The sequence below is a fragment of the Streptomyces sp. ISL-98 genome (assembly GCF_018614055.1).
Taxonomy (GTDB): Bacteria; Actinomycetota; Actinomycetes; order Streptomycetales; family Streptomycetaceae; genus Streptomyces; species Streptomyces spiramyceticus.
Genome location: NZ_JAGGPB010000005.1, coordinates 250,939 through 308,609, shown reverse-complemented (window position 1 = coordinate 308,609; position 57,671 = coordinate 250,939). Strand labels below are relative to the sequence as shown.

General features: G+C 70.1%; 49 protein-coding genes and 1 pseudogene (2 of these 50 only partly in view). 13 read left to right on the top strand and 37 right to left on the bottom strand.

Features of this window, described 5'->3' with window-relative positions; all coding sequences use genetic code 11:
* Positions 1-1,289: the 5' end (the start) of a phosphoenolpyruvate carboxylase gene (gene ppc, locus J7I98_RS06610; protein WP_214919618.1), read on the bottom strand. It extends 1,438 nt beyond the left edge of the window; only the first 1,289 of its 2,727 coding nucleotides appear in the window; it begins with the start codon at positions 1,287-1,289; the stop codon falls past the left edge of the window.
* 212 nt (positions 1,290-1,501) lie between these two features.
* Between ppc and J7I98_RS06605 the strand changes: the two genes are divergently transcribed.
* Positions 1,502-2,485: an acyl-CoA desaturase gene (locus tag J7I98_RS06605; RefSeq protein ID WP_214919617.1), complete on the top strand. Its 984-nt coding sequence runs from the start codon at positions 1,502-1,504 to the stop codon at positions 2,483-2,485.
* A complete protein-coding gene (locus J7I98_RS06600) occupies positions 2,482-3,171 on the top strand; it encodes a TetR/AcrR family transcriptional regulator (protein WP_214919616.1) in 690 nt (229 codons plus the stop codon). Before J7I98_RS06605 ends, J7I98_RS06600 begins: the two co-directional genes overlap by 4 nt.
* 32 nt (positions 3,172-3,203) lie before the next feature.
* Here the strand turns inward: J7I98_RS06600 and J7I98_RS06595 are convergent, their stop codons facing one another.
* The 7 genes from J7I98_RS06595 to J7I98_RS06565 form a co-directional block, all read right to left on the bottom strand.
* Positions 3,204-4,280, bottom strand: coding sequence for a serine hydrolase (locus J7I98_RS06595; protein ID WP_214919615.1), 1,077 nt, complete (start codon positions 4,278-4,280; stop codon positions 3,204-3,206).
* 5 nt (positions 4,281-4,285) lie between these two features.
* Positions 4,286-5,218 (bottom strand): hypothetical protein, encoded by a 933-nt coding sequence (locus J7I98_RS06590; RefSeq protein WP_214919614.1) that lies wholly within the window; start codon positions 5,216-5,218, stop codon positions 4,286-4,288.
* Positions 5,215-6,192, bottom strand: a complete 978-nt coding sequence (locus J7I98_RS06585) for a hypothetical protein (RefSeq protein ID WP_214919613.1) — start codon at positions 6,190-6,192, stop codon at positions 5,215-5,217. Before J7I98_RS06585 ends, J7I98_RS06590 begins: the two co-directional genes overlap by 4 nt.
* Complete coding sequence (locus tag J7I98_RS06580) at positions 6,189-6,890, bottom strand: hypothetical protein (RefSeq protein ID WP_251020198.1); 702 nt, start codon at positions 6,888-6,890, stop codon at positions 6,189-6,191. Before J7I98_RS06580 ends, J7I98_RS06585 begins: the two co-directional genes overlap by 4 nt.
* Before the next feature lie 11 nt (positions 6,891-6,901).
* Positions 6,902-7,087, bottom strand: coding sequence for a hypothetical protein (locus tag J7I98_RS06575; protein ID WP_214919612.1), 186 nt, complete (start codon positions 7,085-7,087; stop codon positions 6,902-6,904).
* A 147-nt stretch (positions 7,088-7,234) separates the two neighbouring features.
* The gene (locus tag J7I98_RS06570; RefSeq protein ID WP_214919611.1) at positions 7,235-7,600 is read right to left on the bottom strand and encodes a VOC family protein; all 366 of its coding nucleotides are present in this window, start codon (positions 7,598-7,600) and stop codon (positions 7,235-7,237) included.
* Positions 7,600-8,388 carry a trans-aconitate 2-methyltransferase gene (locus tag J7I98_RS06565; protein WP_214919610.1) on the bottom strand — a complete coding sequence of 263 codons (789 nt, stop codon included), beginning with the start codon at positions 8,386-8,388 and terminating at the stop codon, positions 7,600-7,602. The genes J7I98_RS06570 and J7I98_RS06565 overlap by 1 nt, the downstream gene beginning before the upstream one ends.
* 89 nt (positions 8,389-8,477) lie before the next feature.
* On the opposite strand from J7I98_RS06565, the gene tamR reads away from it, so the two are divergent.
* On the top strand, positions 8,478-8,975 hold the full coding sequence (tamR, locus tag J7I98_RS06560) for a MarR family transcriptional regulator TamR (protein ID WP_214919609.1): 498 nt from the start codon (positions 8,478-8,480) through the stop codon (positions 8,973-8,975).
* Here tamR and J7I98_RS06555 read toward each other — a convergent pair.
* Entirely contained in the window at positions 8,934-9,707 is a 774-nt protein-coding gene (locus tag J7I98_RS06555; RefSeq protein WP_214919608.1) for a response regulator transcription factor, read from the bottom strand. The two genes, tamR and J7I98_RS06555, sit on opposite strands and share 42 nt — an antisense overlap.
* A gap of 280 nt (positions 9,708-9,987) precedes the next feature.
* Here J7I98_RS06555 and J7I98_RS06550 point away from each other — a divergent pair, with 280 nt between their 5' ends.
* On the top strand, positions 9,988-10,431 hold the full coding sequence (locus J7I98_RS06550; protein ID WP_214919607.1) for an N-acetyltransferase: 444 nt from the start codon (positions 9,988-9,990) through the stop codon (positions 10,429-10,431).
* A 46-nt stretch (positions 10,432-10,477) separates the two neighbouring features.
* Here the strand turns inward: J7I98_RS06550 and galK are convergent, their stop codons facing one another.
* The 14 genes from galK to rsmI form a co-directional block, all read right to left on the bottom strand.
* Entirely contained in the window at positions 10,478-11,632 is a 1,155-nt protein-coding gene (galK, locus tag J7I98_RS06545; protein WP_214919606.1) for a galactokinase, read from the bottom strand.
* The gene (gene galE / locus J7I98_RS06540) at positions 11,629-12,597 is read right to left on the bottom strand and encodes a UDP-glucose 4-epimerase GalE (RefSeq protein WP_214919696.1); all 969 of its coding nucleotides are present in this window, start codon (positions 12,595-12,597) and stop codon (positions 11,629-11,631) included. Before galE ends, galK begins: the two co-directional genes overlap by 4 nt.
* 11 nt (positions 12,598-12,608) lie before the next feature.
* A complete protein-coding gene (gene galT / locus J7I98_RS06535; RefSeq protein WP_214919605.1) occupies positions 12,609-13,661 on the bottom strand; it encodes a galactose-1-phosphate uridylyltransferase in 1,053 nt (350 codons plus the stop codon).
* Between the two features lie 118 nt (positions 13,662-13,779).
* Positions 13,780-14,463, bottom strand: a complete 684-nt coding sequence (locus tag J7I98_RS06530; RefSeq protein ID WP_214919604.1) for a LuxR C-terminal-related transcriptional regulator — start codon at positions 14,461-14,463, stop codon at positions 13,780-13,782.
* Positions 14,464-14,704: 241 nt separating this feature from the next.
* Entirely contained in the window at positions 14,705-16,657 is a 1,953-nt protein-coding gene (locus tag J7I98_RS06525) for a PQQ-binding-like beta-propeller repeat protein (protein WP_214919603.1), read from the bottom strand.
* Between the two features lie 58 nt (positions 16,658-16,715).
* Entirely contained in the window at positions 16,716-18,539 is a 1,824-nt protein-coding gene (locus J7I98_RS06520) for a PQQ-binding-like beta-propeller repeat protein (protein WP_214919602.1), read from the bottom strand.
* Positions 18,540-18,768: 229 nt separating this feature from the next.
* Entirely contained in the window at positions 18,769-20,565 is a 1,797-nt protein-coding gene (locus J7I98_RS06515) for an ABC-F family ATP-binding cassette domain-containing protein (RefSeq protein WP_214919601.1), read from the bottom strand.
* A gap of 78 nt (positions 20,566-20,643) precedes the next feature.
* A complete protein-coding gene (locus J7I98_RS06510; protein ID WP_214919600.1) occupies positions 20,644-22,005 on the bottom strand; it encodes an acyltransferase family protein in 1,362 nt (453 codons plus the stop codon).
* 536 nt (positions 22,006-22,541) lie between these two features.
* On the bottom strand, positions 22,542-23,462 hold the full coding sequence (locus tag J7I98_RS06505) for a 4-(cytidine 5'-diphospho)-2-C-methyl-D-erythritol kinase (protein ID WP_214919599.1): 921 nt from the start codon (positions 23,460-23,462) through the stop codon (positions 22,542-22,544).
* Positions 23,459-24,355: a 16S rRNA (adenine(1518)-N(6)/adenine(1519)-N(6))-dimethyltransferase RsmA gene (gene rsmA / locus J7I98_RS06500; RefSeq protein WP_308377690.1), complete on the bottom strand. Its 897-nt coding sequence runs from the start codon at positions 24,353-24,355 to the stop codon at positions 23,459-23,461. The genes J7I98_RS06505 and rsmA overlap by 4 nt, the downstream gene beginning before the upstream one ends.
* 335 nt (positions 24,356-24,690) lie before the next feature.
* Positions 24,691-25,884: a ubiquitin-like domain-containing protein gene (locus J7I98_RS06495; RefSeq protein WP_374225083.1), complete on the bottom strand. Its 1,194-nt coding sequence runs from the start codon at positions 25,882-25,884 to the stop codon at positions 24,691-24,693.
* Positions 25,885-26,314: 430 nt separating this feature from the next.
* Positions 26,315-27,184 (bottom strand): TatD family hydrolase, encoded by an 870-nt coding sequence (locus J7I98_RS06490; RefSeq protein WP_214919598.1) that lies wholly within the window; start codon positions 27,182-27,184, stop codon positions 26,315-26,317.
* 33 nt (positions 27,185-27,217) lie between these two features.
* Entirely contained in the window at positions 27,218-27,622 is a 405-nt protein-coding gene (locus J7I98_RS06485) for a hypothetical protein (protein WP_214919597.1), read from the bottom strand.
* A 128-nt stretch (positions 27,623-27,750) separates the two neighbouring features.
* Complete coding sequence (gene rsmI / locus J7I98_RS06480; RefSeq protein ID WP_308377689.1) at positions 27,751-28,656, bottom strand: 16S rRNA (cytidine(1402)-2'-O)-methyltransferase; 906 nt, start codon at positions 28,654-28,656, stop codon at positions 27,751-27,753.
* Positions 28,657-28,717: 61 nt separating this feature from the next.
* Between rsmI and J7I98_RS06475 the strand changes: the two genes are divergently transcribed.
* Together J7I98_RS06475 and J7I98_RS06470 are read left to right on the top strand one after the other, a co-directional pair.
* Positions 28,718-30,439 (top strand): dolichyl-phosphate-mannose--protein mannosyltransferase, encoded by a 1,722-nt coding sequence (locus J7I98_RS06475; protein ID WP_214919595.1) that lies wholly within the window; start codon positions 28,718-28,720, stop codon positions 30,437-30,439.
* Between the two features lie 125 nt (positions 30,440-30,564).
* A complete protein-coding gene (locus J7I98_RS06470; protein ID WP_214919594.1) occupies positions 30,565-32,190 on the top strand; it encodes a penicillin-binding transpeptidase domain-containing protein in 1,626 nt (541 codons plus the stop codon).
* A gap of 400 nt (positions 32,191-32,590) precedes the next feature.
* Here the strand turns inward: J7I98_RS06470 and J7I98_RS06465 are convergent, their stop codons facing one another.
* The 4 genes from J7I98_RS06465 to J7I98_RS06450 all read right to left on the bottom strand — a co-directional run bounded on the left by J7I98_RS06465 (position 32,591) and on the right by J7I98_RS06450 (position 37,062).
* Positions 32,591-33,736, bottom strand: a complete 1,146-nt coding sequence (locus J7I98_RS06465) for a methyltransferase domain-containing protein (RefSeq protein ID WP_214919593.1) — start codon at positions 33,734-33,736, stop codon at positions 32,591-32,593.
* 11 nt (positions 33,737-33,747) lie between these two features.
* Positions 33,748-34,614, bottom strand: coding sequence for a radical SAM protein (locus J7I98_RS06460; protein WP_214919592.1), 867 nt, complete (start codon positions 34,612-34,614; stop codon positions 33,748-33,750).
* Between the two features lie 726 nt (positions 34,615-35,340).
* Positions 35,341-35,577, bottom strand: a complete 237-nt coding sequence (locus J7I98_RS06455) for a hypothetical protein (protein ID WP_214919591.1) — start codon at positions 35,575-35,577, stop codon at positions 35,341-35,343.
* Positions 35,578-35,826: 249 nt separating this feature from the next.
* Complete coding sequence (locus J7I98_RS06450; protein WP_214919590.1) at positions 35,827-37,062, bottom strand: helix-turn-helix transcriptional regulator; 1,236 nt, start codon at positions 37,060-37,062, stop codon at positions 35,827-35,829.
* Positions 37,063-37,152: 90 nt separating this feature from the next.
* Here J7I98_RS06450 and J7I98_RS06445 point away from each other — a divergent pair.
* The 4 genes and pseudogenes from J7I98_RS06445 to J7I98_RS06430 form a co-directional block, all read left to right on the top strand.
* Positions 37,153-38,352 (top strand): annotated as a pseudogene (locus J7I98_RS06445) (transcriptional regulator); the annotation flags it as partial.
* A 667-nt stretch (positions 38,353-39,019) separates the two neighbouring features.
* Positions 39,020-39,613: a hypothetical protein gene (locus J7I98_RS06440; RefSeq protein ID WP_308377688.1), complete on the top strand. Its 594-nt coding sequence runs from the start codon at positions 39,020-39,022 to the stop codon at positions 39,611-39,613.
* Positions 39,614-39,894: 281 nt separating this feature from the next.
* Complete coding sequence (locus J7I98_RS40790; RefSeq protein ID WP_251020195.1) at positions 39,895-40,125, top strand: hypothetical protein; 231 nt, start codon at positions 39,895-39,897, stop codon at positions 40,123-40,125.
* Positions 40,126-40,289: 164 nt separating this feature from the next.
* Positions 40,290-41,135: a DMT family transporter gene (locus J7I98_RS06430; protein ID WP_214919587.1), complete on the top strand. Its 846-nt coding sequence runs from the start codon at positions 40,290-40,292 to the stop codon at positions 41,133-41,135.
* A gap of 179 nt (positions 41,136-41,314) precedes the next feature.
* Here J7I98_RS06430 and J7I98_RS06425 read toward each other — a convergent pair whose 3' ends face one another.
* From J7I98_RS06425 to J7I98_RS06410, 4 genes are all read right to left on the bottom strand, one after another.
* On the bottom strand, positions 41,315-42,493 hold the full coding sequence (locus J7I98_RS06425) for a serine hydrolase (RefSeq protein WP_214919586.1): 1,179 nt from the start codon (positions 42,491-42,493) through the stop codon (positions 41,315-41,317).
* Between the two features lie 83 nt (positions 42,494-42,576).
* Positions 42,577-43,347, bottom strand: coding sequence for an energy-coupling factor ABC transporter ATP-binding protein (locus J7I98_RS06420; RefSeq protein ID WP_214919585.1), 771 nt, complete (start codon positions 43,345-43,347; stop codon positions 42,577-42,579).
* A 17-nt stretch (positions 43,348-43,364) separates the two neighbouring features.
* Complete coding sequence (gene cbiQ, locus J7I98_RS06415; RefSeq protein WP_214919584.1) at positions 43,365-44,126, bottom strand: cobalt ECF transporter T component CbiQ; 762 nt, start codon at positions 44,124-44,126, stop codon at positions 43,365-43,367.
* 1 nt (position 44,127) lies between these two features.
* Complete coding sequence (locus J7I98_RS06410; protein WP_214919583.1) at positions 44,128-45,192, bottom strand: energy-coupling factor ABC transporter permease; 1,065 nt, start codon at positions 45,190-45,192, stop codon at positions 44,128-44,130.
* Between the two features lie 156 nt (positions 45,193-45,348).
* On the opposite strand from J7I98_RS06410, the gene J7I98_RS06405 reads away from it, so the two are divergent.
* A complete protein-coding gene (locus J7I98_RS06405) occupies positions 45,349-45,720 on the top strand; it encodes an SsgA family sporulation/cell division regulator (protein ID WP_214919582.1) in 372 nt (123 codons plus the stop codon).
* A 75-nt stretch (positions 45,721-45,795) separates the two neighbouring features.
* On the opposite strand, the gene J7I98_RS06400 is transcribed toward J7I98_RS06405, so the two are convergent.
* Both J7I98_RS06400 and J7I98_RS06395 read right to left on the bottom strand, forming a co-directional pair.
* The gene (locus J7I98_RS06400; RefSeq protein WP_214919581.1) at positions 45,796-47,994 is read right to left on the bottom strand and encodes an MMPL family transporter; all 2,199 of its coding nucleotides are present in this window, start codon (positions 47,992-47,994) and stop codon (positions 45,796-45,798) included.
* 152 nt (positions 47,995-48,146) lie between these two features.
* Positions 48,147-48,719: a TetR/AcrR family transcriptional regulator gene (locus J7I98_RS06395; RefSeq protein WP_214919580.1), complete on the bottom strand. Its 573-nt coding sequence runs from the start codon at positions 48,717-48,719 to the stop codon at positions 48,147-48,149.
* A gap of 236 nt (positions 48,720-48,955) precedes the next feature.
* Here J7I98_RS06395 and J7I98_RS06390 point away from each other — a divergent pair, with 236 nt between their 5' ends.
* Positions 48,956-52,231 carry a S41 family peptidase gene (locus J7I98_RS06390; RefSeq protein ID WP_214919692.1) on the top strand — a complete coding sequence of 1,092 codons (3,276 nt, stop codon included), beginning with the start codon at positions 48,956-48,958 and terminating at the stop codon, positions 52,229-52,231.
* A gap of 538 nt (positions 52,232-52,769) precedes the next feature.
* Here the strand turns inward: J7I98_RS06390 and J7I98_RS06385 are convergent.
* From J7I98_RS06385 to J7I98_RS06375, 3 genes are read right to left on the bottom strand one after another with little or no spacing between them, the layout of a single operon-like run.
* The gene (locus J7I98_RS06385) at positions 52,770-53,651 is read right to left on the bottom strand and encodes an SDR family oxidoreductase (RefSeq protein WP_214919579.1); all 882 of its coding nucleotides are present in this window, start codon (positions 53,649-53,651) and stop codon (positions 52,770-52,772) included.
* A complete protein-coding gene (locus J7I98_RS06380; RefSeq protein ID WP_214919578.1) occupies positions 53,648-54,589 on the bottom strand; it encodes an alpha/beta fold hydrolase in 942 nt (313 codons plus the stop codon). Before J7I98_RS06380 ends, J7I98_RS06385 begins: the two co-directional genes overlap by 4 nt.
* A complete protein-coding gene (locus tag J7I98_RS06375) occupies positions 54,586-56,151 on the bottom strand; it encodes an NAD(P)/FAD-dependent oxidoreductase (protein WP_214919577.1) in 1,566 nt (521 codons plus the stop codon). Before J7I98_RS06375 ends, J7I98_RS06380 begins: the two co-directional genes overlap by 4 nt.
* A 129-nt stretch (positions 56,152-56,280) precedes the next feature.
* On the opposite strand from J7I98_RS06375, the gene J7I98_RS06370 reads away from it, so the two are divergent.
* Positions 56,281-57,033, top strand: coding sequence for a MerR family transcriptional regulator (locus tag J7I98_RS06370; protein WP_214919576.1), 753 nt, complete (start codon positions 56,281-56,283; stop codon positions 57,031-57,033).
* Between the two features lie 29 nt (positions 57,034-57,062).
* Here J7I98_RS06370 and J7I98_RS06365 read toward each other — a convergent pair whose 3' ends face one another.
* A protein-coding gene (locus J7I98_RS06365) for an exodeoxyribonuclease III (RefSeq protein ID WP_214919575.1) crosses the window boundary here: on the bottom strand, positions 57,063-57,671 show its 3' portion. It continues 189 nt past the right edge of the window; only the last 609 of its 798 coding nucleotides appear in the window; its start codon lies off the right edge, out of view — the gene reads right to left on this strand; it ends in the stop codon at positions 57,063-57,065.

The following is a 57,671-nucleotide window of genomic DNA, read 5'->3' as shown; positions in this document are numbered from 1 at the left end:
CGCGGCATGTCGGCGTACCGCCAGGACTCCTCGCCCAGCCGGTCGAAGAGCTGGCCGAGCGCGTGGTGGTGCGCGTCGGCGTGCTCGCGTACGTCCATCGTGGCGAGCTGCAGCCCGAAGGCGGCGAGCGTGCGGATCGTACGGTCCATGCGGCCGTCGGCGAAGAGGCCGCAGCGGTGCTCGCGCAGCGACGTCTGGATGAGCGCCAGGTCTTCGATGAGCTCGCCGGTGCCGAGGTAGTCGATGCCGGGCCGGTGCGGGGTGCCCTTGGCGAGGCGCTCGCGCGTGTTGACGAGCTTCTGCCGGATGCAGGTGGCCTTGAGCCGGTACGGCTCCTCGGCGTTCAGCCGCTTGTAGCGGGGGCTGATGGGCAGCCGCTCCAGGTCGGCCCGGAGCGAGGCCAGCAGCTCCTCGGTGGCGCCGGTGTAGCGGATGGAGTTCGACAGCTGTCCGCGCAGCTGGTCGACGAGCTCCAGGGCGTCGGTGATCCCGTGCTCGTGCTGCAGGATCAGCACTTCCCAGGTGACGGCGGGCGTCACATTCGGGTTCCCGTCGCGGTCGCCGCCGATCCAGGTGCCGAAGGTCAGCGGCCGCGTTTCGGCGGGCAGCTCTACGCCGACACGCTCAAGCTCGGCGGCAAGATCCTCCAGGACGTCCCCGACGGCGCCGGCGTGCAGCTCGTCCAGGTAGTAGATGGCGTTGCGCGCCTCGTCGGCGGGCTCCGGGCGTACGACGCGGAGCTCGTCCGTCTGCCAGATGAGGTCGATCGACTCGGCCAGACGGAGGTCGTGGCGGCGCCGGTCGGAGGCGATGACCGGGGTTTCGAGCAGCTCGGCGATGCGGCGCAGCTTGTTCAGTACGGACCGGCGGGCAGCCTCGGTCGGGTGCGCCGTGAAGACGGGCCTGACGTTGAGGTTCTTGACCGTGGAGCGCAGGTGCTCGGGATCGGCGTCCTTGAGCCTGTCCGCCGTACGGGCGAGAAGGCCGCCCTCTTCCGCGCGCTTCACTCGCAGCTCACGCCCGCGATGCACCTGTTCGGTGACGTTGGCAAGATGGAAATAGGTAGAGAAGGCGCGCACCAGCCGGGCGGCGGTCTCCAGGTCGGTGTCGCCGAGCAGTTCGGCGGCGGCCTCGCCGTCGGTGCGCGTCAGTGCACGCACCCGCTCGACCAGTTCGAGGAGCTCGGGCCCTTCCTGCCGGACGAGCGTTTCGCCCAGCAGGTCGCCCAGTCGGCGAATGTCGGCACGCAGCTCCGCGCTGGTGTTGGAGTTCTGGTCGGCACTGCTCACAGGTGCGGCTCCTTGCAGTGTTTGAGCACGTCTGGAGGTTTGTGGACCACGCTGTCCGACGACACCCAGGATAGGCGGCACGGGCGAACCCGTTACCGGCGGCCTCTTGCCGCCGGGCAAAGCGCTGCCATACTTACGACGCCGTAGGTTACGCAACCGTAGCCTGGCTTGAGACACACACAGACACGCACCCTCACCCCACAGGGGACCCCATGACCACAAGTCCCGACGTGCTCGAAGACGCCCCGAACGCGGCGACCGACGCATCGGCCCCCTTGGCCACCCGCGGCGGCGAGTCCAAGCGCTCCATCGAGCAGCTGGCTCTCCTCCTCTTCATCACCGTTCCGTTCGTAGCCCTTCTGGCGGCCGTGCCGCTCGCCTGGGGATGGGGAGTGAGCTGGCTCGACCTGGGCCTGCTGGTCTTCATGTACTACCTCGGCTGCCACGGCATCACGATCGGCTTCCACCGCTACTTCACGCACGGCTCCTTCAAGGCGAAGCGGCCGCTGCGCATCGCGCTCGCGATCATGGGCTCGATGGCGGTCGAGGGCCCCCTCGTCCGCTGGGTCGCCGACCATCGCAAGCACCACAAGTTCTCCGACGCGGAAGGCGACCCCCACTCGCCCTGGCGGTTCGGCGAGACGCTCCCCGCGCTGATGAAGGGCCTGTGGTGGGCCCATATCGCATGGATGTTCGACGAGGAGCAGACGTCGCAGGAGAAGTACGCGCCGGACCTGATCAAGGACCCGGCGATCCGCCGCGTCTCGCGCGACTTCGTCTACTGGACGATCCTCTCCCTGGCCCTGCCCCCGCTCGTCGGCGGTCTGGTCACGATGTCCTGGTGGGGCGCGTTCACGGCGTTCTTCTGGGGCTCCATGGTCCGGGTGGCCCTGCTGCACCACGTGACGTGGTCGATCAACTCCATCTGCCACGCGGTCGGCAAGCGCCCCTTCAAGTCGCGCGACAAGTCGGGCAACGTGTGGTGGCTGGCCGTGCTCTCCTGCGGCGAGTCCTGGCACAACCTGCACCACGCCGACCCCACCTCGGCGCGGCACGGTGTCATGAGGGGCCAGATCGATTCCAGTGCGCGGCTGATCCGCTGGTTCGAGAAGGCGGGCTGGGCGTACGACGTCCGCTGGCCGAGCGCGGACCGTATCGACTCCCGGCGCAAGAGTGAGCCCTCCGAAGCGGCATGATTGGCAACGTGGCGATCGACGGCAGTAGTACGAACAACGAGAAGAACCGGCCCACCCCCAGCCGACGGGCGCGCCGCGTCCGCATGACCGGCAAGGAGCGCCGCGAACAACTGCTGGACATCGGCCGCACGCTCTTCGCGGAGAAGGGGTTCGAAGGCACGTCGGTGGAGGAGATCGCGGCGAAGGCCGGCGTCTCCAAGCCCGTCGTGTACGAACACTTCGGCGGCAAGGAGGGCCTGTACGCCGTCGTGGTCGACCGGGAGATGCGGCGCCTGCTCGACATGGTCACGGGCGCCCTTACGGCCGGTCACCCCCGCGAACTCCTCGAACAGGCCGCGTTCGCTCTCCTGGACTACATCGAGACGTACACGGACGGCTTCCGCATCCTGGTCCGCGATTCACCGGTGGCCCAGTCGACGGGCTCGTTCGCATCGCTGATCAGCGATATCGCCACGCAGGTCGAGGACATCCTGGGCTTGGAGTTCAAGGCCCGCGGCTTCGACCCGAAGCTGGCTCCGCTGTACGCCCAGGCGCTGGTCGGCATGGTCGCGCTGACGGGCCAGTGGTGGCTGGACGTCCGTAAGCCGAAGAAGGCGGAGGTCGCGGCGCATCTGGTGAACCTGTGCTGGCACGGCCTGGAGAACCTGGAGCCCAAACCGCGCCTTATAGGCCACCGCAAGAACTGAGGCGCCCCGGCAGGGTCTCAATGTGTGGGGTCTCAATGTGCGGCGTCGGCGGCGAGCGCGTACAGCAGCGCGTAGGCGGTGCCCACCAGGCGGCAGAATTCGCCTCGGCGGGTCGCGAACGCGGCCAGTGCGGTTCCGGACGCCGGGTGGAAGCCCAGCAATGCCTGCTGGCCGAAGGTCGCCCCGGCGTGGAAGAGCAGCGGGCCGCCCGGCGCCGGGTGCTGGAACCAGGTCAGGGTGTGCGTTTCGCGGCGCCGAAGACCGCGGCGCAATTGCGGGACCTGGACGTCGCGCAGCGCGTGGCGCAGCGGTGTGGCCTCGGGGGCGAGGTGCGCTTCCAGGTAGGTGAGCGCGTCGCCGGGGGTGGAGCGTACGCCGGCTGCGGCGGTGAAGGCGCCGCCTTCGACGCCGGGGACCGGTGTGCTGCCGTTTCTGCGGTGCCCGGTGGCATTGGTGCGGGTGTCGCCGCTCTGGTTCAGGGTCGTACCGGTCAGCCCCAGCGGGCGCAGCACATGGTCGGCCAGCAGCTCGGCGTAGTCGGCGCCCGTGGCTCCGGACATCGCGCGGGCCAGCAGGGCCAGCCCGAAGTTGGAGTAGTGCCAGCGGGTGCCGGGGCGGTGGCGGGGCCGGGTACGGGCGAAGGCGCGCAGCAAGCGTTCGGTGCCGTACCCGGCGTAGCCGTTGGCGTACGGGTGCAGCGCGGCGCCGGGCACCAGATCGCGGGGGATGCGGGGCAGTCCCGCCGTATGGGTGGCCAGATGGCGGAGCGTGATCCGGCGTGAGGCGGGGTGGCGCAGCGGCAGACCGCCCGGCAGGTGGGCAGTGAGCGGATCGTCGAGGGACAGGGCGCCCGAACGGGCCAGGGCGGCCAGCAGCAGCACGCTGTAGGTCTTGCTGATCGAGCCGAGTTCATAGCGCAGCGCGTCGCGCGGTACGGCGGGCACTTCTGCGGGCGCCAGGGCGGTTCCACCGGTGGCGAGGGTCCGCCGTCCGTGACGGGTGACGGCGAGCACGACGTCCGGGGCATCGATCGCGGCGAGTGCGCCGGCGAGGCGGCCCGCGACGCGGTCCTCCTGGGCTGTGGTGGGGGCGGTCGCGAGGGAGCTCATCGGGCTCAGCCGGCCGACAGGGCGCGGGAGATGGCCATCGCGGAGGCGAACGCGGCCACCAGGGTGGGGTGGTGGACGACATCGAAGACCTCCGCCGCATCGCCGTCCGGCATCCCGTGCTGTTCGGGCATCGCGCCGGATGCGGACTGGGCGGCGGCGTACCGCTCCCATGTCTGCGCGTCCAGCGTGGGCCGTGGCAGGCACGCGTCGACGACGAGGAGTTCGCCGAGCAGGTCCCAGTGTTCGAGGTTCGCCCAGTCCTCCATCCAGGCGGGCAGATACAGCGTGAGGTAGGAGGCGATCTCCGGGGGGATACGGTCCGGCGCGGCGCCCCAGTTGGTGAGGTGGAAGACGGTGTGCGTGACGTCGTACGCGATGTGGAACTGCACCGTCCACGGCTCGGGCAGCCTGCCCAGCCAGGTACCGCTCACGGCAGCGTCGAAGTCGGAGCTGGGCACCAGGCCCATTTTGCGTTCGGCGTTGAGCACGCCGAGGCGTCGGCTGGGGACCATGTCCAGCGCCGGCCACGTGAGGGTGCGGCGGCTGACCTCCACGGCAGACTCCAGTGCCGGATGGCGCAGACCCAGCTCGTGGAACGTCGCGTAGATCTCCAGAGGTACGGGGGAGAACGGTTCGTCGTGCTGGAGCTCGGCCAGCACATTGCCGCCGTCCAGCAGCTCCCGCCAGGTGAAGTCCAGCAGTTGCCCGGCGCGCGCGTGCTGGCGCGAGCCCGCCACGCCCTCCCGGAAGAGCACCTGCATATTGATGGCCAACTCCCCGATCGGCTTGAGCCGTTCCACGACGGCTCTGCCGGTGGCGCGGTCGTCAGGGGTCAGCCTGAAGTACTCGCGGTGCTCGTCGAGCCAGGTCAGAGCCCGGTCCCCGACACTGTGCAGCAGCGCGGGGGGAGCGGCTGCGGATGTGGCTGCGGCTGTCACGGGGCCACCTCGCTTTCGTACTCGGCTTCCGCTTCAGGTCCCGGCGCTGATCCCGCCCCGGCCTCGGCCTCGTCCGCGGCGATGCGCGCCAGCGTCCCCGCGAAGGCCGTCACCAGCGTGGAGTGGTAGCAGGCGGTGAAGGCTTCGGCGCCGTCTCCGGGGGGCGGTGCCGTGCCCCTCTCGGGCACGCTGCCGTCGTCCGCCTGCGCGTCCGCCAGCCGCTGCCAGGCCACCGGATCGTACGGGGCCGAGGGCAGGCAGGCCGTCACGGCGAGCAACTCGCCTGCCAGGTCCCACAGTTGCTCCTCCAGCCAGGTCTCCAGCCAGGAGGGCAACCAGAGCCGCAGGTAGTCGGCGTGCGCTTGCGGCAATCGTCGGCGGGCGCGACCCCAGTCGGTGAGGTGGAAGACGTCATGGGTCATGCCGTACGCCGCCTTGCGGTCCAGCGCCCACGGCTCGGGCATCAGGCCCAGGCCGGTCAGCTCCAGCACACCGTCGAAGTCGGCGTGCTGGAGCAGGCCGATCCGACGCTCGGCGTTGAGCACTCCGAGCGTACGGGTGTGATCCTCGCGGGCCACCCGCCAACTGCGCAGCCCTGTCGTGGCGGACAACAGCTCCTCCACGGCGGCGTTGCGCAGTCCTGCCTGTGCGAAGACCCCGTACATTTCCACCGGATACGTCGCATGGGGTTCGCCACGGATCAGCTCCGCGAACAGCTCACCGTCCCGTGTCTCGTTCCAGGCGAAGGCGAACAGCCCGTCCGCCACCTCCCGGATGTCACGGCGGGGGTTCGATGTCCTGACGAACTGGGTCAGTTCGGCCAGTTCGCCGAGAGGTTTGAGGGTCAGGTTGGGATCGGCGTCCGTCGTCACGTTCGGGGGCAGGGTGAAGTGGGCCCGCACCCCTTCGAGCCACCCCAGGCTGTCGCCGACCATGCGGTCGAGCAGAGCCGGGGCGCCCCGGCCACCGCTCACCAACCCCGTCCGTAGAACTGCCGTGCGGCCACGACATGGAGCGCCACCCGGGCGTCGCCTTCGCTCATCCGGCGGACGAACGCCAGCCCGTTGTCGAGCCCCAGCGTCGGCGGCACGTCCGGCAGCCGGGCCAGCCAGCGGCCGAGACCGGCGGCCTGCAGCCAGTCCCTGCGGCGTACCGCCCGGACGAAACCGCGGGCCAGGTCGTCCGTACGGGCCGCCAGCCCGTCGGCCAGGCCCGGCGCGAGTCCGGGGAGGGCGAGCGCAGCCAGTTGTGACGCCCGGTGAGAAAGCTTTGGCCATGGGTCTTCTGAGACCCAGGCGGCTCCGGCCTGCGGCGCCTGCGGCAAGCGGTCGACGCCACCCGGCAGGAAGGCGTGCGAGGCCTCGACCAGCCCGCGGTAGCTCCACACGGACACATCGGAGGCGTCAACCCCCGGCGGGTATGCGGTAAGTACCTGCCGCACTACCGCTTGGTCGTCCTCGCCACCGGGTCCTGCGCGGTGGTCCAGCGCGTACGGAGCGAGCGCATCGGCGCCCAGCACCCGGATCGCGGCCAGCGCCAGGGCGTCACCCTGGCGGACAATGCGGGAGAGCGCATACGGATCGCCCTCACCCTGGAGGGCAAGGGCGACTCCGCTTGCGGCATCAGCGATCACAGCGCTCAGCGGCACTGCTCCCTGCGCCTGTTCAGCCAACGCAAACCCCTCTACCGGGTTTCCGTCTTCGGACGGGGCGTGGGCGGCGACGCCAGCAGGAGTGCGAGAAGCAGGAAGGCACCCTTGCACTCACGCGTGTCGCGGAAGACGCCCTCGGGTTCGGCGGAGTCCAGCAAGCCCTCCACCTGGGTGGTCAGTGCGGCCGTCTCGACCGGGGAAGTGCGGTCCATGATCATGGGACCATCTCCTTGGATTGCGGCTGTCACTCCAGACTGGCATGAGCCGCAATTGCCCGCAAACCGGACAGGCGATCCGTGCGCTTCCCCAGCAAGGAGGCATGTCGGCGGCGCCAGTTAAAGATTTGATGATGCGTCGACCGCCGCTCACGCGACGCTCGGCTCCAGGAACTCCAGCCGGTTGCCCACCGGATCCTCGGCATAGAAGCGCCGGTGCCCCGGCAAGTTGCCGTCCCAGGTGATCCGTACGCCGTGGGCCTCCAGGCGGGCGGCGTACGCGTCGATGCCGGTGACGCGCAGTCCGGGGTGCGCCTTCCTGGCGGGCCTGAATCCGGCCTCGATCCCGAGGTGCAACTGGACCGCCCCGGCCCGGAACCAGCACCCTCCCCTGGCCGCAAGTACCGGCGGCTTCGCGAACTCGTCCATCCCGAGCGCATCGACGTAGAACGCGCGCAGCGCGTCCTCGGAACCGGCCGGGGCGGCAAGCTGGACGTGGGCGACGGCCACCAGCATCAGGCACCACCCTTCCGCGCGACCGCGAAGATGCGGCGGAACGGGAACACCGTGCCGTGCGGTCCGGCAGGGTATGCGGCGCGCAAGGCGGTGGCGTATTCGGCGGTGAAGGCGTCGCGGGCCTCGGGGTCGTCGGCAAGTGCCGTGAAGACCGGGCGCAGGGCGGTGCCCTTCACCCAGTCCAGGACCGGGTCCTCGCCCTGGAGGATCTGAAGGTACGTCGTCTCCCATACGTCGGCCGCGCAGCCGAGGGCGGTGAGCCGGTTCAGGTAGTCCTCCGGTTCGAGGACGGCGCCTGCACGGTCGCCCACACCGCGCAGCCGGTCCCGCCAGCGGGGGGATTCGCGCAGGTCCGCCAGGATGGTGTGGCTGGGGGCGGTGAAGTTTCCGGGCACTTGGAAGGCGAAGGTGCCGCCGGGGGTGAGGGCGTCGAGCCAGACCGGGAAGCGGTCGGCATGGCCCGGCACCCACTGGAGCAGGGCGTTGGAGACGATCAGGTCGTACGTCTCTTCGGGCGTCCAAGTGGCGGCGTCGGCGTACGCGAAGTCGAGCAGCGGCCCTACGTACTGCTCGGCCTGCTCCAGCATCTGCGGGGAGTTGTCGTACCCGGTGATACGGGCGGCGGGCCAGCGGTCGGCGAGCAGCGCAGTGACATTGCCGGCGCCGCAGCCGAGGTCGGCAATGCGGGCGGGTTGGGCGTCGATACGGGCGAGCAGGTCGACGAAGGGCCGGGTGCGGTGACCGGCGTGACGGAGGTACTGCTGCGGGTCCCAGGTCGGTGAGGTCATGCTCAACAGCTTCCCGAGACAACTCTCTCGATGTCAAGAAACTCGATGCCAAGAGACTTCATGTCGACAGACCCCCTACACTGATCGCTATGGAGGACGAGGTCGACCGACTGGTCGCAGCATGGCGCCGCGAGCGCCCCGACCTCGACGTGGAACCGCTCGAGGTCCTCAGCCGTGTCTCCAGGCTGGCCCGCCACCTCGACCGCGCCCGCCGGATCGCGTTCTCCGAGCATCAGCTGGAGCCGTGGGAGTTCGACGTACTGACGTCGCTGCGGCGCGCGGGCGACCCGTATCAGCTCTCGCCGGGCCAGTTGCTGACCCAGACGCTGGTCACCTCGGGCACCATGACCAACCGCATCGACCGGCTCGCGAAGAAGGGCCTCGTCGAGCGGCTGCCGGACCCCAGCGACCGCCGTGGTGTTCTGGTGCGGCTCACCGCGGAGGGCCGTGACCGTGCCGACGAGGCACTGGCCGGGCTGCTCGCGCAGGAGCGGGCGATCCTCGGCGAGCTATCGCGCGCGCAGCGCGGCGAACTGGCCGGGCTGCTACGCCAGTTGACCGCCCCGTTCGACAACATCCCCGGCTAGGTCCGCCGGGCCCACGCCCGCGCGCCTGGCCAGGGCGACCGCGGCGAGGGTGGAGTGCACGCCGAGCTTCCCCAGCACGTTCTGCATGTGCGTGCGGACGGTGTGCGGGGAGAGGAAGAGCCGCTCGGCGACCGCTTTGCGGCCGAGCCCGGCCACCATGCAGCGCAGCACCTCCCGCTCGCGCGGCGTCAGCGACTCGACGAGCCGCTCGCTCTCGGTGCGGTGCTTGCGGGCTGCGGTCAACTCCCGCAGTACGCCGGTCAGAAGCGCCGGCGGCAGGTGCGTCTCGTCGCGCAGTACGCCGCGGATGACGGCCAGCAGCCGCTGCAGCGAGCAGTCCTTGGCGACCCAGCCGGAGGCCCCGGCCTGGAGGGCGAGGGCGGCGCGGCGGGGATCGTCCTTCTCGGCGAGTACGACCGTACGGACGGACGGCTGTCCCGAACGGACGCCCGCCACCAGCGAGATGCCGTCGACGAGGCCTTCCTCACCCGGTTCGGGCAGATGGACGGGGCGGGCCACAAGCCCGGATGTGCTGCTGCTGCCGAGGTCGGCATCGATGAGCATGACGTCGAATCTGCGGCTTTCCGCCGCCGCCCGCTCCAGGCAGCGCAGCGCAGCCGGGCCGCTGCCGGCCGCGGACACCTCCACGTCGGGCTCGGCGGCGAGGGCCGCGGCGAGCGACTCGGCGAAGATGCGGTGATCGTCCACCACCAGTACCCGGATACGAACCACAGACACCCCCAGGCTGCGTTGTCCGGAGGATCCCCCCGGACCCCCGGTCGGGGAGCGACCATAGCGGGCACGCCGCCCGGAGATGAGGTCATCGCAATCACGACGCGGCCGCCGCCGCACACTGACTGCTGCTGCCCCACCCCGGGCGACGTACCCGACTGTCTCGCCCCCTGATCAGAGCACCGGCCCCCACCGGCGCTCTGCTTCAGCGTACGGGCGGGGGCGGCGAGCGGAAGGTAATTCACAGAACTGATTGGCCGAGGTGTTTAAGGTGTGCCTCATGTTTCGCATTGAGACAGAAGTCGACAAAGAACGACGCTCTGTGTTGGAGGAGCGACTCGAAGCCACGAACACGGGCCGTTCCCCGGCGATGGCCGCACTGAACGGAACCCCGGCCGAGGACGAAATCCCGCTCCAGCTCTGGGCGTTGGACGACGGCGACGAACTGGTGGCCGGCCTCGACGGCTTCACCTGGGGCCACTGGCTCCACATCGGCCTGCTGTGGGTATCCGACGAACACCGCGGAACGGGCCTGGGCTCGCGCCTGCTGAGGCAGGCGGAGCGAACGGCACAGGAGGACCGTGACTGCCGGTACGCCCGCGTGGAGACGTGGGACTTCCAGGCGCCGGACTTCTACCGGAAGTTGGGCTACGAGATAACCGGCCGGATCGACAACTACCCGCCAGGGGTTACGGAGTTCACCCTGGCGAAGCGGCTGGCTTGACCCGGGGGCCGACTGCCCCCGGTCCTGCCGCCACCAACTGCGCCCCTCACGCGATGCGGTGGGCTCCCCGGGACGGGACTGCCTGGAAAATGCGGGGACGCATGCGCGATGCCGTCGCGAAAGACGTTTCGATCGACTTCGTGATCGTGTCCATCAGGGCCGCCTCCGCCAGGACGATCGCCGACCCGCCGAAGCCCCCGCCCGTCATCCGCGCCCCCAGCGCGCCCGCCGCGTTCGCGGCCTCGACCACCAGGTCCAGTTCCGCACAGGACACGCGGAGGTCGTCGCGCAGTGAGGCGTGGCCCTCGGTGAGGACAGGGCCCACCGCGCGCGGGTCGGATGCGTCCAGGAGGGCGATCACCCGTTCCACGCGGTGGTTTTCGCTCACCACATGGCGTACGTAGCGGCGGATCCTCTCGTCGGGGAGGGAGGCGAGTGCCGCAGAAAGGGACGCGTACGGGACGTCGCGCAGCGCCCGCACCGACAGAGCTCGCGCGCCCGCCTCGCAGCCCTCCCGGCGTTCCGCGTACGCGCCGTCGCCCAGGGCGTGCTTGACGCGCGTGTCGACGACCAGGAGTGCGAGGTCGTGGGCGGCCAGGTCGAAGAGGACCTGGCGGCGCGACAGGTCCCGGGTGTCCAGATGCAGCGCGTGGCCCTCCGTACAGCACGCCGCCGCCGTCTGGTCCATGATCCCGCAGGGCACACCCACGAACGCGTTCTCGGCGCGCTGCGCGACCACGGCCAGTTGGGGGCCGGACAGGTCCAGGTCGTACAGGTCGTTCAGGGCCAGCGCGGTGACCACCTCCAGCGCAGCCGACGACGAAAGGCCCGCGCCCGTCGGAACCGTCGACCTCACATGGATGTCGGCGCCCGCGACCGCGTGCCCCGCCTCCCGCAGCGCCCAGACGACCCCCGCCGGGTACGCCGCCCAACCCCCGTGGGCGAGCGGCGTGAGCGGCCCGAGCTCGTCCGTGCGCAACTGGACGACGCCGCCGTCGACGTCCGCCGAGTGCAGCCGCAGAACGCCGTCGTCCCGGCGTGAAACCGCCGCGAGGGCCGTGTGCGGCAGCGCCAGCGGCATCACGAAGCCGTCGTTGAAGTCGGTGTACTCGCCGATGAGGTTGACCCGGCCGGGCGCCGCCCACACCCCGTCCGGCTCGGCGCCGTACAACTCCTCGAAGACGGCGGCTATTTGGCTCATGCCTGCGTATCTCCCCTCCTCGCGAACGCCCACGCGTCCTCGACGATCCCCGCGAGGTCCGCACGGGACGGCTTCCAGCCGAGCGTCTCGCGCGCCCGGTCGGCCGATGCGACCAGGACGGCCGGATCGCCGGCCCGGCGCGGGGCGGTGATCTCGGGGATCGGGTGGCCGGTGACCTTGCGTACGGTCTCGACGACTTCGCGGACCGAGAACCCGCTGCCGTTGCCCAGGTTGCAGATCAGGTGCGTGCCGGGGTCGGCGGCGCCCAGGGCCAGCAGGTGCGCCTCGGCGAGGTCGGCGACGTGGATGTAGTCGCGGACGCAGGTGCCGTCGGGGGTCGGGTAGTCGTCGCCGTAGACGGAGATCGCCTCGCGCCTGCCCTGGGCGACTTGGAGGACGAGCGGGATGAGGTGCGATTCGGGGTCGTGCCTCTCGCCGTACGTGACACCGGAAAGCGACCCGTACGCCCCCGCGACATTGAAGTAGCGCAGCGACACCGCCGCCAGCCCGTGCGCGGCGCACTCGCCGCCGATCATGTGGTCGACGGCGAGCTTGGAAGCGCCGTACGGATTGGTCGGCGCGGTGGCCGCCGCCTCCGTGATGGGCGCGCCGACCGGCTCCCCGTACGTCGCGGCGGTGGACGAGAAGACCAGCTTGCGCACCCCCGCCGTGCGCATCGCGGCCAACAGCGCCATCGTCCCGCCGACGTTGTTCGTCCAGTACTTCTCGGGGTCGACGACGGACTCGCCGACCTGCGAGAAGGCGGCGAAGTGCAGCACGCCGTCGTACGAGGAGTCCAGCCATTCGGCGGCATCCTGGATGCGGCCCTCGATGAAGTCGGCGCCCGCCGGGACGCCCTCCCGGAACCCGGTGGAGAGGTCGTCGAGCACGGTGACCTCGTGGCCGGCCTCCAGGAGATGCGCCGCGACCACGCTGCCGGCGTACCCCGCACCGCCCGTGACCATGTACTTCTGATTCACTCGCTCGCTACCTCTCGCAGTCGCGCCGCCGCGGCCTCCGGCGGCACATCGTTGATGAACACACTCATGCCGGATTCGGAACCCGCGAGAAACTTCAGCTTGCCCGAAGTGCGTCGGATGGTGAAAAGCTCGAGGTGAAGCCCGAACTCGCGTCGGTCGAAACCGTCCACGTGGCCGAACGGCGCCTGGTGCCAGGCGGCGATGTACGGCGTGGGCGGCTCACCCGGGCCGAAGATCCGGTCGAACCTGCGCAACAGTTCCAGATAAATCTGTGGGAACTCTGTGCGCGGCCCCTCGTCGAGCGCCCGCAGGTCCGGCACCCGCAGCTTCGGGTAGAGGTGCACTTCGTACGGCCAGTGCGCGGCGTACGGCACAAAGGCCACCCAGTGCTCGCCCTCCAGCACCACGCGCACGCCCTCCGCGAGCTCGCCCGCGACGACGTCGTCGAAGAGATTGCGGCCGGTTTTCGCCAGGTGCGCGTCCACGGAGCGCAGCATCTGCGCCGTGCGCGGCGTGATGAAGGGGTATCCGTAGATCTGGCCGTGCGGATGGCCGAGGGTGACGCCTATTTCCGCGCCCCGGTTCTCAAAACAGAACACCTGCCGCACCTGGGGCAGCTCGGCCAGCTCCGCCGTCCTGTCGGTCCAGGCCTCCAGGACCAGGCCCGCCTGTTCCTCGGTGAGGTCGGCGAAGGAGGCGTCGTGGTCGGAGGTGAAGCAGACGACCTCGCAGCGGCCGGAGTCCCCGGCCAGCGAGGGGAAGCGGTTCTCGAAGACGGCTACGTCGTAGTCGGCGGCCGGGATCTCGCTGGTGCGGCCGTCCCGGGACGGGCACAGCGGGCATTCGTCGGCAGGCGGGTGGTACGTGCGCGCCTGGCGGTGCGAGGCGACGGCGACAGCGTCGCCGAGCAGGGGGTCGTGGCGGACCTGAGAGGTGGTGGCGACCGGTTCGAGTGGCCGGGGGTCGGCGGCCTCGCGCACGACGTCGTCGCGGGAGTCGTAGTAGAGCAGCTCACGACCGTCGGCGAGCCGGGTCGACGTCTTCTTCACACGCGGGCTCCTCATCACACCTACCCAACATAACCGCACACAAGAAACCACGAGCGAACACGCTCGTCAATGGGCGGATCTGTTCGGTGGTGTGATGGCGGAGCAGCACGGATGAAGGTCAGTCCGCCTGCGCGGCGCTCACCCCCGCCCGGTCGAGCAGCCCCGTCCGCGCGGCGAGCGCCGCCGCCTCCAGCCGCGAGCCGACGCCCAGCTTCATCAGGACCCGCTGGACGTGCGTACGGGCCGTGCTCGGCGCGATTCCCATGCCGGCCGCGATCAGCCGGGTGTCCTCGCCGTCGGCGACCCGCATCAGGACCTCGACCTCGCGCGGGGTGAGCATCTGGAGCAGCCGCTGCCCCTCGTCGTCCGGCTGCGCGGCCGGGTTGAGGAGCTCGGCGAAGGCCCCGTGCAACAGCTGCGGCGCCACCGCCGCCTCCCCCGCACGCGCCTTCACCATGGCGCGCTCGACGCCCTCTATGCGCTCGTCGTGGCGTACGTAACCGGATGCGCCGGCGGCGAAGGCGGCGGCAATCCCGCGCGGGTTCGGCACCGGGCCGAGTACGACCACCGCGATCTGCGGGCGTTCCCGCTTTATGCGTACGATCGGGTCGAAAACCCCTGGTCCGGCGGGTGTTGCCGTACCGAACAGGCACACCTCGGGTGCTCTGCTGACCACCAGCTCCGCCGCCCCCGAGGTCGGAGCGGCCGCCGCGAGTACGCGGTGCCCGCGCAACTTGAGTGCCGAGGCGAGCGCCTCGGCGAGCAATCGGTGGTCATCGACCACCATGAGCCGCACGCCCATCGAGCAACCCCCCATACACCCCTGGAGCTGGCCCCCCGGCCCTCCTGCCCCGGCAAGCTACACGCTTGTTCGACGTTGCGCGCCCCTTACTGGTGAGAAGCCGCCCGGATTGCCGAATTCCCCGCGTTTCAGGACTACTTGCCACGTCCGGGGGACATGGGACGGCCCCGGCAGTGGAGGTGTACCACTGCCGGGGCCGTTGTTGCCAGATGGGCCTGGCGGGTCGAGCGGGGTCAGCGGGTCAGTGCGTGCCGAACCCGAGCGCCAGGTAGCGCTTGTAGCTTCCGTTCGGCTTGCTCATGAGCTCCGACCCCATGAACAGGCGGCCGTCGGCATACCGGTACTCGGTGCCGTCCTTGGTGAAGCTGGACGTCGAGCTGTTGAAGCCGCCGACCGGGTTCTCCAGCAGCACCGTCTGCTTCATGGAGCCGCCGTTGATGCTCACGATCTGACCGCCCTTGTCGTACGGCGGCCACTTGTACGCGATGATGTTGCCGCCGTCCATGCGCAGCGGGTGCATCGTGTAGCGCTCACCCGCGTCGGCGCGGTCGGAGGTGGGCTTTCCGGTCGTGAGGTCGAAGGAGACGATCTCGTTCGTACGGGCGCCGCCCCCGCCGCTGCCCTCGTGCTCCTCGGTCGGCAGGTAGATCCTGCCGTTGCCGACGACGACCTTGGTGCAGCCCTCGGTGTCACGGCACCTCGGCTCGTACTTCTCGGCGTCGGCCGCGATCCTGGCCTTCAGCTTGCCGGTCTTCTCGTCGATCGAGAAGAAGTCGGTGACACCACTGCCGTCGCCCGCCGTCTTTCCGACGTCGGCGGCCGCGACCAGCGGCTTGGTGGAGACGATGCTCGCGTTCTCGACGCCGGCGGGCATCTTGAACTTGGCGAGCGGCGTGCCGTCCTTCGGGTTCAGGTACTCGATGGAGAGCTGGGGGGCGCTGGCCGAACCGCAGCTGCGCACGGTGGCGAGCGCCTCGCCGCCGGCGTAGCCGACATCGCGGCACTGCTCGGCGTTGGCCTCCGGCTGCCAGCGGACCTTGCCGGTGGCGACGTCGAACGCGGCGCCGCCGCTGAAGCCGCCGGCCCCGACCGCGTCGCCGCCGATCGTGATCTCCTGGAAGGTGATCTTCTCGTCACCCTCCTTGATCGACTTCTGCCACATCAGCTTGCCCTCGTCGAGGTCGATCACCCCGACCTCGGTGCACTGCGCGTACTGCTGGCCGGACTGCTTCGGCCCCGCGAAGGCGATCGCGGTCTTGTTGTCCTTGGTGACGTGACGCGACGCCGCGCAGACCTCGCCCGAGAGCGGGATCGACCACAGCTCCGCACCCTTGTCGAAGTCGTGCGCCACGACCTCGCTGAGGCCGCTCTTGACGTACGCCTTGTCGGTGATCCAGGAGCCCTTGACGCTGGCGACCGACTCCTTCACCACCGGGGCGGGGAGCTCGAAGAGGACCTTGGCCGCGACATCGGCAGGCTTCTCCTCCTTGCCCGCGCCGTCGGGTGCGGGCTTCTCGTCACCGCCGCCGCCTCCGCCGCCGGTCGTGCCGGCGGACGAGCCCTTGGTCTCGTCGCCCTTGCCGGCGTCGTCGCCGCTGGTGGCGTACCAGATGCCGCCGGCGATGATCAGCACCAGTGCGACGGCTGCCGCGATGATGACGACCGTCGTGGTGTTGAGCCTGCCGCCGCCACCGCCCTGCGGGGGCATGCCCTGGGGGTAGGTGTACGGCTGCTGCTGACCGTACGGCGCCTGCTGACCGTACGGCGAAGGCTGCTGACCGTACGGCGCCTGCTGCCCGTAAGCCTGCTGCTGGCCATAGGGGTCGGGCTGGCCGGGCTGGCCCGGCTGGCCCGGCTGGCCCGGCTGGCCCGGCTGGCCCGGCTGGCCCGGCTGGCCCGGCTGGCCCGGCTGGCCCGGCTGGCCCGGCTGGCCCGGCTGGCCCGGCTGGCCCGGCTGGCCCGGCTGACCTGGGTAGCCGTAACCGGGCTGCTGACCCGGCTGGGCCGGCGGCGGGCCCGGCGGCGTCTGCGGTGCCTGGGGGGCCTGAGGTGCCTGCGGGTAGCCGTAGCCGGGCTGCGGCTGGTCGGCGGGCGGGGGCGTGGGGGCGCCGAAGCCGCCGGCGGGCGGCGGCACCGGAGCGCCGAACCCGCCCTTCGGAGGCTCGTTGGGCGGCGGGGGCGGTGGCTGCGTCATGGCGTACGTACCTCTGGGGAAGGGGACTTGAAAACGACTCGGGACTCAGTCACAGCCGTCACTTGCCGAAGACCATCATGGTCTTCGCCTCCTTCTCCTCCTCGTCGTTGGGCGCGCTGACGCGACCACTGACGACGTACAGCCGGTCATCCACGTAGGCGACCTTCTGCGAGAAGAAGCCGTTCTCGATCTCGGCCGTCGAGGTGGGGTTCTGGAGGATCATCTTCGGCTTGCCGCCCGACGGCGAAATGGTCGCGAGCGCGCCGCCCTTGTCGTACGACGCCTTCATGTGGACCAGGACGTCCCCGCCCTCCATCCGCAGCGGCATCATCGTGCGGTCGGCGCCCGCCGCGGAACGCCACTTGGGCTTGCCGGTGCCGAGGTCGAAGGCGACGACCTCGTTGGTGCGCTCGGTGCCGCTCGTCTTTTCCTCGGTCGCCATGTAGAAGCTGTCGGCGTCAGCGGCGACGCCGGTGCAGCCTTCGAGGTTCCTGCCGAAGATGATCAATGAGCCGCCGCACTGCGGCTGGAACTTGTCCTTGCCGCCGTCGATCTGCGAGCGCAGCTTGCCCTTGTCCGTCAGGGCGATGACGCTCCAGCTCTTCTTCTCGCGGTTCGTCGCGGAAACGACCAGCGGCGAGACGGAGTAGACCTTGTCGACGTCCCAGCCCTGGGCCAGCGGGTAGGACCACTTGACCTTGCCGGTGGCCGGGTCGTGCTCCTGGATCCGCTGGTGCACCTTGGCGGCCTCACCGGTGGAGCAGGCCGCGGCGGCGATCATCTTGTCGCTGCTGGTGAAGGCGTACGGCTGGCAGTTGCCCTCCAGCTTGCCCCACAGCTGCTTGCCGTCCTTGAGGCTGAAGGCGGTGGAGTGGCCGGTGCGGCCCGCGGTGACGACGTCACCGCTGATGGCGATGGTGATGTCGGTGAGGAGGTCGAACAGCCCCTCCTTCTTCACCTCGTTCTTCCAGCCGGCCTTGCCGGTGTTGAGGTCGATCATCTGGAGCTGGCTGCACTTGGCCTTGTCGGTGGTGCCGTCCTTGACACCGATGACGATCTTGCCGTCGTCCGCGGCCTTGACGGGCGCCGCGCAGATCTCAGTGTCGAGCGGGAGGTTCCACTTCTCCTTGCCGTCGGCGGTGTTGTACGCCGCGACCTTCTTGTACATGGCCTTGACGACGAGGTCGCCGGCGAACCACGGCCCGTACACGTCCGAGCCGTTGCGCGGCACGTCGACGTCGTTCTTCTGCAGCCACAGGACCTTGGACTCGCCCGCCTGGCGGCCGGCATTGAGGTCGTCGTCGGCGTCGCGGCCGCCGGCGGAGTCGTCGCCCGAATCGGTGGAGGGGCCGCCGGTGGGCTTGTTGTCGTTGCTCTCGCCGGCGACGGGCTCCTTCTTGCCGCTGTCGTCACCGCTGGTGGCGAACCAGACGCCGACGCCGATCACCAGTACCGCGGCGAGTGCCGCGCCGATGATGACGGCGGGCTTGCCCTTGAAGGGGCTGCCGCCGCCGTTGCCGCCCGGGACGGGTGCGCCGGGGTAGCCGCCGTACGGTGCCTGCTGCCCGTAAGGCTGCTGCTGGGCGTACGGGTTGGGCTGGCCGGGCTGCTGACCGTACGGACCGGGCTGGCCGGGCTGCTGACCGGGCTGCCCCGGGTAGCCGTACCCCGGCTGCGGTGCCTGCTGCGGCGGTGCCTGCGGGTAGCCGTACCCGGGCTGCGGCTGGCCGGGCTGAGCCTGCGGCTGCTGGGGCGGCGTCGGCGGGCCGGGCGGAGCAGGCGGCATCTGCGGAGGCTGGGCAGGCGGCTGAGGGACTCCCTGCCGGGGGTCCTGGGGGGCTCCGAAGCCGCCCTGCGGCGGCTGGTTGGGCGGCTGAGACATCAGCACTTACCTCTTCACACGGGACCGCCGCCCGTTCGATCTCCCCCGCAATTCCGGTGGCGTAATCCCCCCAGAAAGGAGCGAATCGGGCTTTGAGCCCCGCAGATCTACGTCAGTCGAGCGGGGCTTCTTTCTATCACTTGAGCCCCTTCGAACGAGGGGCCGGTCCGCCCCTGTTCCCAAGGGAGGACCGGCCTGTGATGCGCTCGTTATTCGACTTGGCACATTGCTACGCGTCTTCCGCGAGCTCCATCCAGCGCGTCTCCAGCTCATCGCGCGTACCGGCGAGTTCGCGCAGTTCGGCGTCGAGGAGAGCGACCTTCTCGAAGTCGGTGGCGTTGTCGGCGATTTGGGTGTGCAGCTTCGCTTCCTTCTCGGAGATTTTCCCGAGTTGCCGCTCGATCTTCTGCATTTCCTTCTGGGCGGCGCGGGTGTCTCCCGACGCCTTCTTCTTGACCGGCGCGGCGGCGGGAGCCGGGACCGCGGCCTCGATCATCCGCTGCCTGCGCTCCAGGTACTCGTCGAGCCCGCGCGGCAGGTTCCGCAGCGTGAAGTCGCCCAGCAGGGCGTACACCTTGTCGGTCGTACGCTCGATGAAGAACCGGTCGTGCGAGATGACGACCATCGAGCCGGGCCACCCGTCCAGCAGGTCCTCCAGCTGCGTAAGCGTCTCGATGTCGAGGTCGTTGGTCGGCTCGTCGAGGAACAGCACATTCGGCTCGTCCATCAGCAGCCGCAGGATCTGCAGCCGCCGCCGCTCGCCACCGGACAGGTCGCCGACCGGCGTCCACTGCTTCTCCTTGGTGAACCCGAACTGCTCGCACAGCTGGCCCGCCGTCATCTCCCGGCCCTTGCCCAGGTCCACGCGGTCGCGTACGCGCTGAACGGCCTCAAGCACCCGCAGACTCGGGTCGAGTTCACCGACCTCCTGGGAGAGGTACGCGAGCTTGACGGTCCTGCCGACGACGACCTTGCCGCCGGCGGGCTGGGCGTCGCCCTGTGTACGGGCCGCCTCGGCCAGCGCCCGCAGCAGCGAGGTCTTGCCCGCGCCGTTCACGCCGACCAGACCGACGCGGTCGCCGGGGCCGAGCTGCCAGGTCAGATGCTTCAGCAGCACCTTCGGCCCGGCCTGGACGGTCACGTCCTCCAGATCGAAGACGGTCTTGCCGAGCCGGGCGTTGGCGAACTTCATCAGCTCGGAGGTGTCGCGCGGCGGCGGCACATCGGCGATCAGCTCGTTGGCGGCCTCGATGCGGTAGCGCGGCTTGGAGGTACGGGCGGGGGCGCCGCGCCGCAGCCAGGCCAGCTCCTTGCGCACCAGGTTCTGCCGCTTGGACTCCTCCGTCGCCGCGATGCGCTCGCGCTCGGCGCGCGCGAAGACGTAGTCGCTGTATCCGCCCTCGTAGTCGTGCACGGCACCGCGCTGGACGTCCCACATCCGCGTACAGACCTGGTCGAGGAACCACCGGTCGTGGGTGACGCAGACGAGCGCCGAGCGCCGTGCCTGCAGGTGCTTCGCCAGCCAGGCGATGCCCTCCACGTCGAGGTGGTTGGTGGGCTCGTCGAGGACGATCAGGTCCTGCTCGGCGATGAGCAGCTTGGCGAGCGCGATCCGGCGGCGCTCACCGCCGGAGAGCGGCCCGATGACCGTGTCGAGGCCCTGCTCGAAGCCCGGCAGATGCAGGTCGCCGAAGAGCCCGGTCAGTACGTCGCGGATCTTGGCGTCGCCCGCCCACTCGTGGTCGGCCATGTCACCGATGACCTCGTGCCGGACGGTGGCCGCGGGGTCGAGGGAGTCGTGCTGGGTGAGCACACCGAGGCGCAGGCCGCCGCTCTGGGTGACCCGGCCGGAGTCGGGCTCCTCCAGCTTGGCGAGCATCCGGATGAGGGTCGTCTTGCCGTCTCCGTTGCGGCCGACGACACCGATGCGGTCCCCCTCGGAGACGCCGAGGGACACGCCGTCGAGCAGGGCACGAGTTCCGTACACCTTGCTGACTGCCTCGACATTGACCAGGTTGACGGCCATTGGTGCGCGCTCCAGGGACGGGAAAGGGATAGACGCTCAAGCGTAGTCGCCCTCCGCCCCCTGCCGACGCCCCGGTCGTCAGAGGGCCGGGGTACGGGCCCGGAGGCGTGCGGGGGCCCGGCCCGCGGTCTCCACCAGCAGCCAGCCCGCCAGGGCCATCACAACCGCGGCGGGCGCACTGATACGTACGGCTATGAGCATCGCCGTACGCCCTTCGAGGAGGTCGCCGAAGCCGACCATCGAGAGGCCGAGTATGCCGAGGAGGCAGAGCGTGATGCCGATGGCGGCGGCCGGCCCTGCCAGGCGGCCCGGCCGTGGGGCGAGGGCCTGTGCGGGGGTGGTGGGCTTCGGGCGCTCGAAGGTCCGGAAGGCCGCCACGAAGAGCGCGGTGAGCACCGCGGCGGCGGCGAACCGGAGCGGCACCTGCGCCCACCAGGCGGCGCTCGCCGGTACGGGCAGGGGCACGTCCAGGGCGAGCATGGCGCCGTACACGCCGAGCATCGCGGTGAGGTGCCACAGGAACGCGGTCATCGCGACCCCGTTCGCGGCGACGACCGCACGCCAGGCGCGGGGCCGCGCGACGAGGCGTGCGCCTGGGGCGCGCAGCAGCTCTACCGCGCCGACCAGCCACAGTCCGTGGGCGAGGAGCGCGAGGGTGGGCGGGGCCATGTTGCTGACCTTCTCGCCGGGCATCCCGACCATGCTCAGCGGGTACGGCCCGAAGGCGACCAGGGCTGCGGCGCCGGCCAGGCCGGTCAGGGCGAGGGCCGACGGCATCCGGATGCGACCGTCGGCGCGCAGGAAGCCGAGCTGGTGCACGGCGAGCCAGACGAAGGCGAAGTTGAGGAACTCGACGTAGGGCACGTCGAGCGCGAAGCGCAGTACGTCGACGGTGGCGGCGGCGCCGGCCAGCGCCACGAAAGCGCCCCACCCGTACCTCTCGTGGAGCTTCAGCAGGGGCGGGGTGAACGCCACCATGGCGAGGTAGATGCCGATGAACCAGAGCGGCTGCGCGACGAGCCGCAGGGCGACCCCGGTCAAACCGCTTCCGCTCCCGAGCAGTTGGAGCGCGAGTGCGGCGGCGCCCCAGAGGAGGATGAAGGCCATGGTGGGGCGCAGGAGGCGCTGGAGGCGGGCGCGGAGGAAGAGGGAATACACCGAAGTCCCTGCGGGGTGCTTGCGGCGCAGGGAGCGGTAGGACAGGGCGTGCGAGAAGCCGCCGACGAAGAAGAAGACGGGCATGACCTGCAACGCCCAGGTCAGGAGCTGGAGCTCGGGCACGACGGCGAGGAGATTGCCGACGTTGCCGTCGGCGGTGACGGCGGCCATGAGCCAGTGGCCCGCGACGACGGTGCCGAGTGAGGCGACGCGGAGGAGGTCTGTGTACCGGTCGCGCCCGGCGGGCGTCTGGTCGGCGAGCTCGCGAACGCTGTTTCCCATGCGCGTACGTTCTCGCCGCCGCGGCGTCGCCCGGCAGGGCTGCGGTACTCATTTCCGCCTGAGTACGTCAGGCGGAGCGCGCGCTTCTGAACGCCGTGCGCGGGTGCGGCCCGGTGGGTGCTCCCCCGGCGCTGCGCGCCGGGCCCTGCCCCACCCCGCCCACCCGTTGAGGGGGAGCGTCGAGAGCTACAGGTCTCCGGTGGACGGCCGGACGCCGTCGGCGGCGGCCGCCCGGAGGGCTGGTCCCGGAGGGCTCGTCCCAAGGCTCGTCCCGGAGGGCCCGTCCCAGCGGGCTCGTCCCAGGGCTCGTCCCAGGCGGACGGCCGGACACCGTAGGCGGCCGCCCGCCCGGCGGGATCGTCCCAGAGGGCCGCCCCCAGGCGGTTTGGCGCGGCCGGTCCGCTTCGGCGGTCGGGCCTGTGAGTCGGGCGCAGCGGCGGTCGCTGGACCGGGGTACCCCAGTGGATGCCGCAGTCCCGACTCTGACCCGGATCCGGGCCCGGACCCAAAAGCCAGGGCCGGAACACGTGCGCCCCTTACCCCGCCTCGATCACCGTCGCGCCCGTCGCCGGGGACCCCGCCACCCGGGCCGTGCGGCATGTGCCCGAGGACAGTAGGGCTGCGGCCACCGACTCCGCCGTGTCCGCGTCCTTCGTCAGGAATGCCGTCGTCGGGCCCGAGCCCGAGACCAGGGCTGCCAGGGCGCCTGCTGCCGTGCCTGCTGCCAAGGTGGCGGACAGGGACGGGCGCAGGGAAAGCGCTGCGGGCTGGAGGTCGTTGACCAGGGCGTCTGCCAGAGCCGTCGGGTCGCCCGTACGGAGGGCGTCCAGAAGGGCCGGGGACGCCGCCGGGGGCGGGACTTCGGTGCCCGCCGTCAGACGGTCGAACTCGCCGTACACCGCCGGGGTCGACAGGCCGCCGTCCGCCACCGCGAACACCCAGTGGAAGGCGCCGCCGACGGGGAGGGTGGTGAGCTGTTCGCCCCGCCCCGTGCCCAGCGCCGCCCCGCCCACCAGGCTGAACGGAACGTCACTGCCCAGCTCCGCGCACATGGCAAGCAGCTCCGAGCGGGGCGTGTTCGTGCCCCACAGCGTGTCGCACGCCAGCAGCGCGCCCGCGCCGTCCGCGCTGCCGCCCGCCATGCCCCCTGCCACCGGGATGTCCTTGGCGATGTGGATGTGTACGTCGGGCGAGAGGCCGTGGCGTTCGGCGAGGGCGATCGCCGCCCGCGCCGCCAGGTTCGTACGGTCCAGGGGGACCTGGTCCGCGTCCGGGCCGGAGCACGTGATGCGCAGCGCGGCGGACGGCGTGACCGTGACCTCGTCGTAGAGGCCGACCGCCAGGAAGACGTTCGCCAGGTCGTGGAAGCCGTCGGGGCGCGCGCCGCCCACCGCCAGCTGGACGTTGACCTTCGCCGGAACCCGAACCGTGACCGTGGTGCCCGTGGTCTCCGTCATGCGCCCGCCCCCTTGCTCTCCGCGATACGGGCGAACTCCTCCACCGTCAGCGACTCGCCACGCGCCTGGGGCGAAACGCCCGCCGCGACCAGCGCCGCCTCCGCCGCCGGCGCCGAACCCGCCCAGCCCGACAGCGCCGCGCGCAGCGTCTTGCGCCGCTGCGCGAACGCCGCGTCGACGACCGCGAAGACCTCCGCCTTGGTGGCCGTGGTCTTGATCGGTTCGGTGCGGCGGACCAGGGAGACGAGGCCGGAGTCGACGTTCGGGGCGGGCCAGAAGACGTTCCGGCCGATCGCCCCCGCCCGCTTGACCTCGGCGTACCAGTTCGCCTTCACGGAAGGCACTCCGTACACCTTGTTGCCCGGCCTGGCCGCGAGCCGGTCAGCGACCTCCGCCTGGACCATGACCAGCGTCCGCTCGATGGTCGGGAAGCGCTCCAGCATGGTGAGCAGGACGGGGACCGCGACGTTGTACGGGAGGTTCGCGACCAGCGCCGTGGGGGGCGGGCCCGGGAGCTCCGTGACGTGCATCGCGTCGGAGTGGACGAGGGCGAAGCGGTCGGCCCGGGCGGGCATCCGCGTGGCGATCGTCGAGGGCAGTGCGCCCGCCAGTACGTCGTCGATCTCGACGGCGACGACACGGTCCGCGGTCTCCAGCAGCGCGAGCGTCAGTGAGCCCAGGCCGGGGCCGACCTCGACGACGACGTCGTCCGGCCGCACCCCGGCCGTCCGTACGATCCGGCGGACCGTGTTGGCGTCGATGACGAAGTTCTGACCGCGCTGCTTGGTCGGGCGTACGCCGAGCGCCGCCGCGAGTTCCCGGATGTCGGCGGGACCCAGCAGGTCGTGCAGGGGCGGCTCGGGAGGCGTCTCAGAAGGCTCAGTGGTGCTCACCGCTCAAGCGTAAAGGCCCCCGGCACCCACCTCGCCCACCCGGAGGCGGTCCCCCGGCCTCGCCCGCCGAGGTGCGGGAGGGGGCGTGCAGGGGCGCTCCCCGCAGGGTGCCGAACACAGCGTGCGCGGCGCAAAACCAACCCCCCGCCCGTTCGGCACCCGAGGAGACGCCCCAGCACGGCACCGACCCGAAGCCACCGCACCACGCCACCCCCGACGGACGGAGGCTGGCGCAGCCGCACGAAGCCCGGCAGGCGCCCAGGGGCCGAACGGCGCGAGCACGGCATCCGAGAAGGGGTCGCCCCCGACCCCAAGGCCACCGCTCCCACGCCCCCTCAGCCCCGCAGCCTCCCGCCGCAGTGCGGCCACGGGCTGGCCCCCCGCTGCACGTACAGCTTCTTCGCCCGGTACGTCTGCTCGCTCGCGCTCGCCTCCTGCGGGCGCCCGCTGCCGCCGAGCGACTGCCAGGTCTGGGTGTCGAACTGGTACAGGCCGCCGTAGTTGCCCGTCGAGTCGACCGCGCCGGGGCGGCCGCCCGACTCGCACTGGGCGAGCCCGCCCCAGTTCAGCCCCTCCGCGCCCGCCACAGACGTCGGCATCGGCTTCGTGCCGACCTTCACGCGCCGGGTGACCGGCTCCCGTGCGATGTGCTCGGCGATCTTCCTCGGCCGCTGCTTGACGCCGTTGACGGTCCGCAGCGCATACGTGACCCGCCTCGACCCCTGCGCGCCCGCCTGTACGACGACCTCCGTGCCCTTGAAGAGCGACGCGTCCTCCGTCCGCTCGGTCTCGAACGGGATCGGTTCCTCCCGCACTTCCCTCGACCCCTTGATCCGCATCACGGTGACCGTCTGCCCGTCGCGCGGGAAGCTGTCGGCCGGCGCGGAGGTGGTGTCCTCGCCGCGCAGGCTGATGCCCGCCTCGGCCAGCGCCTCCCCGACGGTCGCGGCGTTCGTACGGATGGTGCGCTCGCGCCCGTCGGCCATGAAGGTCACGGCCCGCTCGGTACGGACGTCCAGTGCGAGGCCGTTGCGCCCGATTTCGGAGGAGCGCGAGACGGAGAGGTACGCGCCCTCCGCGCGCACCCCGAGCTGGCGCAGTGCGCCGTCGACCGTACGGGCGGTGGTCCACACCCGGCGCCGCTGCCCGTCCAGGGTCAGCGCCACGGGGCGGCCGTAACGGACGACGACCTCGTCGCCGCTGACCAGTTCCGCGCCGGGGGCGGGCGCGACCACGTCGTGCGCCCCCACCTCGACGCCCTGGTCCTCAAGGAGCTCGGTGACGTCGTCGGCGAAGGTGTGCATGGTGCGGGGTACGCCGTCGACGCTGAGCTCGACCGCCTTGTCGCTGGCGACGAACGCCGATGTACCGCCCGCCAGGAACGCGACCACCAGCGCCTGCGGAACGAGCCGGCGCAGCGTGTCGGGCCGCTCGGCGTCCTTGCGGCGACGAGCGGCCCGCCGCGCCTCGGCCCTGCCCCCGCAGCCTTCGGCCACCGGCTCGGGGCCTGCGCTCTGGCGGGGCAGCAGCGGCTCTTGGAGCTCGTACGCCGGCGCGTAGGTGTCGTACGTGGGGGGCGACTGCGGCGCGTACCCGCCGCGTTCGCGCTCGTAGCCGCCATGCGCGGCATACGCGGCGTACGCAGCCTCCTCGGCGCATTCCACGCACCCGCCGTACTCCCCGTAGTCCCCGTACTCTCTGTAACCGCCGTACTCGCGATGTTCGCCGTACTCCCCGTACTCGGCCGTCTCCGCCGTCCCGGCCGCCAGGCCATGGCCGCCGCCTCCCCGCACCGTGCGGTGACTGCCCTGCGAATTGCTCACGACGCTCCAGAGGTCCGGTCCGCTCCACTCTTGATGACGCTGCGGGCCGGGACACTAGCGGAGCCTTGGTCACTCTCCAAAGTGATTCGACTACGCAGTGTCGCGAAGTCGCCTTCCGTCGGACTCGGTGCCGGACTCAGTAATCAAACGCGCGTGCCGTATTCACAGCCAGTGCCGCCGCCAGGACGTCCTCCCCGATGCCCCGCACCGCCGCCATCGCGCGCACCGTGACCGGAATGAGATACGGAGCGTTAGGCCGTCCGCGGTACGGAGCGGGGGTCAGGAAGGGAGCGTCGGTCTCGACGAGTACGAGATCGAGCGGCGCGACGGCGAGCGCGTCCCGCAGCGGCTGGGCGTTCTTGAAGGTCACGTTTCCGGCGAAGGACATGAAGTAACCCTTACGGGCGCAGATTTCGGCCATCGCGGCGTCGCCGGAGTAGCAGTGGAAGACGGTCCGCTCGGGTGCGCCTTCCTCGTCGAGGACGCGCAGCACATCATCGTGCGCCTCGCGATCGTGGATGACGAGCGCCTTGCCGTGCCGCTTGGCGATCTCGATGTGGGCGCGGAAGGACCGCTCCTGGGCGGCCATGCCGTCGGGCCCCGTACGGAAGTAGTCGAGCCCGGTCTCGCCGACGCCCCGCACGTACGGCAGCGCGGCCAGCCGGTCGATCTCGGCGAGCGCCTCGTCGAGCGCGGCGTCCCCGCCCGCGGCCCGCGCCCCCTGCCGCGACCACCCGTCGGGGTCGCCGAGGACGATGCGCGGAGCCTCATTGGGGTGCAGAGCCACGGCGGCGTGCACGTTGTCGTACGCCGCCGCTGTCTCGGCCGCCCAGCGGGAGCCCTTGACGTCGCAGCCCACCTGGACGACGGCGGTGACTCCGACCGCCGCGGCCTTCGTCAGGGCCTCGTCGACCGTGCCGTCCTGCATGTCCAGGTGGGTGTGCGAATCGGCGACCGCCGCCCGGAGCGGCTCGGGCAGCGGCGGAGGTGCGTCTTTGGGGCTCATGGTCACGATCGTACGAAAACCGCGACCCGTCCCTTACTTGCGGTGCTGGAAGGGATGCAGCAGATCCGAGAGGTGCCAGTGGTGCTGAATGCGTACCGGCCCCGGGGGTTCCTCGGCCGGTCCCGTCGGCCCCACGAGGGGGCCCGCCAGCGGAGCGTCCACCACGGCCGCCCGCACCATGTCCCGGATCGACTGGATCTTCCCCGGCCGCATGATCCGCACGACGTGGTAGCCACAGTTCGCGCACTTCGGCTTCGACAGGGGCGAGGGGACCCGTTCCCCGTCGGCCGTGTAGACCACGTATTCGTGGCCCGCGCCGTCGACGTGGTGGTGGATCTCGTAATCCTGCTCCCAGCCGTGCCCGCACCGCATGCAGGCAAAGGCGTAAGCCTCGTGAGCGGTGATTCCTGTGCCGGCGGTGTCAGCGATCTCGCTCATGCCAGCTCCTTTCCACTGGTCCAGTGGACGCCTTTTACGGCGGGAGCGCATCGGGTCCTGTCGAGTTATGGAACGGTCTTGGCCTTTCCATGGAGAAAGGCCCGGTGCACGCTCAGTACTTTGACTTTTTACGATAGTCCTTTACCGCCCGCGGAGCCCGTCCGTGCCGCATTCTTTGCCGCCACGACGGCATCGAACACCTCGCGCTTGGGCAGCCCCGCCTCGGCGGCGACCGCCGCGATGGCCTCCTTGCGCCTCTCCCCCGCCTCCTCGCGCACCTGCACCCTGCGCACCAGTTCCGCCGGGTCGAGATTCTGCGGTCCGGATTCCGGGGCGCCTTCGACGACGACGGTGATTTCTCCCCGTACTCCCTCGGCCGCCCATTCCGCGAGCGCCTTCAGCGGGCCGCGCTTCACTTCTTCGTACGTCTTGGTCAGCTCACGGCAGACCGCCGCGCGCCGCTCGTCGCCGAAGACCTCGGCCATGGCCGCGAGCGTGTCGTCGAGGCGGTGCGGGGCCTCGAAGAACACCAGCGTCCTGCGCTCGTCGGCGACCTCGCGGAGCTTGCCGAGCCGCTCGCCCGCCTTGCGCGGCAGGAAGCCCTCGAAGCAGAAGCGGTCGACGGGCAGGCCGGACAGGGCGAGGGCGGTCAGTACGGCCGAGGGGCCCGGCACGGCGGTGACCTTGATGTCCTTCTCGACGGCGGCGGCGACCAGTCGGTAGCCGGGGTCGGACACCGACGGCATGCCCGCATCGGTGACCAGCAGCACCCGGGCGCCGCCCTCCAGCGCCTCCACCAGTTCCGGCGTACGGGCGGACTCGTTGCCCTCGAAGTACGACACGACACGCCCCGTCGTCTGCACCCCGAGCGCCTGCGTCAGGCGGCGCAGCCGCCGGGTGTCCTCGGCGGCGACGACGTCGGCCCTCTCCAGCTCCGAGGCGAGGCGGGGGGGTGCGTCGGCGACATCGCCGATGGGGGTTCCCGCGAGTACGAGCGTTCCGGTCGTTCCAGTCGTTCCAGTCGTTCCAGTCACAAGAGCCATCCTCCCAGGGCGGACGGACGACGCGCACAGAAGCGTTCCCTACGATGGCGCGGTGACCAGTACTGCGTCAGAAGCCCAGCAGGGCAGGGCCCCCGGGGAGCAGCCGCCGTCGTGGCAGCAACGGCTGCGTCGATTCGGCTACGCGCCCAGGCCGGTCATCGGTCTGCGCGAACGCCTCGTGCCGCCGTACAGCAAGCCGGGCACCCACCTGTGGAGAGTGCTCGGAGTGCCGCCGGTGCTTGCCGGGCACCTGGTGCGGTGGGCGGCCTGGGGCGGTCCGCTGCTGATCGCGCTCGTCGCCGGGCTGCTGCGCTTCTGGCATCTGGGCGAGCCCGAGGCGGTGATATTCGACGAGACGTATTACGCGAAGGACGCCTGGGCTCTCATCAACCAGGGGTACGAGGGCCAGTGGCCCAAGGACATCGACGAGCGCGTTCTCGACGACCCGTCGGGGGTGGCCGTCCCGACGGACCCCGGTTACGTGGTGCATCCGCCGGTCGGCAAGTGGGTCATCGGACTCGGCGAGGCGATGTTCGGGTTCACGCCCTTCGGCTGGCGCTTCATGGTGTTCGTACTCGGCACGCTGTCGGTGCTGATGCTGTGCCGGATCGGGCGCCGCCTCTTCCGCTCGACCTTCCTGGGCTGCCTGGCGGGCGCGCTCCTGGCCGTGGACGGCCTGCACTTCGTGATGAGCCGTACGGCGCTGCTCGACCTGGTGCTGATGTTCTTCGTCCTCGGCGCGTTCGGCTGTCTGCTGATCGACAGGGACTGGGCGCGGCGAAAACTGGCGGCGGCTCTCCCGTACGACGACGAGGGCGTCCTACGCCCGGACTCCGAGGTCGCGGAGCGGCTGCGCCTCGGCTGGCGACCGTGGCGGATCGCGGCGGGTGTGTGCCTGGGACTGGCGTTCGGCACGAAGTGGAACGGGCTGTACATCCTGGCGGCGTTCGGTCTGATGACGGTCCTGTGGGACGTGGGCACGCGCCGGACGGCGGGCGCGGTGCGGCCGTACGTCGCGGTACTGAAGCGGGACGTCACCCCCGCTTTCCTCTCGACGGTCGTGGTCACCTTCGTGACGTATGTCGTCTCCTGGACGGGCTGGATCGTCACCAAGGAGGGCTACTACCGGAACTGGGCCGAGGCCGAGGGCAAGGGCGGCAACTGGACCTGGCTGCCCGACTGGCTGCGCAGCCTGTGGCACTACGAGACCGAGGTCTACAACTTCCACGTCAATCTGACGTCCGGTCACACGTACGAGTCGAACCCCTGGAGCTGGATCGTCCTGGGCCGCCCGGTCTCGTACTTCTACGAGTCCCCGAAGCCCGGCAAGGAAGGCTGCCCGGCGACCGAGGCCCGCGAATGCGCCCAGGAGGTCCTGGCACTCGGCACCCCCCTCCTGTGGTGGGCGTCGTGTTTCGCGGTGCTGTACGTGCTGTGGCGGTGGGCGTTCCGGCGCGACTGGCGGGCGGGGGCAATCGCGTGCGGGATCGCGGCCGGCTGGGTGCCCTGGTTCTTCTACCAGGAGCGGACGATCTTCCTCTTCTACGCCGTCGTGTTCGTGCCGTTCCTGTGCCTGGCGGTGGCAATGATGATCGGCGCACTGCTGGGCCCACCGGGTTCGGACGAGCGGCGCCGCGCGGTCGGTGCGGTCGGCTCAGGGGTCCTCGTGCTGCTCATCATCTGGAACTTCATCTACTTCTGGCCGATCTACACCGGCCAGACGCTCCCGATGGACGAGTGGCGCGACCGCATCTGGCTCGACACGTGGGTGTGACGCGGGCGACCGTCGCGTTCCCATAACGCTCACCCCAGGTATCACTGCCGTCCCGTAGGGTGCGATACAGCAACTTCTTGAACATGTTCAGTTCAAGGGGACTCCTGGGGAGGGGACTGCACATCATGCGCAGTGGAGCGAAAGTCGCCGTCGTCGGCGGGGTGTTTCTGGTCGTGGCCGGGGGCGTGGGCTACGGCGCGTACTCCATGGTGAGTGAAGAGACCGGTGGCGGTACGGAGATCAAGAGCGCCTCGGCGCCGAAGAAGACCGGGCCGCCGAGCGCGGACGAGGTCGCGCAGGCCTCGAAGGACTTCTTCGCCGCCTGGTCGAAGGGCGAGGCCGACGCCGCGGCCGCCCTCACCGACAACGCGGCGGCCGCCGGGCCCGCGCTCCTCGCGTACCGAGACGAGGCGCACATCAGCAAGGTGAAGCTGACGCCGGGGACGGCGGCCGGTGCGACGGTGCCGTTCACCGCCGAGGCGACGGTGACGTACAAGGGCAGGAGCAAGCAGCTCTCGTACGAGTCGGAGCTGACCGTCGTACGCGGCCTGACCACGGGCAAGGCCCTGGTCGACTGGGAGCCGGCCGTGGTCCACCCGGACCTGAAGGACGGCGAGACGCTGAAGACGGGCGAGGCCTCAGCGCCGCCCATCAAGGCGGTCGACCGCAACGGCGCCGAGCTGACGAAGGAGAAGTACCCGTCGCTCGGCCCGGTCCTGGACACGCTGCGGGAGAAGTACGGCGAAAAGGCGGGCGGCAAGCCCGGCATCGAGCTGGCGATCGAGGGGGCAGACAGCGCAGTGCCCGCCCGGACCCTCCTCACCCTCACCAAGGGCAAGCCGGGCAAGCTGCCGACGACGCTCGACGCGGGCATACAGACGGCCGCCGAGAAGGCGGTCAAGCAGTACGGCGAGGCATCGGTCGCCGCGGTCAAGCCGAGTACGGGCGAGATACTCGCCGTCGCCAACAACCGCACCGACGGCTACAACGCGGCGGTCCTCGGCAAGCAGGCACCCGGCTCCACGATGAAGATCGTGACGGCGGCGATGCTGCTGGAGAAGGGCCTGGCCGGGGCGGACCGCAAGGCCGAGTGCCCGAAGACGGCGATGTACCAGGGCCGGACCTTCCACAACCTCGACAACTTCGACATCCCCAGCGGCACCTTCACCACCAGTTTCGCCCGCTCCTGCAACACCGCCTTCATCAAGCTGATCGACGACACCAAGGACGACGCCGCGCTGCCGAAGACCGCGCGCGAGGTCTTCGGTCTCGGCCTCGACTGGCAGACCGGCATCGTCACGGCCGACGGATCGGTACGGGAGGCGACGGGCGGCGAGGCTGCGGCCCAGTACATCGGGCAGGGCACCGTACAGATGAACGCCCTCAACATGGCGTCCGTCACCGCCACCGCCAAGGCCGGCACCTTCCACCAGCCGGTCATCGTGCCGCGTTCGCTGGACGACCGGCAGTTGGCCACCGTCTCCCGCTCCCTCTCCCCGACCGCGCACAGCCAACTCGTCGGCATGATGCGGCAGACGGCGTCCTGGGGCACGGCCGCAAAGGCGATGGCATCGGTCGGCGGCGACAAGGGCGCCAAGACCGGTTCGGCGGAGGTCGCCGGCCAGGGCAAGTCCAACAGCTGGTTCACCGGCTTCAGCAACGACGTGGCAGCCGCGGCATCCGTCGAATCGGGCGGCCACGGCGGCGACGCGGCGGGCCCGCTCGTGGCGTCGGTACTGCGAGCCGGCTGACGGGGTCGCAAGCCCCGTCCGGCACGTGGCCGAACGGGGCTGATTCTCTGCGCGCTGCTTACGCGGAGCTGTCCAGCTCTCCGGGGATCGGGCCGGGGGTGACGCTCGCTGCGTGCTCGGGGCAAGCCCACAGGGTCGTTCCCGGACCTCTGGTGCTCTCGCCGCTTCGGGGTGGCGCGTGAGACTGCCCGGCGAGCGGTGCGGGTGCTCCGGGAACGAGGGCTCATCCGGACCGAGTGGGGCCGGGGAAGTTTCGTCGTGGAGCCCGCCCGCGAGGACGAGCACGGGCAGGGATGAACGAAGCCCCGCCCGACTGCCCATGGAAGGGGTGGCAGAGGGACGGGGCACCGGGTTCCGCCCGCGCGTCAAGTTCACGGGTCCAGGACGAGCGGGCAGGGTCCTACCGGTCGCCCATCGACGCGCGCCACTTCCCGCGGGACAAGTGGCACACCCCATCGGGGGTGATTCGGGCGCTTGAGCCGTAGAGCGGTAGCCCGCCCTCGACATTGAGCCGGTTCCGGACGCGCTCCAGGACCGTCCAGAGTCGTTGCAGTCCGCCCTGATGAACCGTGGGCGGTTCGAACCGCTCGGCGGACGCTCGGGCCCATGAACCGTCCGGGTGGACCAGGTAGGCGGTCCGGCGGTTGCTGTCCTGACGGAAGTCAAGTTCGGTACCTGGTGCGGTGACTTCGAGCATGGACCGGACTTCCCATGCATTGGCTACGTCCAGCACGGGATAGCGGCCCGTGCTGGTCTCGTCCCCGTCTGCTTCCCGCGCGAGCGCGAACAGCCCGGCCAGTGCGGGCGGGTAGTCCTCGCCGCTGCGGGTGAGCATGAATCCGGCGGTGTCCCGTTCGATACGCCCAACCACTTCGCCGTTCGCGTGCTTCCATCCGGTGAGGATCAGCGACGTTCGAGCAAGCGTTGTGACGAGCCGTCCGCCCTCGCGGAGTGCGCCGAGCATGGTCCTGAGCCCCGGGCCAGGTTGCAAAGCGACGGTTGCAATGATTCGGTCGTACGTCCCCGGAATCGTTGCCGTGGCGTCCACGGCGAGGAACTGCGGGTGCAGCCCCATCCGGGCGAGCCGTTCGGCTGCCGCGCTCGTCAGATATCGGTCTACGTCCACACTCGTCACGTGTCGGTCGCCAATCCGGCGAGCGGCGTACGCGGTGAGCCCGCCCGCTCCGGTACCTACGTCCAACAGGTCCAGCCCGTCCCCGAGCCGACCGTGGCGCAGCATCCGGACAACCAGGCTCGGCAACGTCGCTGATGATGTGGGCAGCCCCTCGGGGTGGTCGCCGGGCTTGGCGTGGTCGGCGTGCAGCGGACCAACGCGCGTGACCAATGACCGATCCGAGTAGGCAGCCTTCATCCATGCCGCAGGATCGGCAGCCCCGTCCCGCAGTACCCACACACCGTGTTCGTCCGCTTCCCACCAACGCGGCACCAGCTCATGCCGAGCGGTCCGCGCGACGGGGGCGAGCCAACGGGAATCCGGGTCGGTCACCTGGTCGGCGAGCCGAACCGCGTGTTGCTCCCAATCCATGTCCAGCCTTCCTAGTACGCGGGGTCACACGCAGTCGTTTTGGCCGGGTCGCAGTCGCTTGAGTCAGCGGGGGTGCAGTCAGCAACGCCGGAGGGCGGAATGCTCGCGGAGAGTGCCGCCCAGTTCGAGCCGCCGAGCAAGTCTGCGAGCCGTCGTCCCCGGACGTTGCCCGCTGGGAAGTTCCGCGCGAGCACGCAGCCGGCGAGATCCCCGTTCGGCAGCACTGCTGCCCGTCCTCGCGTGCACTTCCCACACAGCTCGCCCAAGCTCGGAGCCTGCCCCGGAAGCGAGGCACGGCCGACCGCCCGCACCCGGTCCACATTGATGCGCGTCACCCCCAGGGCTTCCAGCTCTGCGCGGGCTTCGGCGACGTGCTGGCCGTCGAGAACGTCCACGATCCCCACTTGAACCCTGATACCCCGCCGAACGGCTTCCTCGATGTTCAAGCGGGTGCGGTCGTAGCTGCCCCTCTTGCCCGTGATGGTGTCGTGTTCGTCGGGGTCGTTGCTGTAGTAGCTGGTCGCGAGCGTCACCCCGTCCCGCTCGAACACCTTCCACCAGTTCCACGCGACGTTGAACAAGTTGCTGTAGACCTGTACGCCGAGCCCGAGCGAAAGCGCCAGCTCGGTGAACTCGCGCCACTGCGGGTGAACGGTCGGCTCGCCCCCAATGAGCTGGATTTGGGGGATGCCGAGCGCCCCAGCGTCGATGATGACCGTTCGCCAGTCCGCCGGTGTCATCTCACCGTGCGTGGCTTGTGGGCTGGAATCAGAGAGACAGTGTGTGCACGAGAGCTGGCACTTACCGGTGATCTCCAGCTCAAGCATGTTGAGCCCCGCGAACGGCTTCCTGGTGGGGGCCTCAATGAGTGTCGTCATGCTGCGTTCCTAACTCTCGTGGGGGGGGACCTTGCCGCGTGCGGCTTCAACTTCGGCTTTCGTGCGGCGGGACAACGTTCCTCCGTATGTCAGTAGGGGCGTGGGCTGCCCGCCCCGGTCGGGGGGGCGAGCTGTGAGGCAGTACCAGCCGGTGTGGTCTCGCGTGAGGAGTTCGACGGGCAGGCCTAGCGCGAGCCGTTCCAATGCCGCTTTCTGGCATCCGGGATCCCGAGCCCATTGCCGTAAGTCGGTTGGCGCGTCGGGCAAGGGGAGGGTCACCCGCTGAATCGGGGCTCTGGACAGCCACGGGGCGCGGGGGTCGGGGTCGAGTGCGTCCGCGATGCGTTCGGCTTGCCCTCGCAACCATCGGAGCGCGAGCCGACGGGACGGGCTGCATAGCCGCCGAGACTGACCGCTCGGCGCTGGTCGCCAGCCGACACTTCGGCTACGTACCGCGGATTGTTCATGCCGGGCCGTCCTCACGTAACAGAACGCGGACGAGTTCGCCGAACGCCTGGTCAATCCCGCACTGTCCCCACTGGTCGTCAAGGGTCGCGCGCCACTCGGCGACGAACTTGGGGTCCGCCTCTAGCCGTTGCAGCTCGGACATGAGCGCTCGGCGGGGTCGGGGGCGCTTTATCAGTGCCCAAACGAGACCAGGGAGGCGGAGTCGCAACAGAACTTCAGCGGTCTCTGTGCTGAGGGCGAGCCACACGCATAAGCGCTTCACAGCAACGCTCCGGCACTACGTGCATTGGCCTGCGCGGTCCGGGCACTCAGCCGCTCGGTCTGGTCCGCCGGGCGTACGTTCTCGGGTTCCGCGTCCCACTCAGTTCCGCCAAGTACAGGACGGATGAGCCACTTCCCCGCCCAGGCTCCGCGGAATTCGCCCACCTTCCCCATGCCGCTGTCGTGCACTAGGTCGCCGAGTTCCGGCGGGGTCTTGCCGCTCGGGGCGCTCACCCTTCCGTCCCCGATTGCGTCCGCTCAGGCCTCGGGACGGAGAACACATCGGGCACCAGTCCGGCCACGGCGTCGTACAACGCGCGTGGTCGCTCGCGTCCCGTGGGGCTTCGGTTCATGGTCTGATCTCCCGTGTTTCCAGGTGGGGCGGGAGTACGACCGTAAATCCGTGACGGCTTATCAGACCACGTTCTGTTCAGGGTAGTTCGCGGAATGTGACGACGTAACTACCACGCTACGTAGCAGTACCTACTCGACAACCCCCAAGTAAGAAGCCATGTCCCGCATGTCCCGCGTGAGGGTGCGCTTACGCGACTTGAGTACGTCCCCCATGATGTAGCGCGCCATCGGCTGATGCTTGAGCCATGCGCCGGAAGCGCTGCGGAGCCCGACAAGCTCTGTCATGGCGTCCTGGTGTGACCCGAGCCGGACATGCGCCTGAGCCACGTCAAGGCGGTGCCTGCCCCAGTTGGGAGCCGTCGGTTTGCCCAGGTTGCTAAGCCCTTTACTGCCAAGAAGCCCCTCATCGGCTCGGCGAAGCACACCGCGAGCGTCACCCACTAGTGCAAGATCCTCGGTCGCCTTCATCTCGGCGGTGACCGGGCCGAACCCTCCCCAGTGGTTGGGGAAGCTGTTGTGTTCCGTGCCGAGAGCGCTGGCGGCGGTTCCGGCCATCCGGCGGGCTTCGCGCGCAACGTCGGGCTTGTTGTTCCGTACGGTTGCGGACGCCACGCGCAACCACAGCTCACCCCACACTGCTAGCGCTCCGGATGTCGCTCCGGAGATACGCGGTTCCATAGCTTCGGCGGTCTGTGTGGCAAGTTGTTCGCTCTCGTCGAATCGGTCTTGCCGAAGCAACAACCAACACATGCCGACGATGCCGGTTCCTGCCGTGAGGGTCTGCCCTGCTTCGCGGGCAAGCCGAATGGCTTCTGCCAGAGCGTGGTAGCCGAGATCGTATTGCCGTACTTGAGTGAGGTACTTCCCAGCAAGCAACAGGGCATGGGTCCGGGCGATCACCGCTGAGCGCTTCTCATCGCCCTCCAGAACCGCTGCGGTCACTTCTGCGCTTCGCAGTAGGTTCGGCAGTTTCTTCGCCACGGAGTCGTAACGGTCGGCCCAGTACAGCGCGTGACAGTCCCCGATACGGCGTTGCAGAGCGTCCAAGTCGCTCGGCTCGCCCACGGCAGCAACCGGAGCCGCGAGTCCGACCGGGGGCATGAGTGCTTTACGCAGCTCCACCAAGTTCCGGCGCGTCGCCTCATCACCGATTACGGGGGCTGGTGAGCCGGCAACGAACAACACAGCCGTCTCGATTCCCAGCCCACGCGCGACTGCGTGCAGCGTGTCCGTACGTACCTCGCCGCCCTGTTCCACCTTCCGGATGGTCTGCACGGACAGCCCGGACGATTGCGCCAGGTCTTCCTGACTCTGGCCCGTTGCCCGCCGGTACTTGCGAACGTTGTCTGCGAGTGCCGCTGCCATGGGTCCACCTTCCCTTACAACCACGGTACGCCGAGCGGTCCGGCCAAACTGGACACTCTCAGTGCGTACCCATGTGGGCTTGACAGAAGCGGAAATGCCCCGCGTGCTCCGCTACCAGGGATCACCGCGGCCGTGTTCTCGGGTCAATTCGGCCGACGCATCACGACATATGACCTCGGCCTGGAGGAAGCGCCGGACCTTGACCGGCCGCTGGCGCACAGCCCATCTTGGGCGGTGACGCTCCAGTCAGTGACCGAGCTTGGGAGAGCGGACATGGATCGTAGGAAGTTCCTCGCGGCGTCACCGTTCGCGGTGGCTGCCGGTATCGGCCCGTCGCGGGACTGGCTACTCAACACGCTTGACCAAGAGCCGGAGCCCGGCCCACGCGTACGGCTGGAGGACGTGACCAGCGTCCGGAACATGTTCGGAGCCTTCCAGGAAATCGACGTCATGCAAGGCGGGGGCTCGGGTCGCCTGGTGCTGACGGAGTACCTGAATCAGCACGTGTATCCCTTGCTCCGTCGTGCGCATTCCGAGAAGGTCCGCCGTGCGCTGTGTGCAGCAACCGCTGAACAGACTTATCTGTTGGGGTGGATGGCCTTCGACAACGGGGAGCACGGAACGGCACAGCGCTACCTGATCCAGGCGTTGCGGCTCGCCGAAGAGTCCAAAGACGCCCCCCTGGGTGCGCATGGCCTCGCAGGAATGGCGGATCAGGCGACGCTGACGGGCAACCCGGAGGAAGGTCGACGACTGGCGCAAGCGGGCCGGCAGGGGCTTGCTCGGGCGGAGTCCCCCGCCTGTCTCGCGGACTTGTGGGCGCTAGAGGCGCGGGCTCTCGCAGTCCTTGGGGAAGCGTCAGCAACCGCACGGGCGGTGAACCAATCGGAGCGTGCTTTCTCTCGGGTGGACCCTGCCGAAGAACCAGAGTGGGCCAAGTTCATTGATGGGGCGTACCTGCACGGCGAGCACGCGAACGCCTTCCGCGATCTCAACCAGTCGGACCATGCCGCGGAGCACGCACGCCAGTCCATCGGCTACGCCCGCGCGCAGAACCGTGCACGGCGCGGGGCAATGTCACAAGCTGCACTTTCGGTATCGCATCTCCAAAATCGCGATCTCGAAGCCGCCCACTCGGCAAGCCTCAAAACGCTTGACTTGGCTCGCCGAGTCAAGTCCTCGCGCTGCGTTGACGCGGTCAAAGACGTACAGCGCCGCATGGTGCCCTTCGGTACTCACCCCTTGGTCGCCGACTTCAACGAACGGGCTCGGGTGTTGCTCGCCGCGTAATTGTTGCCCGAGCCGCTCGCGACCGTGCCACGCCATTTTGACAGATCAGGAGAGGCCCAGGTCTTCGGGAATTTGGAAAAGGAATATCTCCCGTGCTGATCACGAGCGGGGGTAATCTTTCTTCCCACGTTCCGGCCGTCCACGGAGGCAGGGGTGACCGGTCCTCGCAGACTCGTCAGCATGACCGGGATGAGCAACGGCGCCGCCATGGTGGGCGCCTACCGTGCAATTTCTGAACAGACCGGGGATGGGTGGGCCTTCTGCGGCCGATGGCGACAGAGTGCGAACACCGCACCCAGCCCTACCCGTCGACGCGCGCCGACGTCAATCATGCAGGAGCTCGCCCGTGCTTGTCCTTGCATAGCCCTTGTCGACATTTGAGGCTTCTTTGAGATTTCCACTCAGTCCCCTCGATCCCTAACAATGCAAACCTCAATTAATTCAGCGTGATCCACATCACTGCCCGTTGTGGTTCAAGGTCTCCTTCCGGTAGAAATGGCGTGCGCACGTCACCCAATTGCAATAACTCCGAGGTGGCCTGCCTGCGACTCCTTGACCAAGAGTCGCCTCACAACACGCATTGAATCGGGGCACAATGGACCGCGCTGTAGTGCGCACTGCAATACCTCTCTTCGCCGCTGGGGCCATGCTGCTGTCAGGAGCCGGAGTGGGCGTCGCTTCTCCGGTGGACGAGGCCCTTCCGCCCGAGGACGCGAAGATCGTTCTGGATGACGGGCGTGTCATTGGGGTCAATGACACGGTCGATTTCTCGTTCGAGGGGGACGGGCTCCCGGCTCAACCGAATTCCGGAAAGGGCGACATGAGTGCGATGGCCTGTCCGGAGGTGAACGATCCGCCGAAATACAAGGTCAAGGGAAAGCCGCACTTCTTGGCGGACAAGAGAAGGCCGCAATCGACGTGGCTGTTGCCGCGTCAGACGGTGTCGTGGACTGTGACCGGAAGCCATACCTTTACGTGGGACATCGGCGGCAGCGTCGAGGCGGAGGCGGGGGCCGTCCTGGCCAAGGCCAAGGTCAGTGTCGACACCAAGATCAGCAACGCCTGGACGTGGACCGGGACTCAGACCGTCAACGACACGAACACCACGTCCAGGGGTTACCGGGCTGTGCTCGGTCAGGTCGGTTGGAAGCTTACGGGTGTGAAGACGTGGATCGCTCCGCCTTGTAACGTGAAGAAGAAGACCATCGTCGTCCTGGCTCCGCGCAAGGGGGACATGTCGATCGGGCGGCAGAATTCATGAGTCGGGTCAGGGGAGCGGATCAGAGGGCAGTGTTGTGCCTCGTGGCCACCGCAGCGTTCTGTGCGGCGGCGTGCAGCCCGAGCGAACAGTCCGGCTCACCTTCGCAGAGTCCGAGTGCGATCGGGTCAACTTCGACGGCGACGCCGGGGAGCGGTGCCGCTGACCGTACGGCTGTTCTGGAGCGATCCTTCGTCAGCAGAGAGTCTCTCGCTGGCGGGTCCGGTCGGCTGCAACCGCAGTTCGGGAATACCCATCCCAGTACTCCTGAAGGTGTGCTGAGCGTGACATTCGCGTTCACGTGCACGGGTAATGCGAAGATCGCGCTGAAATTCTCCGTCGGCGGTAAGGAAGTGCCATCAGCCGCGGGCACCCAGGCGTGCGACGGCTCTATTTTTCAGCGAAGCATTGACGTACCCAAGCCAGGTCCCGTCAGCTTCGAGGCCGCTGTGAGCGGTTCTGATAAGGGCAGTTTCGCCTACGCTTACTACGCCGAGAAAAAGCAACTCCCGTAGAAGACATGCAGTCCCGGGCCAGTGCCGGCCCGAGGCCGTGCAGCCGACGAGGCCCGGCTGCACGGCCTCGGGCCGGCTGACGGCAGGCGGGGTCGCATGGCCCGTACAGCTACCGCTAGCGTGCGGGCCATGACCACTCCCGAAGGCATACGCGAGCACAGGGCGTGACCCCGACAGTCGCCGCGGCTGTCCTCATCGCCGCGATCACGCATGCCAGTTGGAATGCAATCGCGCACCACATAAAAGACCAGCTGCTCTCCTTCACGCTCATCTCCGGCGGCGGAGCCCTGCTCGGCCTGGCCGTCGCGCCGTTCGTGCCCCTCCCGGCGCCGGCCGCCTGGCCCTACCTGATCGCCTCGGCCATCGTCCACGTCGGGTACATGGCGCTGCTCATGCGGTCGTTCACGCTGGGCGACTTCGGCCAGATGTACCCGATCGCGCGCGGTACGGCGCCGCTGGTGGTGACCGTGCTGGCCGCGGTCTTCGTGGGCGAGCGCCCGGACGGCTGGCAGACGGCGGGCGTCGCGGTGGCGTGCGCCGGCCTCGTCGGAGTCGCGCTCTGGGGCATCAGAGGCTCCCGCCCGCAGTACCCGGCCCTGCTGGCGGCACTCGCGACCGGCCTGGCGATCGCGGCGTACACGGTCGTGGACGGTGTGGGTGTACGCGCGTCGGGCACCCCGCTCGGCTACATCGCATGGCTGATGATCATGCAGGGCCTGGCCATCCCGGCGTACACCTTCCACCGCCGCCGCACCGAACTCCTCACCCAGATGCGCCCTCTGGCCGCCAGGGGCGCGCTCGGAGCGGTCCTCTCGATCTCGGCGTACGCCCTGGTGCTGTGGGCCCAGACCCGCGCGCCACTGGCGCCGATCGCCGCGCTGCGGGAGTCGTCGATCATCGTGGGGGCGGCGATAGGTGCGCTGTTCTTCGAGGAACGCTTCGGCGCCCCGAGAATCGCGGCCGCGAGCCTGATGGTGGTGGGCATCGGTCTGATGCTGCGCACGAGTTGACGCGATGCGTGAGGGGACGTGCCGGGGCGCTCCCCGCAGGGCGTCGAACACAGCACTGCCGCACGAGCCGACCCCCCGCCCGTTCGGCGCCCGAGGAGACGTCCCGGCGCGGCACCGACCCCGAAGGCACCGCACCACGCCCTGGGCCACCGCGTCCAGCAGCGACCCGAAGCCCCGCCTTACGCGGTCGCGGACCGCACCGCCCTGACCAGGGCCTGGGCGCGCGGGTCGGCGGTGACCCCCTTCTGGAGGCCATTGGTCACGTACCCGAAGGCGATTCCCGACTCCGGGTCGGCGAAGCCGAGCGAGCCGCCCCGGCCCGGGTGCCCGAACGACCCCGGTGCCAGCAGCGGCGCACCGGAGCCGTGCAGCATGAAGCCCAGCCCGAAGCGGGTGTTGACGACCAGCACGCGGTCCGGCCCCGCCGACTCCTCCGTCCGCGCGAGCGTGAGCGTCGCCGGGGCGAACAGCCGGTGCCCGTCGACCGGCCCGATCATCGCCGCGTAGCAGCGCGCCAGCGCCCGCGCGGTGGATATCCCGGCGGACGCGGGGAGCTCGGCGGCGCGGTACGCCGGGTCGTTCTCGTCAGCGAGCGGATCGATCGCACCGAACGCGCGCCGGGTCAGCGACGCCGGATCCCGGTACGCCTCGCTCACACTCCGCTTGGGCCGCACCCGCAGCGCACCGCCGTCGAGCGGCGGTGCCTCCACGGGACCGACGCGGCCCACCCGGTGCGCCTCGTCGGCCGGGAGCCCGACCCAGAAATCCAGCCCCAGCGGCCGAGCGATCTCCTCGGCGATCCACCGCCCGACGGTCCGCCCCGTCACCCGCTTCACGAGCTCGCCGACCAGCCAGCTGTACGTCTGCGCGTGGTAGCCGTGGTCGGTGCCGGGCTCCCACGCGGGCGCCTGGTCGGCGACGGCGAGCGGCCCGGAGATCCCGTCGATCGCCTCGGCGGGGGTCAGCGGCCGGTCGAGCACGGGCACGCCCGCGCGATGCGAAAGGAGATGCCGTACGAGTACCCGCTCCTTGCCGTGCGCCTTGAACTCCGGCCAGTACGTGGCAACGGGCGCGTCCAGGTCGATCTGCCCGCGCTGGTGCAGGAGCAGCGGCACGGCGGCGGCGACGCCCTTGGTCGCGGACCGCACGACCTGGGCAGTGTCGACGGCCCACGGCACGGCGCCGTCGACGTCGCGCGTACCGGCCCACAGGTCGGCGACCTTGCGGCCGTGCCGGTACACGGCGACGGCGGCGCCGCGCTCGCCGCGCTGTTCGAAGTTGCGTACGAAGGCGTCCTTGACCGCTTCGAATCCGGCCGCGACCGTTCCTTGCACCTCTACCGCTGGGCTCCCGCTCATGCCCCCCATGGTGCAATGCCGCTGGACGGCGGGGTGGCGGGGGGTCATTTCCCCACCCCCCTTCCCGAACGGTGGAGCCCCGGCTACGCGTCCACCCGTACCGAACCCGGGTCGAAGCCGAACGGGAGTTCCAGGCGGTGTGCCCGCATCACCGCCTCGTCGGAGAGCAGCTCCTGCGTGCTCCCGTCCGCGACGATCACGCCCTCGCTCAGGATCACCGACCTGGGGCACAGCTCCAGGGCGTACGGAAGGTCGTGCGTCACCATGAGCACCGTGACGTCCAACGACCGCAGAATGTCGGCCAGTTCGCGCCGCGAAGCCGGGTCCAGGTTGGACGAGGGCTCGTCCAGGACCAGGATTTCCGGCTCCATGGCCAGAACGGTGGCGACGGCGACCCGGCGCCTCTGCCCGAAGGACAGGTGGTGCGGCGGGCGGTCCGCGTACTCCGCCATGCCGACCCGGGTCAGCGCGGTACGTACCCGCTCCTCCAGCTCCGCGCCCCGCATCCCCGCCGCGGCCGGCCCGAACGCCACGTCCTCGCGTACGGTCGGCATGAAGAGCTGGTCGTCGGGGTCCTGGAAGACGATGCCGACCCGGCGGCGAATCTCCGCGAGGTGCTGCTTGCCGACGGGCAGCCCGGCCACCGCCACCGTCCCGGCGCCCGCGGTGAGGATGCCGTTGAGGTGCAGCACGAGCGTGGTCTTGCCCGCACCGTTCGGCCCGAGCAGCGCGACCCGCTCGCCGCGCCCGACGGCCAGATCGACGCCGAAGAGGGCCTGGTGGCCGTCGGGATAGGCGTAGGCGAGGCCGCTGACCTCAAGAGACATCGCGGGCATGGCAGGCGTGGTCGTCATGGCGTCCGTCCCAGTCGTCATAGCGTCCATCCCAGCAGACAGACCCCGAGCGCCGAAACCGGCAGCGCGGCCGCCCGCGCCCACTGCACCCGCGACGCCGTCACCTCGTCGATCACCGGCATGGTTCCGGTGTACCCCCTGCTGACCATCGCCAGATGCACGCGCTCACCTCTCTCGTACGAGCGGATGAAGAGCGCACCCGCGGTCTTGCCCAGCACACCCCAGTGCCGCACGCCCCGCGCCTCGAACCCGCGCGAGCGCCGCGCGATGGACATACGGCGCATCTCATCCGTAATCACATCGCCGTAACGGATCATGAACGACGCGATCTGCACGAGCATCGGCGGCAACTTCAGCCGCTGCAGCCCGAGCAGCAGAGAGCGCAGTTCAGTGGTGGAGGCGAGCAGGACGGAAGCGGCGACGCCGAGCGTTCCCTTGGCGAGGACGTTCCACGCACCCCACAGGCCCGAGACGCTCAGCGACATGCCGAGCACCTCCACCCGCTCGCCCTGCGCCACGAACGGCATCAGCACGGCGAAGGCGACGAAGGGCACTTCGATGAGCAGCCGCTTGAGCAGATACCCGGCGGGGACGCGGGCCGCGTACGCGACCACGCCCAGCAGCACGGCGTAGAGCCCGAAAGCCCACATCGCCTCGCGCGGCGTGGACACGACGACCAGCACGAAGCAGAAGACCGCGGCGAGCTTGCAGTGCGGAGGCAGGGCGTGGACGGGGCTGTGTCCGTGCCGGTAGAGCTTGTGGGCGTGGCCCGCGCCCATCTCAGACCGTTTCCTGTGCGCGTACGTCGGCCTGCTGCCGCTCGCTGTCGCGCCGGCGCCGCAGCGTCCAGAAGACGCCGCTGCCGACGACGACGGTCGCGCCGACGCCGATCACGCCCGCGAGGCCGCCGGAGATGCGGCCGTTGCTGATGTCCTCGATGCCGTAGTCGGCGAGCGGGGAGTCCGCGGCGGCGTGCTCCTCGACCTTCCGGTCGATTCCCTGGTCGGCGGCGACCTTCTCCAGGCCGTCGGGGCTCGCGGAGGCGTAGAAGGACACGAACCCGGCGAGGACAAGGGCGGTGACCAGGCCCGCGCCCCACACCCGGCGGGTCGAGCGCGCGGCGACCGGCGCAGCGGCCGGAGCCTGGGCGGGCGCCGCGTCCACCAGCTCGCCGCCGACACGCAGCTTGAGGGGCGCCGAGAGCCCGCGCGCGCCGTGCACCAGGTCGGGGCGTACGGCGATGACGGCGCCCACGGTCAGCGCGGTGATCGCGGCTTCGCCGATGCCGATGAGGACGTGTACGCCGACCATCGCGGTCAGGACCTTGCCGAGCGGTACGTCGGTCGTACCGCCCACGGCGTAGATCAGCGTGAAGGCGGCGGCAGCGGCGGGCACGGACACCAGCGCGGCGACGAAGGCCGACGCGGTGACCGAGCGGCGGCTGCGCGGAAGGATCTTGACCAGGCCGCGGAAGAGCGCGTACGCGACGACGACCGTGACGACGCCCATGACGGTGATGTTCACGCCGAGCGCGGTGAGCCCGCCGTCCGCGAAGAGGATGCCCTGCATCAGCAGCACGACGGAGATACAGAGGACGCCGGTGAAGGGCCCCACGAGGATCGCGGCGAGGGCTCCGCCCAGCAGATGCCCGCTTGTACCGGCCGCAACGGGGAAGTTGAGCATCTGTACGGCAAAAATGAACGCGGCGACGAGCCCGGCCAGTGGAGCGGTCAGCTCGTCGAGTTCGCGGCGCGCACCGCGCAGGCTGACGGCGACGGCGCCCACCGCTGCGACACCTGCCACAGCCGAGACAGGTGTGTTGATGAATCCGTCGGGGACATGCATGGTGGGGCTCCGCTTCCTGCGGGTTGGTTAACCGTTCGATGATAGGGCCCACCTGCAAATAGCTCGCAAGAGCGCACGGGTCACAAATAGAGCGGTGCGCGCGCCCCAAAATATGGGACATTAGAGGACAAAAGGCTCGATTTTCAGGAGGCGGCCATGCAGCTCGCAATCGAGGACCGTGCACGGGCCCACCTCATCACGGACGCCCCGCAGAACCGCTCCGTCCCCGTGGCCCTCCGTTACGACCCGTCGGTGGACCCACTCGCCGTACGCCTCGTCATCCCGCCGGACGTCTCCCCCAGCAGCAACGAGACCGAGTGGGTCTTCGCGCGCAGCCTCCTGGAGAAGGGCCTGAGCCGTCCCGCAGCGACCGAGAGCGGCGATGTCAGGGTGTGGCCGTGCGGCCGGGTGCAGGCGGTGCTGGAACTGCACTCGCCACAGGGCGTGGCAGTGATGCAGTTCGACAGTGCGGCGCTGCTCCGCTTCCTCCACCACACGCACGAGAGCGAGACCACACCCACGCACTGAACGAAGAAAAAGAGGTGGGGTCCCCCGGCCGAGAATGACCGGGGGACCCCACCTCTTCACCGGAGTCAGCGACGCTTACGCACGCACCAGCTCCCGCTCCCCCTCCGACGAGGCGTCGCCGTCACCGCGGCCGTCCCCGTCACCCAGCTCCTTACGCAGCTGCTCGCCCTCCACGTCCACATTGGGCAGCGCCTTGTCCAGCCAGCGCGGCAGCCACCAGGCGGACTTGCCGAGCAGCGCGAGAACCGCGGGCACGATGGCCATGCGCACCACGAACGCATCGAAGAAGACGGCGATCGCGAGCCCGAAGCCGATCATCTTGATCATCGACTCGCTCGACCCGATGAAGCCGCCGAAGACGGCGATCATGATGATGGCGGCGGCGACCACGACCCGCGCACCGTGCTTGAACCCGGTGACGATCGCCTGGCCCGGACGCTCCCCGTGGACGTACGCCTCACGCATGCGCGTGACCAGGAACACCTCGTAATCCATGGCGAGACCGAAGACCACACCCACCATGAAGATCGGCATCATCGACATCACCGGGCCGGTCTGCTCGACACCGAAGACGTCCGCGAGCCAGCCCCACTGGAAGACCGCGACGACCGCGCCGAGCGCGGCGACCACGGACAGCAGGAAGCCGAGCGCCGCCTTGAGCGGAACCAGCACCGACCGGAAGACGACCATCAGCAGCAGGAAGGCGAGGCCGACGACGAGCGCGAGGTAGGGCAGCAGCGCGTCGTTCATCTTCTGCGAGAAGTCGATGTTCATGGCGGTGGCGCCGGTGACCAGCACGTTGTCACCGCTGGAGTCCCGGATGGAGTGGACGAGGTCCTCGGTCCCGGCCGAGGACGGCCGGTCCTTGGGCACGACCGTGATCACCGCGGTGTCGCCGGCCTTGTTGGGGGTCGGCGGGGTGACGGCCGCGACACCGTCCATGCCCTGGACCTGCTTGACGGTTGCATCGGCGGCGGCCTTGTCCCCGTCCACGACGACCATCAGCGGCCCGTTGAAGCCGGGGCCGAACCCGTCGGAGAGCAGGTCGTACGCCTTGCGCTGAGTGGTGCTGACCGGCTGCGAGCCGTCGTCGGGCAGGCCCATCTCCAGCGATCCTGCCGGTACGGCGATGATGCCGAGCCCGACCACACCGGCGAGCAGCACGGCGACGGGACGGCGCAGCACGAAGCGGGCCCACCGGGTACCCATGTTGGGCTTCGCGTCCGCGTCCTGGGACGCACTCTCCATCCGCTTGCGCGCCTTGCGGCCGACGACCTTCGCGCCCGCGAAACCGAGCAGTGCCGGGACGAGGGTGAGCGCGATGAGGACGGCGATGACGACGGTTCCGGCGGCGGCGAAGCCCATCTTGCTGAGCATCGGGATGTTCACCACAGCAAGCCCGACGAGCGCGATCACGACCGTCAGACCGGCGAAGACCACCGCCGACCCGGCCGTGCCGACCGCGCGCCCCGCCGCGTCCTCGCGCTCGCGGCCCTCGGCGAGTTCGGCGCGGTAGCGGGAGACGATGAAGAGCGCGTAGTCGATGCCGACCGCGAGCCCGATCATCATCGCCAGCGTCGAGGTCGTGGACCCCAGGTCCAGCACATTGGCGAGCGCGGCAATGGTGGACACACCGATACCGACGCCGATGATCGCGGTGAGCAGCGGAAGTCCCGCGGCGATCAGCGACCCGAAGGTGATCACCAGCACGATCGCGGCAACGACAACGCCCACGATCTCGCTGGACCCGGTCTCGGGCACGGCCTGCAGCGCGTCACCGCCGATCTCGACGGTGAGCCCGGCGTCCCGCGCCTCGTCACCGGCCTCGGTGAGAGCCTCGCGGGTCTCCTCGGTCAGCTCCATGCCGCTGACCTTGTACGTCACCTGGGTGTACGCCGTGCTGCCGTCGCGGCTGACGGCCTTGCCCCGGTACGGATCGACGACCGAGGCAACCTGGTCGGACGAGTCGCCGAGCTCGGCGACAACCTTCTTGACCTCGGCCTTGTGCGCGGCGTCGGTCATCTTCTGGCCGTCGGGGGCCTTGAAGACCACCCGGGCGGTGGCGCCGTCCGCGCTGCCGCCGGGGAAGCGTTCTTCGAGCAGGTCGAAGGCCTTCTGGGCCTCCGTACCCGGTATGGAGAAGGAACTCGAGGTCGCGGTGGACGCGGAGGCGGCGCCGAAACCGGCGAGCGCCAGCAGCACCACCCAGGCGAGGGCGACGAAGGCACGGCGGCGGAAGGCGAACCGGCCCATTTTGTAGAGGAACGTGGCCACGAGGGCGTACTCCCGGTCAGGTCGTTGGATACGAACAGGGCGTGGAAAATCAGCCCGACGACGAGAGCGGTGCGCGTCAGGTGGAGCGTGGGGAGAGTTACGGACGCCGGTGGCGGGGAGAACCACCGATGGGGATCAGGCACCCGGCAAAGTCAGGCACCCAAAGCCGGCAGGACCACGGCGTCGAGATAGTCGGCGAGAAAGGCACGGTCGGGCGACCGGTCCTCGATCAGCTGCTGGGCGACGAAGGCGCCGACCAGCATGTGCGGGACGTACCGCAGGGCGGGCGTCGAAGCGGGAATCTCAGCCCGGTCCACGGCACGCCGCAGCATGACGTCGAGCCCGGTGAGCTCGGGCGCGATCAGCAGCTCCCGCAGCGCCTCATGGAGATCGGGGTTTCCGTGAACGGCCTGGGCGAGACCACGCATCAGCGCGGAGTCCCTCTCCAGCTGACAGTCGTCGGTCCGCTCCACCAGGGCGTGGAAGTCGCCGCGCAGCGTGCCGGTGTCGATATCGGCAACGCTGACCGGCTTGTTGTGGCGCAGTGCCCTGGCGACCAGCTCCGGCTTGCTCCCCCACTGGCGGTAGAGGGTGGCCTTGCTGGACCGGGTGCGGGTGGACACGGCGTCCATGGTGAGGCCGTCGTAACCCACCTCGCGGAGCAGGTCGAGCACGGCTTCGTACAGCTCGCTCTCGCGCTCGGGCGTGAGTCGTGTGCGGGCCATGCTCTCCTCCTCACAAGAACGAAACGGTTTCGTACACCACGACCTTACGACGCCCCTTCACCGAAACGAAACCGTTTCGATGGTGTTCTGCGCCACAAGTTGCCGCGCCCCCGCGCTGCGGAAAGCATTGGGGGGTGAGCGACGCACCCGGGGCCGTCGGCCCGCACGAGAAGACCGCCTCCGCGCCTGCCCCGGCCGCGCGGCACGAGCGCTACGCCCCGGCCCCGCAAACCGCCCTGCCCCGCTCCTACCTCCGCTTCCCCCACCTCCACGGCGACCTCCTCTGCTTCGCCGCCGAGGACGACCTCTGGCTGGCACCGATCGTCGCCGCCGGTCAGCAGCCCGACCGGGCCTGGCGGCTCACCGTGGACCGGACCAGGGTCAGCCACCCCCGCTTCTCCCCCGACGGCCGGCACATCGCGTTCACCACATGGCGCAGCCTCGACCCCGAGGTTCACCTCACCCCGGTCGACGGCGGGCAGCCCGCCCGCAGGCTCAGCCACTGGGGCTCGCTCGACACCCGCGTCTGCGGGTGGACGCCCGAAGCGAGCGACAGCGAGCCGCACATCCTCGCCGTCGCCTCGCACGGCCAGCCGTTCTCGCACTACTCCTGGGCGTACAGCCTGGCCACCGACGGCAGCCCCGGCGCCCAACTGCCCTGGGGCCCGGTCTCCGACATCGCCGTCGCGGACATCGACGGCGAGCGCCGCACGCTCCTGCTCACCGGCAAGCCGCCGCACGAGCCCGCCGCGTGGAAGCGCTACCGGGGCGGCGCCACCGGGCGGCTCTGGCTGCACGGCAAGCGTCTGCTTCCGGACATCGGCGGGCACCTGGACTGCCCGATGTTCGTGGGCGGACGTATCGCCTTCCTCTCCGATCACGAAGGCACCGGAAACCTCTACTCCTGCCAGTACGACGGCACCGACCTCCGCCGCCACACCGACCACGACGCCTTCTACGCACGGCACGCGTCCAGCGACGGCACCCGCGTCGTCTACCAGTGCGCGGGCGACGTGTGGCTGGTCGACGACCTCTCCCCCGGCGCCGTACCGCGCAGGCTGGACATCCGTCTCGGCGGCCCCCGCGCCGGCCGCCGCCACTACCAGGTCCCGGCCGCCAACCACGTCGACGGACTGTCCGTCGACCCGACGGGCCGCGCGAGCGCGGTGGTCGTACGCGGCAGCCTGTACTGGCTCACACACCGCGACGGCCCGGCCCGCACCATCACGGACACCCCGGGCGTACGGGCCCGCCTCCCCGAAATGCTCGGCACCGGCATGCAGGTCGCGTACGTCACGGACGCGGAGGGCGAGGACGCCATCGAGATCGCGTACCTGCCGCGCGCGAGCGGCGCACGCGAGCCGCGCCGCCTCGCATCGGGCAAGCTCGGGCGCGTACAGGAATTCACCTCGGACCCCGAAGGCGAGCGCATCGCGATCGCCGCGCACGACGGCAGGCTCCTCCTCGTCGACGTGACCGAGGAGTCGAACGGCGAGGTCACCGAACTGGCCCACTCCGCCAACGGCCCCGTGCGCGACCTCGCGTTCTCCCCCGACGGGGCATGGCTGACCTGGTCCCACCCCGGCGTCGGCCGGTCCCTGCGCCAGATCAAGCTGGCCAGGATCAAGGACCGCCACATCATCGACGTCACCAACGGCCGCTTCGAGGACGAGAACCCGGTCTTCACGAGCGACGGCCGCTACCTCGCCTTCCTCTCCTGGCGCGGCTTCGACCCGGTGTACGACGTGCACACCGGCGACCTGTCCTTCCCGCTGGGCTGCCGCCCGTACCTGGTGCCGCTGTCCTCCGCGACCCCGTCCCCCTTCGCGCTGCTGCCGGACGGCCGCCCGGCGGCGGGCGGCCTCGACCCGGTGGAGGCCGAAGAGGCGGGTGAGGGCGACGGCACGGTCACGGTGGAGGTCGAGGGCCTCCCCAACCGGGTGACGCCGTTCCCGGTGGCCGCGTCGAAGTACTCCGCCCTGCGCGCGGTCACGGGCGGCGGCCTGGTGTGGCTGCGCTGGCCGATCTCGGGCGCGCTCGGTGAGACCTTCGCCAACCCGGCCGACATGTCCGGCCGCCCCACCCTGGAGCACTTCAACCTCACCAAGGCCCGCAAGACCGAACTCGTGGACCACCTGGACTGGTTCGCGGTGAGCGGCGACGGCTCGCGCCTGGTGGTGATGGACGAGGGCGACCTGCGCGCCGTCCCCGCCACCGAGACCGGCGACAGCGACACGACGGTCTTCCTGGACCTGCGCCGCATCCTGCACACCGTGGACCCGGAGGCGGAGTGGCGGCAGGCGTACGCCGAGGCTGGCCGCATCATCCGGGCGTACTTCTGGGAGCCGCAGATGTGCGGCATCGACTGGGAGGCGGTGCTGGACCAGTACCGTCCGCTGGTCGAACGGGTCGCCACCCCGGACGAGTTCGCGGACCTGCTCCGCGAAGTCCTGGGCGAGCTGGGCACCTCGCACGCGTACGTCGCCCCCGCGCGCCGCAACGAGGGCCCACCGCACTACCAGCGGGCGATGGGCCTGCTGGGCGCCAACTTCGTGTGCCGGGAGGGCAAGTGGCTGGTACGCCGCATCCTCCTCGGCGACTCGTCCGACTCCAAGGCGCGGTCGCCGCTGGCCGGTACGGGGATCCGGCCCGGGGCGATCCTCACCCACGTGGACGGCCGGCCGGTGGACCCGGTGGCAGGCCCGTACCCACTCCTCTCCGCCGCCGGCGGCACGACGGTCGAGCTGACGTTCCAGCCGGCGGAGGGCGAGGGCCCGCCCCGCCGGGTCGCCATCGTCCCGCTGATCGACGAGCGGCCTCTCCGCTACCAGGACTGGGTGGCCAAACGCCGTGAAGTGGTGCGGGAGTTGAGCGACGGCAAATGCGGCTATCTGCACATCCCCGACATGGGGGGCTCGGGCTGGGCCCAGTTCAACCGCGATGTACGGATGGAAGTCTCGCTCCCGGCGCTGATCGTCGACGTACGCGGCAACGCGGGCGGCCACATCAGCGAGCTGGTCGTGGAGAAACTCACCCGCGTCATCATCGGCTGGGACCTGACGCGGGACGCCCAGCCGGTGTCGTACGCGTCCAACGCGCCCCGGGGGCCGGTGGTGGCCCTCGCCGACGAGGCGACGTCGTCCGACGGCGACATGATCACGGCGGCGTTCAAGCTCCTGAAACTCGGCCCGGTGGTGGGCCAGCGGACGTGGGGCGGGGTGGTGGGCATGACCGGCCGCCACACACTGGGGGACGGCACGGTGATCACGGTGCCGATGAATGCGGCGTGGTTCGACGCGTACGGGTGGTCGGTGGAGAACCACGGCGTGCCCCCGGACATCGAGGCCCTGCGTACGCCGCTCGACTGGGCGGAGGGCCGCCACGCGCAGCTGGCCGACGCGGTGGAGGTGGCGCTGAGCCTGCTCGCAGAACGCCCGGCGGCAACGCCCCCCACGTACACGAACGTCCCGGACAAGACCCGCCCGAAACTACCGCCGAGGGACGGGGCATAACGGGGGCGAGTGGCGCCGCCTGTTCAGGGGAGCTTCGGAGCCACACGCCTTCCGGCGGACGGACTAACACCGTCGTCGGCGGATGCGGCCCGGCGGATGCGCGCCGGGCCCTGCCCCACCCGGCCTACCCCGATTAGGGGAGCGGAAGGCGAACGCCTCCGGTGGACGGCCGAACACCGTCGGCGACCGCAGGCCGCTGGGTAGTTCCCGGGGCTGCGCGCGCCGGGTGCTGCCCTGCCGCCCGTTCAGGGGGAGCCGCCGAGCTGCACACCTCTGGCTGGACGGCCGGACACCTCCAGTGACCGCAGGCCGGTGAGTAGTTCCCGGCGCCGCGCCGCGGTTGCCGAGCCCGGGGGGCAGGGGGCTCGCCCCCCACGCGGCGGCAGCCGCAAAATGTCACAGCCGGGAAGGGGCGGGGAGGAAAAATAGCTCGCCCCGCCAGACGCAGCCCAGACCCCGCCCCCTGCCCGCGCAAGAGGGGCGCACCCGACTCCGGGTGCACACCTCGCCGCGGCAGCGCCACCGCGCCCGCGCCCCCCTACGCCCGCTCCCCCCGCGCCTTCTCGTCCGCCTCTCCCCCCGCCCCCACAAGCCCCTTCCCCACACCCGCGAGCCGCGGCTCGAAGCGCTTCATCTCGCGCTGGCCCACCGCCCCGATGAGCGAAGGCAAGTAACCGCGCACCGACTGCATCCCCCGCAGCCACCACTGCGCGTACACGTGGGAGGACCGCCGCTCGATGCCGGCGACGATCCGGTCCACCGCCGGGCCCAGCGGATACGTCCGGTTCGAAGGCCACGGCAGCCTCTGCCGCAACTCCCGCATCACGTCGTCCTGATCCGCGCCCCGCACCATGTCCGTGTCGGTCCACGACAGATACCCGACCCCGACCCGCACCCCCCGGTAGCCGACCTCCGCCCGCAGCGAATGCGCGAACGCCTCGACGCCCGACTTCGACGCGCAGTACGCCGTCATCATCGGCGCCGGCGTGATCGCGGCCAGCGACGCGATCTGGAGGAAGTAACCCCGGCTCTCCATGAGCACCGGCAGGAACGCCCGCGCCGTCACCGCCCCACCGATCAGGTTGACCTCTATGACCCGCCGCCACGCGTCGGGGTCGGAGTCCATGAAGGGGCCGCCCGAAGCGACGCCCGCGTTGGCGACGACGATGTCGATCTTCCCGAAGCGTTCCTTCACCTCACGCGCGACCTGCGCCATCGCCGCGTGGTCGGTGACATCGGCGTACCACCAGTCCGCCTCCGCGTGCAGCCGCGCCGCCACCTGCTTCAGCGCGTCCGGCTCCAGGCCGACCAGCGCGACCTTCGCCCCGCGCGCCGACAGCTTGCGGGCCAGCAGTTCTCCGACGCCGCGGGCCGCGCCCGTGACGACCGCGACCTGCCCTTCCAGGCTCTGCCTGCTCATACGGCCTCCTCCTCAAGTGCACTGCTCGCGCCGACGACGTACGTGGTGACAAGTTCGCGGAGTTTCGCCGTGACGGCCTCCGGCGCCTCCACCGGAGTCATGTGCCCGATGCCGGTGAGCTCGACGAGCCCCAGCGAATTCGGGAGCGCTGCCGTAACGGCGCGAGCGCCCGCAAGCGGCGTGAGCCGGTCGACCGTCCCCGCGATGAAAGCGGTGGGCACCGTCAATTCCCGTACGCCCGCGTCGAGATCGAGCTCCCCGAGCACGTGCGACCACGCCACCCGCACCGCCCGAGGGCAGGCGTGCACGATACGAGCGCACTCGGCCACCCGCTCCGGCGGCGAACCGGGGCCCATCGTCGCGTACTTGAGAATCTTCTTCGACAGGGGCGTGACCGGCCCCAGCGGGGCGCGCGCACCCAGGACCGCGCGGGTAATTCGCGTCCGAACGCGCCCGGCGCGCATCGGCAGTACGAGCGACTCCGCAACCAACCGCGAGCTCCCCGTACTGCACAGCAGAACAGCCGCCGCATGCTCGCGGAACCCGCGCCGCCCGGCAGCGGCCATCATCGCCATGCCACCCATGGAGTGCCCGGCCAGTACGGCCTTCTCATCCGGATCGAGCGCCGCGGCGAGCACCGCTTCGAGGTCGTCGGCGAGGGCGTCCGTGCTGTAGCCGCCGCGCCCCACGGCGGGAGACCGCCCGTGACCCCGCTGGTCGTACACAACGAGCCGGTAATCACCGGCCAGTTCACGGATCTGCGCCGCCCAGAACTCCGTGGAACACGTCCATCCGTGCGCCAGCACCAGCGCGGGCGCGTCTTCGGCGCCGTACACCTCGACATGCAGCCGCGACCCGTCGGCGGACACGGCGGTCAGCTCGCGCGAGGCGACGAGGGGCTCAGCGCCACAGCCACCGCGCTTCATCAACCGGCTCATGCGACGGTCTCCTTGGCTGCGACAGTCTTCTTGGCTGCGACGCTCTCCGTGGCCTCGGCCCGCCCTTCGGCCCGCGCCTCTGCCCCGGCCCGCACCACCCGCATCACCTCGTACTCGGCGAGATTCACGTCCCGCGTCGCCCGCCGGAACTCGCTCGGCGTACCCGGCCACACCGTCGTATTGCGCCCATTCGCATCCAGGTACCAGCTGTCGCAGCCGCCCGTGTTCCAGACGGTCCGCTTCATACGCTCCTGCACGCGCCGGTTCCAGGCGTTGACGGCCGACGGCCGCGCGGCCAGCGCCGCCCTGCCGCCGAGGACGTTCAGCTGCCGCATGAAGTCCGCCATGTAGTTCAGCTGGGACTCGATCATCAGGATCATCGAGCTGTTCCCGAGGCCCGTGTTGGGGCCGATGATCGTCATCCAGTTGGGGAAACCCGCCGCCGTCGCACCGCGCAGCGACTGCATCCCGTCCTTCCACGCCTCGGCGAGCGTGATGCCGTCGGCGCCCACCACCCGCTCGGCGATCGGCATGTCGGTGACATGGAAGCCCGTACCGAAGATGATCGCGTCGGCCTCGGTCTCGGTCCCGTCGGCCGCCACGACAGTCGAGCCGCGCACCTCCTTCAGGCCGGACGCCACGACGTCCACGTTGTGCTGGGCGAGCGCCGGGTAGTACGAGCTGGACAGCAGGATGCGCTTGCAGCCGATCCGGTACGACGGCGTCAGCTTGGCCCGCCGCGCCGGGTCCTTGATCGCCTTGGCCATGTTGGCCTTGGCGAGCGACTCGATCATCCCCAGCTGACCGGGGTGCTTGGTGAACGCCGTGACCTGCAATTCCCGTATCCCGAAGAGCAGTCCGCGCCGTGCCTTCCCCGTGAAGGGAAGCTGCCGGTGCAGCCAGCGCTCGGCCCCCGTGATCGCCCGGTCCATGCGCGGCATCACCCACGGCGGGGTCCGCTGAAAGAGCGTCAGCTTCTCCACGTCGGGCTGGATCGAAGGCACGATCTGGATCGCCGAGGCGCCCGTCCCGATCATCGCCACGCGCTTGCCGCGCAGGTCGTAGTCGTGGTCCCACCGCGCCGAGTGGAAGACCTTGCCGGGGAAGCCGTCGAGGCCCGGTACCGCGGGGATCTTCGGGTCCGAGAGCGGACCGGTCGCGGAGACCACCACATCGGCCGTCAGCGTCCCCTGCGCGGTGTCGATCTCCCAGCGCAGCTCGTCGCCGTCCCAGCGCATCATCTTCACTTCGTGGTCGAGCCTGATGTGCGGCCGCAGCCCGAAGGTGTCCGTGACGTGCTCCAGGTACGCCCTGATGTGCTCCTGGCCGGAGAAGGTGCGGGGCCAGTCCGGATTGGGCGCGAAGGAGAAGGAGTACAGGTGGGACGGTACGTCGCACGCACAGCCCGGGTAGCTGTTGTCCCGCCAGGTGCCGCCGACCGAATCGGCGCGCTCCAGGACGACGAAGTCGGTGATCCCCTCGCGGCGCAGCCGGACGGCCGCCCCGAGGCCACCGAATCCGGATCCGATCACCGCCACTCGTACGTGCTCGTGCTCGGCCATGCCGACGCCTCCCGCGCTTCCGCGACACTGCCAGCAATCACTGGCACGATTGGGAGAGTAGAGCAGCGGCGTACTCATGGGTAGAGGTACGACGCACAAGTTACCGGCGGTACAACATAGGCTTCCCACGTGGACAAAGGCGCAGAGGCACGCGAGTACCGCACGGAGGAGCTGGCCAGGGCGGCCGGCATCACCGTACGCACCCTGCGCTTCTACCGTGAGCGCAAGCTGCTCCCGCCGCCGCGCCGCGAGGGCCGCATCGCCTGGTACGACTCCCGCCACCTCGCCCGGCTGCGCACCATCGCCGCCCTGCTGGAGCGCGGCCACACCCTGACCGGCATCGCGGACCTCGCCACCACTTTCGAGAGCGGCCGCGACGTCGGCGAACTCCTCGGCCTCGGCGAGGACTCCGCCGACGTCGCGGCCACCTGGACCGAGGAGACCCCGGTCCGCCTCACCCCCGAGGACCTCGCCGACTACTTCGCGGGCGAGGTCACCCCGGAGAATTTCGCCGCGGCGCTCGAACTCGGCTATCTGGCAACGGACGGCGAGGAGATCGTCCACATCAGCCGCCGCCTGCTGGACGTCTCGGCGGCACTGGTGCGAGAGGGCGTCCCGCTCGCGGCCGTGCTCAAGGCGGGCCGCGAGGTCAGGAAGCACACAACAGCGATGGCGGAGATCTTCACGGACATGGTCCGCACGCACATGAGCGGGGACGCGCCAGGCGACGCGACCAACGGCGCGACCCGCGACGCGACCGGCAACGCGACCGAAGCCCCCGCCGCATCCCTGGAGCGCCTGCGCCCGCTCGCGAAGAGCGTCGTCGAAGCCGAGCTGTCGATGGCGCTGGACCGCCTGATGAGAGCGGAAAAGGACGCCTAGCCCGGCCCCGGGACCCCGGGCCCTGTCCGCTACCGCTCAAATACCGCCGTCACCGGCGCATGGTCCGACCAGCGCAGGTCATAGCTGGCCGCCCGCTCGACGTACGCCTTGACCGCCCGAGCGGCCAGCCCAGGCGTCGCCACCGCGTAGTCGATGCGCCATCCCGAATCGTTGTCGAAGGCCTTCCCGCGGTACGACCACCACGAGTACGGCCCCTCCTGCTCCGGATGCAGCGCGCGCACCACGTCGACGTACTCCGCCTCGTCGAACACCCGCGTAAGCCACGCCCGCTCCTCGGGCAGGAACCCGGAGCTCTTGCGGTTCGCCTTCCAGTTCTTGAGGTCGGCCTCCTGGTGGGCGATGTTCCAGTCGCCGCACACCAGCACCTCGCGCCCGCCCGCCGCCGCGCGCTCCTTCAGCTCCTTCAGGTACGGCAGGAACTCGCCCATGAAGCGCACCTTCTCGTCCTGCCGCTCCGTACCGACCTCACCGGAGGGCAGATACAGACTCGCGACAGTGACTCCCGGCAGGTCCGCCTCGACGTAACGCCCGCTCCCGTCGAACTCCGAGCTGCCGAATCCGACCTGCACCCGCTCGGGCGCCCGGCGCGTGTAGAGCGAGACGCCGGCACGCCCCTT

What these genes read in the sequence shown, in the direction of transcription:
- J7I98_RS06605 (WP_214919617.1), top strand. Translation starts at nt 1,502, where the DNA reads ATGACCACAAGTCCCGACGTGCTCGAAGACGCCCCGAACGCGGCGACC.
- J7I98_RS06600 (WP_214919616.1), top strand. Translation starts at nt 2,482, where the DNA reads ATGATTGGCAACGTGGCGATCGACGGCAGTAGTACGAACAACGAGAAG.
- J7I98_RS06595 (WP_214919615.1), bottom strand. Translation starts at nt 4,280, where the DNA reads ATGAGCTCCCTCGCGACCGCCCCCACCACAGCCCAGGAGGACCGCGTC.
- J7I98_RS06575 (WP_214919612.1), bottom strand. Translation starts at nt 7,087, where the DNA reads ATGATCATGGACCGCACTTCCCCGGTCGAGACGGCCGCACTGACCACC.
- J7I98_RS06570 (WP_214919611.1), bottom strand. Translation starts at nt 7,600, where the DNA reads ATGCTGGTGGCCGTCGCCCACGTCCAGCTTGCCGCCCCGGCCGGTTCC.
- J7I98_RS06565 (WP_214919610.1), bottom strand. Translation starts at nt 8,388, where the DNA reads ATGACCTCACCGACCTGGGACCCGCAGCAGTACCTCCGTCACGCCGGT.
- tamR (WP_214919609.1), top strand. Translation starts at nt 8,478, where the DNA reads ATGGAGGACGAGGTCGACCGACTGGTCGCAGCATGGCGCCGCGAGCGC.
- J7I98_RS06550 (WP_214919607.1), top strand. Translation starts at nt 9,988, where the DNA reads ATGTTTCGCATTGAGACAGAAGTCGACAAAGAACGACGCTCTGTGTTG.
- galK (WP_214919606.1), bottom strand. Translation starts at nt 11,632, where the DNA reads ATGAGCCAAATAGCCGCCGTCTTCGAGGAGTTGTACGGCGCCGAGCCG.
- galE (WP_214919696.1), bottom strand. Translation starts at nt 12,597, where the DNA reads ATGGTCACGGGCGGTGCGGGGTACGCCGGCAGCGTGGTCGCGGCGCAT.
- J7I98_RS06530 (WP_214919604.1), bottom strand. Translation starts at nt 14,463, where the DNA reads ATGGGCGTGCGGCTCATGGTGGTCGATGACCACCGATTGCTCGCCGAG.
- J7I98_RS06525 (WP_214919603.1), bottom strand. Translation starts at nt 16,657, where the DNA reads ATGACGCAGCCACCGCCCCCGCCGCCCAACGAGCCTCCGAAGGGCGGG.
- J7I98_RS06520 (WP_214919602.1), bottom strand. Translation starts at nt 18,539, where the DNA reads ATGTCTCAGCCGCCCAACCAGCCGCCGCAGGGCGGCTTCGGAGCCCCC.
- J7I98_RS06515 (WP_214919601.1), bottom strand. Translation starts at nt 20,565, where the DNA reads ATGGCCGTCAACCTGGTCAATGTCGAGGCAGTCAGCAAGGTGTACGGA.
- J7I98_RS06510 (WP_214919600.1), bottom strand. Translation starts at nt 22,005, where the DNA reads ATGGGAAACAGCGTTCGCGAGCTCGCCGACCAGACGCCCGCCGGGCGC.
- J7I98_RS06505 (WP_214919599.1), bottom strand. Translation starts at nt 23,462, where the DNA reads ATGACGGAGACCACGGGCACCACGGTCACGGTTCGGGTTCCGGCGAAG.
- J7I98_RS06490 (WP_214919598.1), bottom strand. Translation starts at nt 27,184, where the DNA reads ATGAGCCCCAAAGACGCACCTCCGCCGCTGCCCGAGCCGCTCCGGGCG.
- J7I98_RS06485 (WP_214919597.1), bottom strand. Translation starts at nt 27,622, where the DNA reads ATGAGCGAGATCGCTGACACCGCCGGCACAGGAATCACCGCTCACGAG.
- J7I98_RS06470 (WP_214919594.1), top strand. Translation starts at nt 30,565, where the DNA reads ATGCGCAGTGGAGCGAAAGTCGCCGTCGTCGGCGGGGTGTTTCTGGTC.
- J7I98_RS06465 (WP_214919593.1), bottom strand. Translation starts at nt 33,736, where the DNA reads ATGGATTGGGAGCAACACGCGGTTCGGCTCGCCGACCAGGTGACCGAC.
- J7I98_RS06460 (WP_214919592.1), bottom strand. Translation starts at nt 34,614, where the DNA reads ATGACGACACTCATTGAGGCCCCCACCAGGAAGCCGTTCGCGGGGCTC.
- J7I98_RS06450 (WP_214919590.1), bottom strand. Translation starts at nt 37,062, where the DNA reads ATGGCAGCGGCACTCGCAGACAACGTTCGCAAGTACCGGCGGGCAACG.
- J7I98_RS06425 (WP_214919586.1), bottom strand. Translation starts at nt 42,493, where the DNA reads ATGAGCGGGAGCCCAGCGGTAGAGGTGCAAGGAACGGTCGCGGCCGGA.
- J7I98_RS06420 (WP_214919585.1), bottom strand. Translation starts at nt 43,347, where the DNA reads ATGACGACCACGCCTGCCATGCCCGCGATGTCTCTTGAGGTCAGCGGC.
- cbiQ (WP_214919584.1), bottom strand. Translation starts at nt 44,126, where the DNA reads ATGGGCGCGGGCCACGCCCACAAGCTCTACCGGCACGGACACAGCCCC.
- J7I98_RS06410 (WP_214919583.1), bottom strand. Translation starts at nt 45,192, where the DNA reads ATGCATGTCCCCGACGGATTCATCAACACACCTGTCTCGGCTGTGGCA.
- J7I98_RS06405 (WP_214919582.1), top strand. Translation starts at nt 45,349, where the DNA reads ATGCAGCTCGCAATCGAGGACCGTGCACGGGCCCACCTCATCACGGAC.
- J7I98_RS06395 (WP_214919580.1), bottom strand. Translation starts at nt 48,719, where the DNA reads ATGGCCCGCACACGACTCACGCCCGAGCGCGAGAGCGAGCTGTACGAA.
- J7I98_RS06385 (WP_214919579.1), bottom strand. Translation starts at nt 53,651, where the DNA reads ATGAGCAGGCAGAGCCTGGAAGGGCAGGTCGCGGTCGTCACGGGCGCG.
- J7I98_RS06380 (WP_214919578.1), bottom strand. Translation starts at nt 54,589, where the DNA reads ATGAGCCGGTTGATGAAGCGCGGTGGCTGTGGCGCTGAGCCCCTCGTC.
- J7I98_RS06375 (WP_214919577.1), bottom strand. Translation starts at nt 56,151, where the DNA reads ATGGCCGAGCACGAGCACGTACGAGTGGCGGTGATCGGATCCGGATTC.